Annotated in this window: 58 protein-coding genes (2 of these 58 only partly in view); 48 read left to right on the top strand and 10 right to left on the bottom strand. The window is 71.6% G+C overall.

Annotated features, from left to right (window positions below; genetic code table 11):
- The 15 genes from FB382_RS12205 to ftsY all read left to right on the top strand — a co-directional run.
- Positions 1-299, top strand: partial view of a DAK2 domain-containing protein gene (locus tag FB382_RS12205; RefSeq protein ID WP_182539482.1) — the final stretch only. 1,360 nt of this gene lie to the left of the window's left edge; the window shows 299 of its 1,659 coding nt (coding positions 1,361-1,659); its start codon lies off the left edge, out of view; its stop codon occupies positions 297-299.
- The gene (locus FB382_RS12200; RefSeq protein ID WP_182539480.1) at positions 296-2,533 is read left to right on the top strand and encodes a DEAD/DEAH box helicase; all 2,238 of its coding nucleotides are present in this window, start codon (positions 296-298) and stop codon (positions 2,531-2,533) included. Before FB382_RS12205 ends, FB382_RS12200 begins: the two co-directional genes overlap by 4 nt.
- A gap of 37 nt (positions 2,534-2,570) precedes the next feature.
- Positions 2,571-3,176 (top strand): 16S rRNA (guanine(966)-N(2))-methyltransferase RsmD, encoded by a 606-nt coding sequence (gene rsmD / locus FB382_RS12195; RefSeq protein ID WP_182539478.1) that lies wholly within the window; start codon positions 2,571-2,573, stop codon positions 3,174-3,176.
- A 2-nt stretch (positions 3,177-3,178) separates the two neighbouring features.
- A complete protein-coding gene (gene coaD / locus FB382_RS12190; RefSeq protein ID WP_125038827.1) occupies positions 3,179-3,676 on the top strand; it encodes a pantetheine-phosphate adenylyltransferase in 498 nt (165 codons plus the stop codon).
- Positions 3,677-3,785: 109 nt separating this feature from the next.
- The gene (locus FB382_RS12185; protein WP_260430977.1) at positions 3,786-4,319 is read left to right on the top strand and encodes a YceD family protein; all 534 of its coding nucleotides are present in this window, start codon (positions 3,786-3,788) and stop codon (positions 4,317-4,319) included.
- Positions 4,320-4,363: 44 nt separating this feature from the next.
- Complete coding sequence (gene rpmF, locus FB382_RS12180; protein WP_081790257.1) at positions 4,364-4,549, top strand: 50S ribosomal protein L32; 186 nt, start codon at positions 4,364-4,366, stop codon at positions 4,547-4,549.
- A complete protein-coding gene (rnc, locus tag FB382_RS12175) occupies positions 4,470-5,303 on the top strand; it encodes a ribonuclease III (protein WP_221767667.1) in 834 nt (277 codons plus the stop codon). The genes rpmF and rnc overlap by 80 nt, the downstream gene beginning before the upstream one ends.
- A 13-nt stretch (positions 5,304-5,316) precedes the next feature.
- Entirely contained in the window at positions 5,317-6,222 is a 906-nt protein-coding gene (gene mutM, locus FB382_RS12170; RefSeq protein WP_182539476.1) for a bifunctional DNA-formamidopyrimidine glycosylase/DNA-(apurinic or apyrimidinic site) lyase, read from the top strand.
- Between the two features lie 76 nt (positions 6,223-6,298).
- On the top strand, positions 6,299-6,508 hold the full coding sequence (locus FB382_RS12165) for an MreC domain-containing protein (RefSeq protein ID WP_125038825.1): 210 nt from the start codon (positions 6,299-6,301) through the stop codon (positions 6,506-6,508).
- A 58-nt stretch (positions 6,509-6,566) separates the two neighbouring features.
- On the top strand, positions 6,567-8,069 hold the full coding sequence (locus tag FB382_RS12160; protein ID WP_182539474.1) for an LVIVD repeat-containing protein: 1,503 nt from the start codon (positions 6,567-6,569) through the stop codon (positions 8,067-8,069).
- Between the two features lie 50 nt (positions 8,070-8,119).
- Positions 8,120-9,379, top strand: a complete 1,260-nt coding sequence (locus tag FB382_RS12155) for an MFS transporter (RefSeq protein ID WP_182539472.1) — start codon at positions 8,120-8,122, stop codon at positions 9,377-9,379.
- Positions 9,380-9,523: 144 nt separating this feature from the next.
- A complete protein-coding gene (gene smc / locus FB382_RS12150; protein ID WP_182539470.1) occupies positions 9,524-13,075 on the top strand; it encodes a chromosome segregation protein SMC in 3,552 nt (1,183 codons plus the stop codon).
- Positions 13,072-13,515: a thioesterase family protein gene (locus tag FB382_RS12145; RefSeq protein ID WP_182539468.1), complete on the top strand. Its 444-nt coding sequence runs from the start codon at positions 13,072-13,074 to the stop codon at positions 13,513-13,515. Before smc ends, FB382_RS12145 begins: the two co-directional genes overlap by 4 nt.
- A gap of 77 nt (positions 13,516-13,592) precedes the next feature.
- Positions 13,593-13,814, top strand: a complete 222-nt coding sequence (locus FB382_RS12140) for a hypothetical protein (protein WP_182539466.1) — start codon at positions 13,593-13,595, stop codon at positions 13,812-13,814.
- Positions 13,815-13,875: 61 nt separating this feature from the next.
- The gene (gene ftsY / locus FB382_RS12135) at positions 13,876-15,030 is read left to right on the top strand and encodes a signal recognition particle-docking protein FtsY (RefSeq protein ID WP_182539464.1); all 1,155 of its coding nucleotides are present in this window, start codon (positions 13,876-13,878) and stop codon (positions 15,028-15,030) included.
- Between the two features lie 30 nt (positions 15,031-15,060).
- Here the strand turns inward: ftsY and FB382_RS12130 are convergent, their stop codons facing one another.
- Complete coding sequence (locus FB382_RS12130) at positions 15,061-16,155, bottom strand: IS110 family RNA-guided transposase (protein WP_182536692.1); 1,095 nt, start codon at positions 16,153-16,155, stop codon at positions 15,061-15,063.
- 653 nt (positions 16,156-16,808) lie between these two features.
- Here FB382_RS12130 and FB382_RS12125 point away from each other — a divergent pair.
- The 8 genes from FB382_RS12125 (at position 16,809) to FB382_RS12090 (ending at position 25,658) form a co-directional block, all read left to right on the top strand.
- Positions 16,809-18,140 carry an ammonium transporter gene (locus tag FB382_RS12125; RefSeq protein WP_221767666.1) on the top strand — a complete coding sequence of 444 codons (1,332 nt, stop codon included), beginning with the start codon at positions 16,809-16,811 and terminating at the stop codon, positions 18,138-18,140.
- Positions 18,137-18,475 (top strand): P-II family nitrogen regulator, encoded by a 339-nt coding sequence (locus FB382_RS12120; protein WP_125038818.1) that lies wholly within the window; start codon positions 18,137-18,139, stop codon positions 18,473-18,475. The genes FB382_RS12125 and FB382_RS12120 overlap by 4 nt, the downstream gene beginning before the upstream one ends.
- Positions 18,476-18,622: 147 nt before the next feature.
- Positions 18,623-19,969 carry an ammonium transporter gene (locus FB382_RS12115; protein ID WP_182539462.1) on the top strand — a complete coding sequence of 449 codons (1,347 nt, stop codon included), beginning with the start codon at positions 18,623-18,625 and terminating at the stop codon, positions 19,967-19,969.
- Positions 19,966-20,304 carry a P-II family nitrogen regulator gene (locus tag FB382_RS12110; protein ID WP_125038817.1) on the top strand — a complete coding sequence of 113 codons (339 nt, stop codon included), beginning with the start codon at positions 19,966-19,968 and terminating at the stop codon, positions 20,302-20,304. The genes FB382_RS12115 and FB382_RS12110 overlap by 4 nt, the downstream gene beginning before the upstream one ends.
- 3 nt (positions 20,305-20,307) lie before the next feature.
- Positions 20,308-22,533 carry a [protein-PII] uridylyltransferase gene (locus tag FB382_RS12105; protein WP_182539460.1) on the top strand — a complete coding sequence of 742 codons (2,226 nt, stop codon included), beginning with the start codon at positions 20,308-20,310 and terminating at the stop codon, positions 22,531-22,533.
- Between the two features lie 42 nt (positions 22,534-22,575).
- Positions 22,576-24,138 (top strand): signal recognition particle protein, encoded by a 1,563-nt coding sequence (gene ffh / locus FB382_RS12100; RefSeq protein WP_182539458.1) that lies wholly within the window; start codon positions 22,576-22,578, stop codon positions 24,136-24,138.
- The gene (locus tag FB382_RS12095; protein ID WP_182539456.1) at positions 24,135-24,503 is read left to right on the top strand and encodes a hypothetical protein; all 369 of its coding nucleotides are present in this window, start codon (positions 24,135-24,137) and stop codon (positions 24,501-24,503) included. Before ffh ends, FB382_RS12095 begins: the two co-directional genes overlap by 4 nt.
- 81 nt (positions 24,504-24,584) lie before the next feature.
- A complete protein-coding gene (locus tag FB382_RS12090; protein WP_182539454.1) occupies positions 24,585-25,658 on the top strand; it encodes an amidohydrolase family protein in 1,074 nt (357 codons plus the stop codon).
- Here the strand turns inward: FB382_RS12090 and FB382_RS12085 are convergent.
- Positions 25,655-26,251: a hypothetical protein gene (locus FB382_RS12085; RefSeq protein WP_182539452.1), complete on the bottom strand. Its 597-nt coding sequence runs from the start codon at positions 26,249-26,251 to the stop codon at positions 25,655-25,657. The genes FB382_RS12090 and FB382_RS12085 overlap by 4 nt on opposite strands.
- A gap of 180 nt (positions 26,252-26,431) precedes the next feature.
- Here FB382_RS12085 and rpsP point away from each other — a divergent pair, with 180 nt between their 5' ends.
- The 17 genes from rpsP (at position 26,432) to FB382_RS12000 (ending at position 41,140) form a co-directional block, all read left to right on the top strand.
- Complete coding sequence (gene rpsP / locus FB382_RS12080; RefSeq protein WP_182539450.1) at positions 26,432-26,965, top strand: 30S ribosomal protein S16; 534 nt, start codon at positions 26,432-26,434, stop codon at positions 26,963-26,965.
- Between the two features lie 5 nt (positions 26,966-26,970).
- Positions 26,971-27,213, top strand: a complete 243-nt coding sequence (locus FB382_RS12075) for an RNA-binding protein (RefSeq protein WP_182539448.1) — start codon at positions 26,971-26,973, stop codon at positions 27,211-27,213.
- A gap of 90 nt (positions 27,214-27,303) precedes the next feature.
- Positions 27,304-27,852: a ribosome maturation factor RimM gene (gene rimM, locus FB382_RS12070; RefSeq protein WP_343055587.1), complete on the top strand. Its 549-nt coding sequence runs from the start codon at positions 27,304-27,306 to the stop codon at positions 27,850-27,852.
- Between the two features lie 4 nt (positions 27,853-27,856).
- Entirely contained in the window at positions 27,857-29,020 is a 1,164-nt protein-coding gene (gene trmD / locus FB382_RS22880) for a tRNA (guanosine(37)-N1)-methyltransferase TrmD (RefSeq protein WP_182539446.1), read from the top strand.
- 193 nt (positions 29,021-29,213) lie between these two features.
- The gene (gene rplS / locus FB382_RS12060; protein WP_125038809.1) at positions 29,214-29,564 is read left to right on the top strand and encodes a 50S ribosomal protein L19; all 351 of its coding nucleotides are present in this window, start codon (positions 29,214-29,216) and stop codon (positions 29,562-29,564) included.
- Positions 29,565-29,689: 125 nt separating this feature from the next.
- Complete coding sequence (gene lepB / locus FB382_RS12055; protein WP_343055586.1) at positions 29,690-30,409, top strand: signal peptidase I; 720 nt, start codon at positions 29,690-29,692, stop codon at positions 30,407-30,409.
- A gap of 16 nt (positions 30,410-30,425) precedes the next feature.
- On the top strand, positions 30,426-31,184 hold the full coding sequence (locus FB382_RS12050; protein WP_182539442.1) for a ribonuclease HII: 759 nt from the start codon (positions 30,426-30,428) through the stop codon (positions 31,182-31,184).
- A complete protein-coding gene (locus FB382_RS12045; protein ID WP_182539441.1) occupies positions 31,181-31,489 on the top strand; it encodes a DUF2469 domain-containing protein in 309 nt (102 codons plus the stop codon). Before FB382_RS12050 ends, FB382_RS12045 begins: the two co-directional genes overlap by 4 nt.
- Before the next feature lie 198 nt (positions 31,490-31,687).
- A complete protein-coding gene (locus FB382_RS12040) occupies positions 31,688-32,098 on the top strand; it encodes a hypothetical protein (RefSeq protein ID WP_182539439.1) in 411 nt (136 codons plus the stop codon).
- A 53-nt stretch (positions 32,099-32,151) separates the two neighbouring features.
- Positions 32,152-34,050, top strand: a complete 1,899-nt coding sequence (locus FB382_RS22875) for a pilus assembly protein TadG-related protein (protein ID WP_182539436.1) — start codon at positions 32,152-32,154, stop codon at positions 34,048-34,050.
- Positions 34,047-34,472, top strand: a complete 426-nt coding sequence (locus FB382_RS22870) for a TadE family protein (protein WP_343055585.1) — start codon at positions 34,047-34,049, stop codon at positions 34,470-34,472. Before FB382_RS22875 ends, FB382_RS22870 begins: the two co-directional genes overlap by 4 nt.
- A gap of 130 nt (positions 34,473-34,602) precedes the next feature.
- Positions 34,603-35,052 carry a TadE/TadG family type IV pilus assembly protein gene (locus FB382_RS12025; protein ID WP_125038803.1) on the top strand — a complete coding sequence of 150 codons (450 nt, stop codon included), beginning with the start codon at positions 34,603-34,605 and terminating at the stop codon, positions 35,050-35,052.
- Complete coding sequence (locus tag FB382_RS12020) at positions 35,049-36,941, top strand: TadE/TadG family type IV pilus assembly protein (protein ID WP_182539431.1); 1,893 nt, start codon at positions 35,049-35,051, stop codon at positions 36,939-36,941. The genes FB382_RS12025 and FB382_RS12020 overlap by 4 nt, the downstream gene beginning before the upstream one ends.
- Before the next feature lie 122 nt (positions 36,942-37,063).
- Positions 37,064-37,438, top strand: coding sequence for a YraN family protein (locus tag FB382_RS12015; RefSeq protein ID WP_182539429.1), 375 nt, complete (start codon positions 37,064-37,066; stop codon positions 37,436-37,438).
- Complete coding sequence (locus FB382_RS12010; RefSeq protein ID WP_182539427.1) at positions 37,438-39,033, top strand: YifB family Mg chelatase-like AAA ATPase; 1,596 nt, start codon at positions 37,438-37,440, stop codon at positions 39,031-39,033. Before FB382_RS12015 ends, FB382_RS12010 begins: the two co-directional genes overlap by 1 nt.
- The gene (gene dprA / locus FB382_RS12005; RefSeq protein ID WP_182539425.1) at positions 39,030-40,166 is read left to right on the top strand and encodes a DNA-processing protein DprA; all 1,137 of its coding nucleotides are present in this window, start codon (positions 39,030-39,032) and stop codon (positions 40,164-40,166) included. Before FB382_RS12010 ends, dprA begins: the two co-directional genes overlap by 4 nt.
- Positions 40,167-40,240: 74 nt before the next feature.
- Positions 40,241-41,140 (top strand): tyrosine recombinase XerC, encoded by a 900-nt coding sequence (locus FB382_RS12000; protein WP_182541495.1) that lies wholly within the window; start codon positions 40,241-40,243, stop codon positions 41,138-41,140.
- A gap of 3 nt (positions 41,141-41,143) precedes the next feature.
- Here the strand turns inward: FB382_RS12000 and FB382_RS11995 are convergent, their stop codons facing one another.
- Positions 41,144-41,800: a M23 family metallopeptidase gene (locus FB382_RS11995; protein ID WP_182539423.1), complete on the bottom strand. Its 657-nt coding sequence runs from the start codon at positions 41,798-41,800 to the stop codon at positions 41,144-41,146.
- A gap of 414 nt (positions 41,801-42,214) precedes the next feature.
- On the opposite strand from FB382_RS11995, the gene rpsB reads away from it, so the two are divergent.
- The 6 genes from rpsB to FB382_RS11965 all read left to right on the top strand — a co-directional run bounded on the left by rpsB (position 42,215) and on the right by FB382_RS11965 (position 46,954).
- Positions 42,215-43,150: a 30S ribosomal protein S2 gene (gene rpsB / locus FB382_RS11990; protein ID WP_182539421.1), complete on the top strand. Its 936-nt coding sequence runs from the start codon at positions 42,215-42,217 to the stop codon at positions 43,148-43,150.
- A 108-nt stretch (positions 43,151-43,258) separates the two neighbouring features.
- Positions 43,259-44,071 carry a translation elongation factor Ts gene (gene tsf / locus FB382_RS11985; RefSeq protein ID WP_182539418.1) on the top strand — a complete coding sequence of 271 codons (813 nt, stop codon included), beginning with the start codon at positions 43,259-43,261 and terminating at the stop codon, positions 44,069-44,071.
- Positions 44,072-44,186: 115 nt separating this feature from the next.
- Positions 44,187-44,900 (top strand): UMP kinase, encoded by a 714-nt coding sequence (gene pyrH / locus FB382_RS11980; RefSeq protein ID WP_125038796.1) that lies wholly within the window; start codon positions 44,187-44,189, stop codon positions 44,898-44,900.
- A 68-nt stretch (positions 44,901-44,968) separates the two neighbouring features.
- Positions 44,969-45,523, top strand: a complete 555-nt coding sequence (frr, locus tag FB382_RS11975; RefSeq protein WP_221767672.1) for a ribosome recycling factor — start codon at positions 44,969-44,971, stop codon at positions 45,521-45,523.
- A 17-nt stretch (positions 45,524-45,540) separates the two neighbouring features.
- Positions 45,541-46,428, top strand: coding sequence for a phosphatidate cytidylyltransferase (locus FB382_RS11970; protein WP_182539416.1), 888 nt, complete (start codon positions 45,541-45,543; stop codon positions 46,426-46,428).
- 10 nt (positions 46,429-46,438) lie between these two features.
- Positions 46,439-46,954 (top strand): histidine phosphatase family protein, encoded by a 516-nt coding sequence (locus FB382_RS11965; RefSeq protein WP_182539414.1) that lies wholly within the window; start codon positions 46,439-46,441, stop codon positions 46,952-46,954.
- Positions 46,955-46,963: 9 nt separating this feature from the next.
- Here the strand turns inward: FB382_RS11965 and FB382_RS11960 are convergent, their stop codons facing one another.
- The gene (locus FB382_RS11960) at positions 46,964-47,944 is read right to left on the bottom strand and encodes a CorA family divalent cation transporter (RefSeq protein ID WP_182539412.1); all 981 of its coding nucleotides are present in this window, start codon (positions 47,942-47,944) and stop codon (positions 46,964-46,966) included.
- 129 nt (positions 47,945-48,073) lie between these two features.
- Here FB382_RS11960 and FB382_RS11955 point away from each other — a divergent pair, with 129 nt between their 5' ends.
- Both FB382_RS11955 and rlmN read left to right on the top strand, forming a co-directional pair.
- Positions 48,074-48,424, top strand: a complete 351-nt coding sequence (locus FB382_RS11955; protein WP_182539410.1) for a hypothetical protein — start codon at positions 48,074-48,076, stop codon at positions 48,422-48,424.
- Positions 48,425-48,467: 43 nt separating this feature from the next.
- Positions 48,468-49,613, top strand: coding sequence for a dual-specificity RNA methyltransferase RlmN (rlmN, locus tag FB382_RS11950; RefSeq protein WP_182539408.1), 1,146 nt, complete (start codon positions 48,468-48,470; stop codon positions 49,611-49,613).
- 4 nt (positions 49,614-49,617) lie between these two features.
- Here rlmN and FB382_RS11945 read toward each other — a convergent pair whose 3' ends face one another.
- The 6 genes from FB382_RS11945 to FB382_RS11920 all read right to left on the bottom strand — a co-directional run.
- On the bottom strand, positions 49,618-50,700 hold the full coding sequence (locus FB382_RS11945) for a Rossmann fold nucleotide-binding protein (RefSeq protein WP_182539406.1): 1,083 nt from the start codon (positions 50,698-50,700) through the stop codon (positions 49,618-49,620).
- Positions 50,701-50,746: 46 nt separating this feature from the next.
- Entirely contained in the window at positions 50,747-51,613 is an 867-nt protein-coding gene (locus tag FB382_RS11940; RefSeq protein ID WP_182539405.1) for a serine protein kinase RIO, read from the bottom strand.
- 174 nt (positions 51,614-51,787) lie between these two features.
- Positions 51,788-53,074 (bottom strand): YeeE/YedE family protein, encoded by a 1,287-nt coding sequence (locus FB382_RS11935; RefSeq protein WP_182539403.1) that lies wholly within the window; start codon positions 53,072-53,074, stop codon positions 51,788-51,790.
- A gap of 13 nt (positions 53,075-53,087) precedes the next feature.
- Positions 53,088-54,359 (bottom strand): hypothetical protein, encoded by a 1,272-nt coding sequence (locus FB382_RS11930; RefSeq protein WP_182539401.1) that lies wholly within the window; start codon positions 54,357-54,359, stop codon positions 53,088-53,090.
- Positions 54,360-54,366: 7 nt separating this feature from the next.
- Positions 54,367-56,343 carry a hypothetical protein gene (locus FB382_RS11925; protein ID WP_182539399.1) on the bottom strand — a complete coding sequence of 659 codons (1,977 nt, stop codon included), beginning with the start codon at positions 56,341-56,343 and terminating at the stop codon, positions 54,367-54,369.
- 121 nt (positions 56,344-56,464) lie between these two features.
- Positions 56,465-57,429, bottom strand: the 3' portion of a protein-coding gene (locus tag FB382_RS11920) for a rhodanese-like domain-containing protein (protein ID WP_182539396.1). 391 nt of this gene lie beyond the right edge of the window; only the last 965 of its 1,356 coding nucleotides appear in the window; the start codon falls outside the window, past its right edge — the gene reads right to left on this strand; it ends in the stop codon at positions 56,465-56,467.

The following is a 57,429-nucleotide window of genomic DNA, read 5'->3' as shown; positions in this document are numbered from 1 at the left end:
TGGCCGCCAAGCAGGCCATCACGATGGCCGGCCCGTGCGAGCCCGGCGACGTGCTCGGCGTCATCGCCGGCGACTTCGCCGTGATCGGGGACGACCTCGAGCGGGTCGCCACCGACGTCCTGGACCGCCTCCTGGGTGGTGGCGGCGAGCTGGTCACGATCGTGGCCGGCGCGGGGGAGGGCCACGGCGCCCTCGCCGAGCGCTGCGCCGCCTGGGTGGAGGAGCACCACCCCCACGTCGACGTCGTGTCCTACGAGGGCGGCCAGGACCGCTACCCGCTGCTGGTGGCCGTCGAGTGATCGGGCTCGACTCGCCGATCGAGACCGTCCTCGGTGACCAGGCGACCAAGCGCAAGAAGATCGTCGAGGGGCTCGGCCTCCGCACGGTCGGCGACCTGTTGCGCCACTTCCCGCGCCGCTACGTCAAGACCGGCGAGCTGACCAAGGTCGCCGAGCTCGAGGACGGCCAGATGCTCACCATCGTCGGCCAGATCACCCGCTCGAAGGTCAACACCTACACCGACCGGCGCACCGGCCGGACGGCGTACCGCCTCGACACCGTCGTCTCCACCGACGGCCCCAGCCTGAAGATGACGTTCTTCGCCAAGTCCCAGCACGTCGGCGAGTGGCACGCCCGGCGGCTCCCGGTCGGCCGTCGCGGCATCTTCGTCGGCAAGGTCAGCTCCTTCCGCCAGGAGTGGCAGCTCACCAACCCGCAGATGGCGCTGTTCGGCCCCGACGACGCCGGCGACGAGAGCGCGCAGGCCACCCTCGACGCGATCGGCGACCTCTACCCGATCTACCCCCTGACCAAGGGCGTCGACTCGTGGGACCTCCAGCGCGCCATCACGTTCGCCCGCACGGTCCTCGACGAGCTCCCCGAGCTGCTGCCCGACGCCGTCCGGGAGCAGTACGCCGTCGTGGACGCGCGTCAGGCACTCGACTGGATCCACGCCCCCGACGACTACGCACAGGTCGGCGCCGCCCACAAGCGCTACCGCTTCGAGGAGGCCCTGGTCACCCAGCTGGTGCTGATGCGCCGCCGGCGGGCCACCCAGGCGCTCGGTGCCCGGGCGCGCACCGGCGACCAGGGGCGGCTGCTCGAGGCCTTCGACCAGCGGCTGCCCTTCGAGCTGACCCGCGGCCAGGCCGAGATCGGCGCCGAGCTGGAGCACGACCTGGCCCAGCCGCACCCGATGAACCGCCTCCTGCAGGGTGAGGTCGGCTCCGGCAAGACCCTCGTCGCCCTCCGCGCGATGCTCCGCACCGTCGACTCCGGCGGCCAGGCCGCGCTGCTGGCTCCCACCGAGGTGCTCGCCCAGCAGCACCACCGCTCGATCAGCGCCCTGCTCGGCGACCTCGCCGCGGGCGGCATGCTCGGCGGCTCGGAGGACGCCACGACCGTGGCCCTGCTGACCGGTTCGATGGCCAAGGCCCAGCGGGCCGAGGCGATGCTGCGGATCGCCAGCGGCGAGGCCGGCATCGTCATCGGCACCCACGCCCTGCTCGAGGAGAAGGTCTCCTTCGCCGACCTCGGCCTGGTCGTCGTCGACGAGCAGCACCGCTTCGGTGTCGAGCAGCGCGCGGCCCTCACGTCCAAGGCCGGCGCCCCGCCCCACGTCCTCGTCATGACCGCCACCCCGATCCCGCGCACCGTCGCGATGACCGTCTTCGGCGACCTCGAGACCTCCACCCTCACCGAGCTGCCCGCCGGCCGCGCCCCGATCCAGACCAACGTCGTGCCGCTCGCCGAGCAGCCGGCCTGGATCGCCCGCGTCTGGGAGCGCGTCCGCGAGGAGGTCGGCAAGGGCCACCAGGCCTACGTCGTCTGCCCGCGGATCACCGGCGACGAGCTCGAGCAGGGTGAGACCGACCAGCGCGACCTCGACGAGGACGGCAACGAGACCGCCGCGCCGGCCGGCTCGCTGGCCGCCGTCGAGGACGTCGTCGCCGAGCTCTCCGAGGGGCCACTGCACGGCCTGCGGGTCGCGATGCTGCACGGCAAGCTGCCGCCCGACGAGAAGGACCGCACCATGCGGGCCTTCGCGGCCGGGGAGATCGACGTCCTGGTCTCGACCACCGTGATCGAGGTCGGCGTCGACGTCGCCAACGCCACCGCGATGGTCCTGCTCGACGCCGACCGGTTCGGCGTCAGCCAGCTCCACCAGCTTCGCGGCCGGGTCGGTCGTGGCGGTCATCCCGGCCTCTGCCTCCTGGTCTCGCGCGCCGAGGTCGGCACGCCCGCCCGCGAGCGTCTCGACGCGGTGGCGAGCACCACCGACGGCTTCGAGCTCAGCCGCGTCGACCTCGAGCAGCGCCGCGAGGGCGACGTCCTGGGTGCCTCCCAGAGCGGATTCCGATCCAGCCTCCAGACCCTGCGCGTGCTGCGGGACGAGAAGACGATCCTGGCCGCCCGTGCGGCCGCCGAGGACCTCCTCGACCGTGACCCGGACCTCCTGGAGAGTCCGTTGCTGGGGGCCGCGGTGGAATCGTTGGAGCAATCACGGCAGTCTGACTTCATGGAGAAGTCATGAGGGGCCGTCTGCTCGCGACCGGGGACCACGTTCCCCGATGACGCGGATCATCGGCGGCTCAGCGGGGGGCCGCCGGATCGCCACCCCTCGCGGCTCGAGCACCCGTCCCACCAGCGACCGCGTCCGGGAAGCACTCTTCTCGGCCGTCGAGTCGTGGTGCGGCTCGCTCCACGGCCTGCGCTTCCTCGACCTGTACGCCGGCTCCGGCGCCGTCGGCCTCGAGGCCTGGTCTCGCGGCGCCGGCGTCGTGACGCTCGTGGAGCAGGACCGCAAGACCGCGTCGCTGATCGCCGAGAACGCCCGCAGCCTGGGCTACCCGCGGGCCCACGTCGTGGCCGCCGCGGTGTCGGGCACGCTGCGCCGGCTCCCGACGGCGCCGTACGACGTGGCGTTCCTCGACCCGCCCTACCCCCTGGGCGAGGCCGAGGTGGCCGACGACCTGGGCGCGCTGGTCGAGCACGGCTGGCTCGTCCCGGGGGCCATGGTCGTGGTCGAGCGCTCCGTGCGCAGCCCCGAGCCGACGTGGCCCGACGGCATCACGGGCACCCGCGAGAAGAGGTACGGCGAGACGGTGCTTTGGTACGGTCACGCCGCCGCGCCCCCGACGGACACCCTGCCCGAGAACCCCGAGAACAAGGAGTAACCGTGCGCCGAGCCGTCTGCCCCGGATCCTTCGACCCGGTCACCAACGGGCACCTCGACATCGTCAGGCGAGCCTCGACGCTCTTCGACGAGGTCGTCGTGGCCGTGGGCGTCAACAAGTCCAAGAACCGGCTGTTCAGCGCCGAGGAGCGCATCGCGATGCTCGAGAAGGCGTGCGCGGGCTTCGACAACGTCCGCGTCGACGGTTTCACGGGGCTGCTGACGGACTTCTGCAAGGAACGCGACATCCACGCCATCGTCAAGGGCCTGCGTGCGGTCAGCGACTTCGACTACGAGCTGCAGATGGCGCAGATGAACTCCTCGCTCACCGACGTCGAGACGGTCTTCGTCCCGACCAGCCCGGAGTGGTCGTTCCTGGCCTCCAGCCTGGTCAAGGAGGTGGCGATGTTCGGCGGCGACGTGTCGAGCCTGATTCCCGGCTTCGTGCACGAGGCGCTCGTCGCGCGCCTGGCCGAGCGCCGCGCCGACGGCGACGCGTGATGCGCGCAGTTTGGTCGCGCAACCCCAAGACCGTTAACATTCTGGGCGATCTGTTGTGCCTCGAACCGGAAGTGATCTCCTGAGCAAACTGGACCCGAGAGCGCCGCTCGTGCTCGACACCCGCGAGCTCGGCCGCCGCCCGGGGTCCCAGCGCGAGGTGACACGCACGGTTCCGGCACCTGCAGATCTGGGCATCGAAGTCCTTCGTGTCCCCGAAGGCTCGCCGGTCGAACTCGACCTGCGGCTGGAGGCGGTCATGGAGGGTGTGCTGGTCACGGGCACGGCGGAAGCCGCGCTCGAGGGTGAGTGCGTGCGGTGCCTGGAGCCGATCGAGGACGAGATGTCCGCGACGTTCCAGGAGCTGTACGTCTACGACGACCCTCACGACAAGCATTCCTCTCCTGAGGAGGATGATGAGGTCAGCAAGCTCCAGGACGACCTGCTCGACCTGGAGCCTGCACTGCGCGACGCGGTGGTGCTCGCACTGCCGTTCCAGCCGCTGTGCGAGGACGACTGTCCCGGACTGTGCACCGAGTGTGGTGCGCGCCTGGCCGACGATCCCGAGCACGACCATGCGGCACCGATCGACCCCCGCTGGGCAGGGCTGACCACGCTCCAGCAGGACCCCGAAGCATCTGAGTAATTCACACGCGGCCGGAAGTTCCGGTCCTGGTAGAGGAGAAAACTGTGGCTGTCCCGAAGCGGAAGATGTCGCGCAGCAACACGCGTCACCGTCGTTCGGCCTGGAAGGCCGTTGCGCCGACCCTGGTGACCTGCGCGAACCCCGCCTGCGGTGCCAAGCACCTCCCGCACCGTGCGTGCGGCGAGTGCGGCCAGTACGGCGCTCGCGCTGACCGTCGTCAGGTTCTCTGATCCCGCCGGTCCACTGAGCAACTACGGCGAGCTGCGAGCAGCGCTCGGGGATCCGATCCTGGACCCCGAGCTGCTCGAGCGAGCCCTCACCCACCGGTCGTACGCCTACGAGAACGGCGGCCTGCCGACCAACGAGCGCCTGGAGTTCCTGGGCGACTCGGTGCTCGGCGTCGTCGTGACCGAGACGCTCTACCGCGCCCACCCGGACCTCTCCGAGGGCCGGCTGGCGAAGCTTCGTGCGGCGGTCGTCAACGCCCGTGCCCTGGCCGAGGTCGGCCGCGGGATCGGCGTCGGCGACCACGTCAAGCTCGGGCGCGGCGAGGAGTCGACCGGGGGCCGCAACAAGGCCTCGATCCTCTCCGACACCGTCGAGGCCGTGATCGGTGCCGTGCACCTGTCCGGCGGTGGCTTCGAGACCTCCGCCGAGGTCGTCCACCGCCTGTTCGACCCGCTCATCGAGGCCGCGTCCGCCCTCGGTGCGGGCCTGGACTGGAAGACCTCCCTCCAGGAGCTCTCCGCCGAGCACAGCCTCGGGGTGCCCGAGTACGTCATCGCCGACGAGGGCCCCGACCACATGAAGACCTTCACCGCGCAGGTGCGGGTCGGCGAGGGCCTCTACGGCAACGGCGTCGGCCGCTCCAAGAAGGAGGCCGAGCAGGCCGCCGCGGAGACGGCCTACGGCGAGATCGCCGCCGATCTCGGGGTCGAGGACCCCGCGATCGGCGCGGCCCACTCGGCCGCCCGCAAGAACTGACGCCGGGCCTCCCGTGCCCGAGCTGCCCGAGGTCGAGGTCGTCCGCGCCGGCCTCGAGCGCCACGTCCTCGGCGCCACCATCACCCGCGTCGACGTGCTCCACCCACGGCCGGTGCGCCGCGACCTGCGCGGCCCGGCCGGGTTCGCCGCCGCCCTGACCGGGCGCCGGATCGAGGCCGCGCGCCGCCGCGGCAAGTATCTCTGGCTGCCGCTCGACAACGGCGACGCGCTGCTCGGCCACCTCGGCATGAGCGGCCAGATGCTGGTCCAGCCGCCCGAGGCCCCCGACGAGCGTCACCTCCGGGTCCGGCTCGCCCTGGCGGGCGCGGCCGAGGGCCGCGAGCTCCGGTTCGTCGACCAGCGGATGTTCGGCGGCCTGTCGGTCTCCGCCGGGGGAGCCGTGCTGCCGCCCGAGATCGCCCACATCGCCCGCGACCCCCTCGACCCGGAGTTCGACGACGACGAGTTCGTCCGCAAGGTCCGCAAGCGCGCCTCGGGCGTCAAGCGGCAGCTGCTCGACCAGAACCTCGTCAGCGGCGTCGGCAACATCTACGCCGACGAGGCGCTGTGGCGGGCCCGCGTGCACGGCGAGCGGCCGGGGGAGCGGCTGACCGCGACCCAGGTCCGCGAGCTGCTCGGTCACGCCCGCACCGTCATGACCGATGCCCTCGGCCAGGGCGGCACGTCCTTCGACGCCCTCTACGTCAACGTCAACGGGGAGTCGGGCTACTTCGACCGCTCGCTGCACGCCTACGGTCGCGAGAACGAGCCCTGCGACCGGTGCGGCACGCCCATCCGCCGGGTCGCGTTCATGAACCGGTCGTCGTACTTCTGCCCGGTCTGCCAGCCGGCCCCGCGCACCCGCCGTCCGCCGTCCGCCCACCGGCCCCTACCCCAGCATTTGCCGACGGCGGATTGACCGGACGCGGCTCTGGTGGGACTCTTGAAGACGGCCCGCTACCGCGTGCTGTCCCTCCCACTCGGAAGGCTTGTCCATGGCCAAGGCGCTGATCGGCTACATGAACAGCGACCTGCGGACCCCGGCTCGTCTCACCGCCGAGAATGCTCGGCTGCGGGCGCGCGTGGGCGAGCTGGAGTCGCTCGTGCTCCGGCTCAGCGAGGAGAACGACCGGCTGACGGCCTCCCAGGCCGCCCAGCTGCTCGACCTCGAGTCCGCCGCACTTCAGGAGATGCAGCCCGCCTGAGGCACCCGCGCGCACGACCGGTGGCGTGACCATCCGGCGTTCGCGCCGTTGGAGCGTCATGCGCCTCCTCGCCTCGCTCGCCGCAACCCTCACGCTGGGTGCCGCCGCCGTCGGCGTCGCCGCTCCGGCGTCTGCCCACGGTGACCACACGGGACCCCACGGCAACCAGACGGTACTCGTGCCGGGCACGGGCAGCACGCTGCTCTCGAGCCCCAACGTCACGCACCTGTCGGCCAACCCCTCCCAGGTCGGCATCTCGGGGTGCTTCATGCGCACCGCGCCGGTCCTGGTGACCAGCGGCGCCGACTCGGTCCGGGTCTGGGACGTCACCGACGCCGCCCACCCCGCGCTGGTCGGCGTGCTGCCCAACGCGCTGTTCGAGAACGAGGCGATGAACTGCGGCGAGCGCCGCACCGCCGACGGCATCGCGCGCTTCGCGCTGATCGGCGTCGACTCGGTGCAGTCCTCGCCGGGCGACATCCAGCACTCCAACGTCGGGGGCGGGGAGATGATCGTCGTCGACGTCACCGACCCGACCAACCCCGTGATCCGCTCCCGCGCGCCCGGCACGACGAGCACCCACACGGTGGCCTGCGTGACGTCGGCCAACTGCCGCTACGTCTACTCGGCCGGCGAGGGCAACCACTTCTCGATCTTCGACCTGCGCGACCTCGACCACCCCCAGGAGGTGGACGCGAAGCCCGGCGAGGAGGGCGTGCAGCCGTTCTGGTCGCCGACCGCGGGCCACAAGTGGAACTTCGACGCCGCCGGCTACGGCACCCACACCGGCTGGAACGGCGCCTCGATCTGGAGCACCGACAACCCGGCCAAGCCCCACCTGGTCACGACGACCGGGCGGGCCGGCAAGGGCAAGGACCCGGCGTACCCCGGCTGGAACAACTTCATCGAGCACAACTCCTTCCGCCCCAATGCGCGGGCGTTCAAGCCCGGCTCCGCGCCGTCCTTCGCGCACGGCAACGTGCTGCTGACGACCGAGGAGGACTACGAGCAGACCGACTGCACCCAGGCCGGGTCCTTCCAGACCTGGTGGGTCAAGCGGCTCGACGGCACCCCGTCGGCGATCGTCCCGCTGGACAAGGTCGAGCTCTCCGACCTCGGTGACTTCCCGCTCCCCCAGGGCGCCTTCTGCTCCTCCCACTGGTTCGACTTCCACCCCAGCGGCATCGTCGCGGTCGGCTTCTACGGCGGCGGCACGCAGTTCGTCGACGCGCGCGACCCGCGGCACCTGAAGTCCTACGGCTACGCCGTGTGGGGCTCCTCCGAGGTCTGGGACAACATGTGGGTGCCCGTCTACGACGCCCAGGGCCACCAGACCGGCGCCAAGAGCAACGTCGCCTACGCCATCGACCTGGTCCGTGGCCTCGACGTCTACGCCGTCGACCTCCCCGGCGACGGGATCGGCGCGCGGCCGGCCGCCTCCGTCGTCCCCGACAGCACGCTGGTGGACCGGGCCCAGGACGGCGTCGTCCCGATCGGGCTGGTCGGTGCGGCGATGGCCCTCACCATCGGTGTGCGCCGCCGCCAGCGCACGCGCGCCTGAGTCGAAAACCGGAGGAAACCCTGGCCGCTCGGGGCTAGGGTTTCCTGCTTGTGAGCAGCCTGGTCGAAGCCGTCGTCCCGTCGCGCCTCGGGAGCGGGTTCCGGTGGCTGCTGGCCTCGTCGTGGATCTCCAACCTCGGCGACGGCATCGCCATCGCGGCGGGCCCGCTGCTGGTCGCCTCCCAGACGCACGACCCCTTCGTCGTCGCCCTGGCGGCGCTGCTGCAGTGGCTGCCGCCGATGCTCTTCGGGCTGTACGCCGGCGCGCTGTCCGACCGGCTCGACCGCCGCGCCATCGTGGTCACCGTCGACCTGCTGCGCGCGGTCGTGCTGGTGCTGCTCGGGTTCACGGTCATCACCGGCACGGTGTCGGTGGCCGTCGTGCTGCTCGGGCTGTTCCTGCTCGGCACGGCCGAGGTGTTCGCCGACAACACCTCGCAGACGCTGCTGCCGATGATCGTGGCGCGCGACGACCTGGCGTTGGCCAACTCGCGCCTCCAGACCGGCTTCATCACGGTCAACCAGCTGGCCGGGCCGCCGATCGGCGCCGCGCTGTTCGCGGCGGGGATGTCGACGCCGTTCCTGACCCAGGCGGTTCTCGTCGCGGCGGGCGCACTGCTCGTCTCGCGCGTGGTGCTGCCCGAGCACGGCCGGGCCACCGAGACGCCGACCCGGATCCGCGAGGACATCGCCGAGGGATTCCGCTGGGTCTGGCACCACGCGGCGGTCCGCACCCTGGTGCTGACGATCTTCACGTTCAACATCACCTTCGGCGCCGCCTGGTCGGTGCTGGTGCTCTACGCGACGGTGCACCTGGGCATGGGGGCGGTCGGCTTCGGCCTGCTCACCACGGTCTCGGCCGTCGGCGGCCTGGCGGGCACGCTGTCCTACACGTGGATCACGGCCCGGGTCAGCCTCGGCAACATCATGCGCATCGGGCTGGTGATCGAGACGTTCACGCACCTGTTCCTCGCGCTCACGACCGTCCCGTGGGTGGCCCTGGTGATCTTCTTCGTCTTCGGCGCCCACGCGTTCATCTGGGGCACCACCTCGATCACCGTCCGCCAGCGTGCCGTGCCGACCGACCTCCAGGGACGGGTCGGGGCCGTCAACGGCGTCGGCGTCTTCGGCGGCCTCGTGATCGGCTCCGGCATCGGCGGCGTGATCGCGCGGCAGTGGGGTGTGACCGCGCCGTTCTGGTTCGCCTTCGTCGGGTCGGCCGTCTTCGTCGTCCTGATCTGGCGCCAGCTCACCCACATCGCGCACGCCGACGAGGAGCCGGTCGGCACGAGTCCTTCGAGCCTCCCCTGAACCGGGGGCGCCGCCGGGTAGGGTGAGCGGCGCTGTACCCGTCACCGGGCTTCCCCCTCGTGGCTGTGAACCCCTGCAGCCATCGATGCAGTGTCGTGCACGGACCCGGCCACCCGGTGGGTCCGAGGATGTGAGGAGCCCGCGTTGTACCTGAAGAGCCTGACCCTCAAGGGGTTCAAGTCCTTCGCCTCCTCCACCACGCTGCAGCTGGAGCCCGGCATCACCTGCATCGTGGGCCCCAACGGCTCGGGCAAGTCCAACGTGGTCGACGCCCTCGCCTGGGTCATGGGCGAGGCCAGCGCCAAGTCGCTGCGCGGCGGCAAGATGGACGACGTCATCTTCGCCGGCACCTCCGGCCGCCCCCCGCTGGGCCGCGCCGAGGTGCTGCTGACCATCGACAACTCCGACGGGGCGCTCCCCATCGAGTACGCCGAGGTCACGATCAGCCGCACGATGTTCCGCAGCGGCGGGTCCGAATACGCCATCAACGGCAGCTCGTGCCGCCTGCTCGACGTCCAGGAGCTGCTCTCCGACTCCGGCATCGGCCGCGAGATGCACGTGATCGTGGGGCAGGGCCAGCTCGACTCGATCCTGCACGCGACCCCCGAGGACCGGCGCGGCTTCATCGAGGAGGCCGCCGGCGTCCTCAAGCACCGCAAGCGCAAGGAGAAGGCGCTCCGCAAGCTCGACTCCACCGAAGGCAACCTCACCCGGCTCTCCGACCTGCTCAGCGAGATCCGCCGCCAGCTCAAGCCCCTGGGCCGCCAGGCCGAGGTGGCCCGCAAGGCCGCGGCCGTCCAGGCCGACGTGCGCGACGCCCGCGCCCGCCTGATGGCCGACGACCTGGCCACGGCGCGCACCTCGCTGGAGCAGGAGATGGCCGACGAGTCGGTGCTGCTCCAGCGGCGCGAGGAGGTCGAGGGAGCCCTGGCGCGCACCCGGGAGGCCGAGGCCGCCCTCGAGGCCGCGCTCCGCGAGGACCTGCCGGCGCTGGCCGCCGCCCAGGAGACCTGGTTCGCCCTGTCCGGCCTGCGCGAGCGGCTCCGCGGCACCCAGTCGCTGGCCGCCGAGCGGGTCCGCAACGCCGCCGGCACCCGCGACTCCGAGGAGCAGCACTCCGGGCGCGACCCCGAGCAGCTCGAGGCCGAGGCCGAGCGCGTCCGTCAGCAGGAGCAGCAGATCGGCGCCGAGGTCGAGGCCCACCGCCAGGCGCTCGAGCTGGCCGTCACCGCGCGCCGCGGCGCCGAGGAGGCCGCGGCCGAGGAGGAGCGGCGCGTCGCCGGGCTCCAGCGGGCTGCCGCCGACCGCCGCGAGGGGCTCGCCCGCCTGCACGGCCAGGTCAACGCCCTGAAGTCGCGCGCGGCCGCCGCCGATGACGAGGTGGGCCGGCTGGGCGTGGCCCGTGAGGACGCCCTCCGCCGCGCCGAGCGCGCCCAGCGCGACTTCACCTCGCTGGAGACCAAGGTCGCCGGGCTCGACGCCGGCGAGGAGGGGCTCGACGCGGAGCACGAGGCCGCCAGCGGCCTGCTCGACGACATCGAGGAGCGGCTCGCCAAGGCCCGCGACGAGGCCCAGCAGGCCGACCGCGACCGGTCCACGCTCGCGGCCCGCAAGGACGCGCTGGAGATGGGCCTCAACCGCAAGGACGGCGCCGGCGCGCTGCTCGCCGCCAGCGACCAGGTCTCCGGCCTGCTCGGCTCGGTCGCCGCGCTGCTCTCGGTCCGCGCCGGCTACGAGGCCGCCGTCGCCGGTGCGCTCGGGTCGGCCTCCGACGCCGTGGCCGTGCAGGACGCCGATGCCGCGATCGCGGCCATCGGGCACCTCAAGGACGACGACCTCGGTCGGGCCGGACTCATCCTCGGTGGCGCCGGCGACGCCGACCGCGACTGGCCGGGCCTCCCGGGCCACGCGACGTACGCCGTCGACGTCGTGGAGTGCCCCGACGCCCTCGGTGGCGCGCTGGCCCGGCTGCTCTTCAAGGTCGCGGTCGTCGACGACCTCGCGGCCGCGCAGCTCCTCGTCGCCCAGCTTCCCGACGTCACCGCCGTCACCCGCGAGGGCGACGTGCTCGGCGCCCACTTCGCCTCCGGCGGATCCTCCAAGCAGCCCAGCCTGATCGAGATCCAGGCCGCGGTCGACGAGGCCTCGGCCCAGCTCGCCGAGGCCATCGCCGCCTCCGAGCGGCTCGGGTTCGACATGTCCCGGCTGGAGGCCGAGCGCCTCGACGCCCAGAAGCGCGTCGACGTGGCGCTGGCCAAGCTGCACGAGTCCGACGCGACCCTGGCCGCCGTGGCCGAGGAACTCGGCCAGTACGGCTCCCAGGCCCGCGCCGCCCGCGGCGAGGCCGAGCGCGTCGCCGCGGCCATCGAGAAGGCCCAGGCCGCCCGCGACCAGGACCTCGCCGGCCTCGCCGAGCTCGAGGAGCGCCTCGCCCGCGCGGAGGACGTCTCCGAGGAGGAGCCCGACACCGCCGAGCGCGAGCGCCTCGTCGAGGAGGCCCGCACCTCCCGCCAGGCCGAGATGGACGCCCGCCTGTCCCTGCGCACCTCCGAGGAGCGCGCCCGCGCCCTGCACGGACGCGCCGACTCCCTCGTGCGCGCCGCCCGCGCCGAGCGCGAGGCCCGCGCCAAGGCCGCCGAGCGTCGCGAGCGGTTGCTCCGCGAGGGCCGTGCTGCGGAGGCCGTCGGAGTCGCCGTCGGCTTCGTGCTCGGCCGGCTCGAGGTCTCCATCCACCGCGCCACCGAGGCCCGGACCGCCGTCGAGCAGGCCCGGCAGGGCCGCGAGCAGGAGCTGCTCGACGTCCGTGCCCGGCTCCGCGACCTCGGCCGCGAGCACGACGAGCTCGTCAACTCCGTCCACCGCGACGAGATGGCCCGCACCCAGCAGCGGATGCGCATCGAGCAGCTCGAGGAGCGTGCCCTCGAGGAGCTCGGCCTCGACCCCGAGGGCCTGGTGGCCGACTACGGCCCCGACCAGCTCGTCCCGGCCACCTCGCCCGACGAGGACGGCACCTTCCCCGAGCCGGTCGCCTACGTCCGTGAGGAGCAGCAGAAGCGGCTCCGCACGGCCGAGCGCGCCCTGGCCATGCTCGGCAAGGTCAACCCGCTCGCCCTCGAGGAGTTCTCGGCGCTGGAGGAGCGGCACAAGTTCCTCACCGAGCAGCTCGAGGACCTCAAGAAGACCCGCAAGGACCTCCTCGACATCGTCAAGGAAGTCGACGACCGCGTCGAGCAGGTCTTCACCGAGGCCTACGCCGACGTGTCTCGCGCCTTCGACGCGACGTTCGCGCGGCTCTTCCCGGGTGGCGAGGGCCGCCTGGTCCTGACCCAACCCGACGACATGCTCAACACCGGCATCGAGGTCGAGGCCCGCCCCGCCGGCAAGAAGGTCAAGCGGCTCTCGCTGCTGTCCGGTGGCGAGCGCTCGCTCGTGGCGGTCTGCTTCCTCGTCTCGCTGTTCAAGGCCCGCCCCTCGCCGTTCTACATCCTCGACGAGGTCGAGGCCGCGCTCGACGACACCAACCTCGGCCGCCTCCTGGAGATCTACGAGGAGCTCCGCGAGAACTCCCAGCTGCTCGTGATCACCCACCAGAAGCGGACCATGGAGGTCGGCGACGCGCTCTACGGCGTCACCATGCGCGGTGACGGCGTCTCGGCCGTCATCAGCCAGCGGCTCCGCGAGGTGGAGCCGGCGTGACGGAGTCCCGCCCCCGCCGCGCCGACTACGTCGCGTGGCGCACCGTCACCACGCGGTGGCGCGACGACGACGCCTACGGCCACCTCAACAACGCGACCTACTACGAGCTCTTCGACACCGCCGTCAACGCCCACCTCTACGAGGCGACCGGGCAGGACGTCCGGCGGCTGCCGCAGATCGGGGTCGTGGCCGAGACGTCGTGCCGCTACTTCCGCGAGATCGGCTTCCCGGCGCCCATCGAGACCGGGATGGTCGTCGACAAGGTCGGCACCTCGTCGGTGATCTACCGGATCGGGCTCTTCCAGGGCGACAGCGACGAGGCGGCCGCCGAGGGGCGGTTCGTGCACGTCTACGTCGACAACACCGACCCGGCCCGGCCGGTCACCCCGATGCCCGACGTGATCCGCGCCGCAGTGGAACCCCTGCTCCGGATGCCCTGATCCGGGACGTCACCACGGGTGTGACAGCGTGGGCAACGGGGTAAGACACCTGTGACCCACCCCGGGAGGAACCCACCGTGCTCGTCATCATCGTCGTGATGCTCGTGATCCTGGCGCTCGCCGGACTCGTCGTGACCTACGTGGCCTTCCCGCACCGCGGGGAAGAGGTTCCCAACGCCTCGTGGCTGGGCGAGGCGATGACCAAGGCCGTCGAGGCCGCCCCCACGATCGACAACACCGCGCCCGAGCAGGCCGAGCCCGCGGGCGAGTGGCGCCCCGCCACCGACCGCGCCTCCTGACGCCGGAAGCCCCTCCCCGCGCGATGCCGGGGGAGCGGCGGCTCTCTGATTGGATTGCGCCATGACACTCCTGGTGCTGTTCGTCCTCATCGGCGTGGTTGCCGTGGCCGCCGTCGGCCTCGGAGTCACCTTCCTGGTGAGCTCCCGGCGCGGTCGCGTCGAGCCGCCTCGTGGTGGCACCGACGTCATCGCGCCTCCGACCGAGGCACCGACCGAGCGGCCGACCGCGACACCGACCGATGTGGCGCCCCCGGCGCCCGTCGAGGTCGAGCCGGCGGCCCCGGTCCTGGAGAAGCCCGAGGGCACCGCCTCCCGACTGGTGCGGCTCCGCCAGCGCCTCTCCGGCTCCCAGGGCACCCTGGGTCGCGGCCTGCTCGCGCTGCTCTCGCGCGACCGGCTCGACGAGGACACCTGGGAGTCCATCGAGGACACCCTGCTGACCGCCGACATCGGCGTCGCCCCCACCCAGCAGCTCGTCGAGAAGCTGCGCACCCGCCTCCGCGTGGACGGCTCCGACGCGGGCGACGCCCGCAGCGTGCTCCGTGAGGAGCTGCTCGCGCTCGTCGACCCGACCATGGACCGCCGCCTGCAGGTCAGCGGTGCCGACGGCAAGCCCGGCGTCGTACTCGTCGTGGGCGTCAACGGCGCCGGCAAGACCACCACCGTCGGCAAGATCGCCCGCATCCTCGTCGCCGAGGACCGCTCCGTCGTGCTCGGTGCCGCCGACACCTTCCGCGCCGCCGCCGTCGAGCAGCTCGCGACCTGGGGCGAGCGCGTCGGCGTCGAGGTCGTCCGCGGTCCCGAGGGCACCGACCCCGCCAGCGTGGCCTTCGAGGCGGTCAAGGAGGGCGTGGACCGGGGCGTGGACACCGTCATCGTCGACACCGCCGGCCGCCTCCAGAACAAGGCCGGCCTCATGGACGAGCTCGGCAAGGTCAAGCGCGTCATCGAGAAGCAGGCGCCCGTGACCGAGGTGCTGCTCGTCCTGGACGCCACCACGGGCCAGAACGGCATGATCCAGGCTCGCGTCTTCAGCGAGGTCGTGGACGTGACCGGCATCGTGCTGACCAAGCTCGACGGCTCCGCCAAGGGCGGCATCGTGGTCGCCGTCCAGCGGGAGCTCGGCGTGCCGGTCAAGCTCGTCGGGCTCGGCGAGGGTGCCGACGACCTCGCGCCGTTCGACTCCGGGGCGTTCGTCGACGCCCTCCTCGGCTGACGCCAGTCGAGTCGATGCTCCTATGACGCGTCAAGCCGCGATGTCGGGGGTGTTGAGGGCTCGTAGGTCTTGTCGCAGCAGGGTGAAGAGTTCGCGGGCGAGGTAGCGCTTGAGCTTGCGGCGCAGGTGGGGGTCCGACTTGGCATCGGTGGTGCGGGCGGCGATGTAGGCCCTGGTCGGTGGGTGGTGGCAGAGCCGGTTGAGGGTGGCCATGTGCAGGGCACTGTTGGCTTGTCGGTTCCCGCCGCGGTTGAGGCGGTGACGTTGGGTCTTCCCCGAGGAGGCCGGGATTGGACTGGTGCCGCAGAGGGCGGCGAAGCCGGCCTCGCTGTGGAACCGTTCGGGTTGCTCGCCGATGGCGATCAGCAGTTGTGCCACGGTCTGGGCCCCGACACCGGCCGCGGCACTGGTGGCCGGGGCGATGGCCCTGGTCAGGGCCGCGATGTCGGCGTCGAGTTCGGTGATCTCCGCGGTGAGCGCCAGGACTCGGCGGGCCAGTCCATGCAGGGCCTTCTTGGCGGCCTGGACGGGGTCGGTGAGTCTGTTGGTGTCGCGGGTGACGCGGAACCGCACGCAGTGGGTGGCCAGGGTGTGTTTGGTCAGGCCGGTCAGTTGTTCGCGGAGTTCTTGGGGCGCGGTGACCCTGAGCTGGTGCATCTGGTTGAGCGTGGCGGTGCGCTGCTTGACCGCGGAGTCGCGTTGCAGCTTCAGCATCCGCAGCGACTCCACGGCCCCGGTGTTGATCTTGGCGGCTCGGGCGTGACCGGCCAACGCGGTCCGGGCGGCTGCCTCGGCGTCGTAGGCGTCGGTCTTCCCGCGGCGTCGGCGGCTGGCCCGGTCGGGCCGGTTGATCTCGAGAACCTCGACATCGTGGCGGTGCAGGTGACGGGCCAGGCCGGCGCCGTAGGAGCCGGTTCCCTCGACCCCGACCTGGGCCAGTGGTCCCCAGGCGCGGAGCCAGGCCAGTAGTTCGGCATAGCCCTGGACCGTGGTCGCGAAGACCGCGGTGCCCAGCAGCGCGCCGAGTGCGTTGACCGCGGCCGCGACGTGGAAGTCCAGGTGGGTGTCCACGCCGCCGTAGATCCCGACCTGGGCGGACTCGATCTGTGTGTGGTTGTGAGTCATGCTGGTGCCGTCCTTTCAACAGGGACAGCGCGCCGAGCCGGGTCACGGACAAACCAGTGATGAGACCTCAGCCAGGCTCCTATCAAGTCACGAGCCCGGCCGGCGCGCCCTGAATGCGCATCGAGCTGGGTCGTGGAGAACGCGCGATCGAATCGACTCAAAGTCAGTCAGCGACGACAGGGCGCAACTCGGGTCAGCACGTCCTCCACGACACCGAGACAAGTCTCACTGGCGCAACTGCCGGGCTCAGACGGGTCGAGCCGGCCCAAGTGCCCGGTGGTGACGGGCGCCCGCGCGCGTGGCCGACCCTCTCCCGGCGTGTCGGCCGAGCAGCGCGCAGTCCCGCGTGCGCACGATCATCATTTCTGGGCGCTCAGTGATGATCCTGCGCACTCCTGGGGTCGGAATCACCGGTCACCCGGTGATTCCGACCCCAGCGGCTACTTGCCGCACCCCACCAGCCCGGGTTGTGAGCTGAGACGCTGTTCACACGGAAGTAACACAGGGCAGGAACTCGTTTCCTGACCGCAACACAGGGACACGAGCGGTGAAACGTCCTCACCGGAGTGTTGCCGGCAAGTGGGATGCGAACCTCGTAGACAGAGCGGTCGACCAGGGGAAACGTCTCGAAACTGGCAACTCCTGGAGGTTCTGTGGACGGCTATTACGCCTTCATGCTGGTGGCGACGGCTCTCGTCCTGATGATGACTGTTCCGGCCCTGGCGCTCTTCTACGGCGGCATGACCCGCTCCAAGTCGGTCCTGAACATGATGATGATGTCCTACGCCGCCTTCGCGGTGGCGGCCATCGTGTTCGTGCTGTGGGGCTGGTCCGAGGGCTGGGGTGCCGATGGCGCCGGCAACGCCAACGGCAAGCTCATCGCCAACCCGTTCGACATGTTCGGGCTCGACGGCGTCTCGCACATCAACTACATCTACGTGCTCTTCCAGCTCACGTTCGCAGCCATCACGGTCGCGCTGATCTCGGGCGCCATCGCCGACCGCGTCAAGCTGTCGTCCTGGATCGTGTTCGTCCCGATCTGGCTGACGCTGTGCTACTTCCCGATCGCCCACAACGTCTGGGCCGGCGGGTGGCTCGCGAGCCACTGGGTCGCCCAGGACTACGCCGGTGGCACCGTGGTGCACATCAACGCCGGTATCGCCGGTGGTGTGCTCGCGCTGATCATCGGCAAGCGGGTCGGCTTCATGAAGGAGCCGATGAAGCCGCACAACCTGACGCTCACCATGATCGGCGCCGGCCTGCTGTGGTTCGGCTGGTACGGCTTCAACGTCGGCTCCATCGTCTTCACGAGCGACTCGCTGGCGAGCCCGGAGGCCTTCTCCGCGCAGTTCCAGAGCGAGACCGGCGTGACGTTCATGAACACCACCATCGCCACCTGCGCCGCCATGCTCGGCTGGCTGCTGATGGAGCGGATCCTGCACGGCAAGGCCACCTCGCTCGGCGCTGCCTCCGGCATCGTCGCGGGCCTGGTCGCCATCACTCCCGCCTGTGGGGCCGTGAACCTGGTCGGCGCGATCATCGTCGGCACGGTCGCCGGCATGGCCTGTGCCGCCGCGGTCGGCCTGAAGTTCAAGTTCGGCCTGGACGACTCGCTCGACGTCGTCGGCGTCCACCTCGTCGGTGGTCTCGTCGGCACCCTGCTGATCGGCTTCGTGTCCACCTCGACCGCCCCGGGCGGCATCGACGGACTCTTCTACGGCGGCGGCCTGACGTCGCTCGGCCACCAGACCCTCGCCGCGCTGTTCACGGTCGTGTGGACCGGTGTGCTGACCACGGTCATCGCCCTGCTCATCAAGTACACGATCGGGTGGCGCGTCACGGCCGAGTCCGAGGTCGAGGGCATCGACAGCGACCAGCACGGTGAGGCGGCCTACGACCTGCACAGCGGCTTCGGCGGCGGCGGCAGCGGCTCCTCGACCTCCGTCCTGGCCAAGAGCACCGTCACCGAAGGGGTGAACGCATGAAGCTCGTGACCGCGGTCATCAAGCCGCACAAGTGGGAGGACGTCCGTGAGGCCCTCGAGACCTTCGGGGTGACGGGCATGACCGTCTCCGAGGTCAGCGGCTACGGCCGCCAGAAGGGCCACACGGAGGTCTACCGCGGGGCGGAGTACGACATCGCCCTGGTCCCCAAGATCCGCATCGAGATCGTCGTGGACGACGGTGACGCCGAGGACGTCGTCGGCATCGTCGTCAAGACCGCCCAGACCGGCCGCATCGGGGACGGGAAGGTGTGGGTCAGCCCCATCGAGACCGTCGTCCGGGTCCGCACCGGCGACCGCGACGAAGCAGCACTCTGACTGATCTCCCGGCGGTCGGCACGCACGCCGAGCCGGCCGCCGGGAGGGTCCGACCCGACTCATCTCACACGGGAGAGGCGGGTCGTTAACATGCCTGAAACAATCGGGCAGCGCGCTCGTAACAGCCGCTGGCGAGGGTGGGCGCCCATGACCCCCGCCGCGACCGTCCTCCTCGCCGCGCCCTCGCTGGACACCGGCGACACCGCCTGGCTGCTCGCCTCCAGCGCCCTGGTGCTGCTCATGGCCCCCGGCCTGGCCCTCTTCTACGGCGGCATGGTCCGCTCCAAGAGCGTGCTGAACATGATGATGATGACGTTCGGCGCGCTGGCCGCGATCGCGGTCCTCTGGGTCCTGGTCGGCTACTCGCTGGCCTTCGGCGACGACGTCGGCCTCGGCCTGCTCGGCGACCCGACGCAGTACGCCGGCCTCGGCCAGCTGATGTCCCCGGACAGCAACGGCGACTCGACGGTCCCGGTGATCCTCTTCGCCGTCTTCCAGGGCCTCTTCTGCGTCATCACCGGCGCGCTGGTCTCCGGGGCGATCGCCGACCGGGCCCGCTTCGGCTCCTGGATGGTCTTCGTCTCACTGTGGACCCTCGTCGTCTACGCCCCGGTCGCGCACTGGGTGTTCGACTTCTCCAGCGGCGACCACGTCGGCGGCTGGCTGGCCAACCGGGTCGGCCTGGTCGACTTCGCCGGCGGCACCGCCGTCGAGATCTGCTCCGGCGCCTCGGGCCTGGCCCTCGCGGTCGTGCTGGGCCACCGGGTCGGCTTCGGCAAGGACCCGATGCGTCCGCACAACCTGACGCTGGTGATGCTCGGCGCCGGCCTGCTGTGGTTCGGCTGGTTCGGCTTCAACGCCGGCTCCGCCCTGGGCGCCAACCAGGCCGCCGCGGTCGTCTTCACCACCACGCTCCTCGCCGGGGCCGCCGGTGCGCTCGGCTGGCTCCTCCTCGAGCGCTTCCGCGACGGGCACGCGACCTCGCTGGGCGCCGCCTCGGGCATGGTGGCCGGCCTCGTCGCGATCACCCCCTCCTGCGGCTCGCTGACCCCGGTCGGCGCCATCGTGATGGGCGCCGTGGCCGGCGCCGTCTGCGCGCTGGCCGTCGGCCTGAAGTACCGCTTCCGCTACGACGACTCCCTCGACGTGGTCGGCGTCCACCTCGTCGGCGGTCTCGTGGGCACCTTCGGCATCGGGCTGCTGGCCACCGCGGCCGCCCCGACCGGCGTGGACGGGCTTCTCTACGGCGGCGGCGTGGACCAGCTCGGCAAACAGCTGCTCGGCGGTGGCGCGGTGCTCGCCTACGCGTTCGTGATGTCGGGCATCCTTGGTCTCGTCGTGGACAAGCTCATGGGCTTCCGCATCGACGAGGAGCACGAGATCAACGGGATCGACCTCGTCGTGCACGCGGAGAACGCCTACGACCTGCATGCCACCGCGGGCGCCCGCTCGTCGGGGACCGGAGTGTTGAACGTACGGGAGGAAACTCGATGAAGCTGGTCACCGCGGTCATCAAGCCGCACAAGTGGGAGGACACCCGGGTCGCGCTCGAGACCGTGGGCGTCACCGGCATGACCGTGTCCGAGGTCAGCGGCTACGGCCGGCAGAAGGGGCACACGGAGGTCTACCGCGGCGCGGAGTACGACATCGCGCTCGTCCCCAAGATCCGCCTGGAGATCGTGGTCGCCGACGCCGACGTGGACGCCATCGTCGACGCGATCGTGCGCACCGCCGCCACCGGCCGGATCGGTGACGGCAAGGTGTGGGTCGCTCCGGTCGACTCCGTCGTGCGGGTCCGCACCGGCGACCGCGACGACGCCGCCATCTGACCCGTGACCGCCACCGAGCGCGCACAGCGCACCGCCGAGGCGGATGCGCTGTGCGCGTCGGCGTACGACGACTGCGGGGGACCGGAGGTCGGCGCGGCGCTCGTGGCGGTGGGCGGCTACGGCCGCTCGGAGCTGGCGCCGCACTCCGATCTCGACGTCGTCCTCGTCTCCGACGAGGGCGTCGCGCTGGGGGAGGTGGCCGAGAAGGTCTGGTACCCGCTCTGGGACTCCGGGGCCAAGCTCGACCACTCGGTCCGCACGCTGCCCGAGATGGTGGCCGCGGCCGACGGGGACCTCAAGGTCGCCCTGGGGCTGCTCGACCTCCGGCACCTCGCCGGTGACCCCAACCTGACCCTGCGCCTGCGCACCACCATGCTGGCCAACTGGCGTCGTCAGTCCCGCGAGCGGCTGCCGGCGCTGCACGCCATGGTGCGCTCCCGCCACGACCTGATCGGCGAGCTCGCCCACCTGTCCGTGCCCGACCTCAAGGAGGCCGAGGGCGGACTGCGCGACGCGACCGTGCTCAAGGCGCTGGTCGCCACGTGGCTGGTCGACGTGCCGCACGTGGAGCTCGAGCGCTGCCGGCAGTCGCTGCTGGACGTGCGCGACCTGGTCCAGGGGCGCGCCGGCCGCGCCACCGACCGGATCGCCCCGGAGATGTGGCCGGATCTCGCGACCGAGCTCGGCCTCGAGGACGCCCGGGCCGCACAGGTGCACGTGCGCGAGCTCGGACGGCGGATCACTCACCTGTCCCGGCTGACCTGGCGTCGTGTCGACGGCGTGCTGTCCCGGCCCGTCTCGGTCAAGGGCGCCCGTCGCCCGTCCCTGTCGCCGCTGGCCCACGGGGTCGCGCTGTCCTCGGGCGAGGTGGTCCTCGACGGCAAGGTGAAGGCCGCCGACGACCCGCTGCTGCTGCTGCGCGCCTGCGCGGCCGCCGCGGAGCACGACGCCGTCCTCGCCCCGCCGACCGCCGCCCGCCTCGTCCGGGAGTGCCCCCCGTTGCCCGAGCCCTGGCCGTCGGAGGCCCGGCAGCTGCTCGTCCGGCTGCTCGCCTCCGGCCGAGGGCTGCTCCCGGTCTGGGAGACGCTGGAGGAGACCGGGGCCCTGAGCGGGATCCTCCCGGAGTGGGAGCGGATCCGGCTGCTGCCGCACGCCTCCGCGATCCACCGCTACACCGTCGACCGACACGTCGTGGAGACCTGCATCGAGGCCTCGACCCTGATCCGCAACGTCTCGCGCCCCGACGTCCTCATGGTCGCCGCGCTGCTGCACGACATCGGCAAGGGCAGCCTGACCGAGCACAGCGTGGCGGGGGAGCCCCTGGCCCGGGACATCGCGACCCGGATGGGCTTCGAGGAGTCCTCGGTCGAGCTGGTCGCGACGCTGGTGCGATGGCACCTGCTCCTCGCCGAGACCGCGACCACCCGCGACCCCGACGACCCCGCCACCGTCGACCTCGTCGCGTCCCGGATGCCCAGCGTCGAGGCGCTCTCGCTGCTGACGTCCCTCACCGAGGCCGACGCGCGGGCCACCTCGCCCAAGGCGTGGTCGACCTGGCGCTCCGGCCTGATCCGCGACCTGGCGCGCCGGACGCGGGCGGTCATGGACACCGGGCTCGCCCAGCCCGACGTCCCCGACGAGGTCGTGGACATCCCCAAGGACGTGCGCAAGGGCGGGGTGTCGGTGCGGGTCGAGCCCGCGGAGGACGGCTCCCGGGTCACCGTCGTGGCGCTTGACCGGGTCGGCCTGATGGCCGACATGGCCGCGATGCTCGCCCTGCAGCGGGCCCCGGTCCGCGCCGCGCGGGCCTGGGCGCAGGAGCAGTACGGCGTGGTCGTGTGGGAGACCGCCGACGAGCACCTCGACGCCGCGGTGCTGCGGCAGCGGTTCGAGGCGATCGTCGAGGGCCGCCTCGACGCGGCGGGGCGACTGCGACCGGCCGACGCCCAGGTGCTCGCGCCGAGCGTCGCGGTCCGACCGGAGGCCTCCGCGCAGGCGACGGTGCTCGAGGTGCGCGCGGCCGACCGGCCCGGGGTCGTCTACCTGGTGTGCGCGGCACTCGCGCGGCTCGGGATCGCCGTACGCAGTGCACACGTGGACACCCTCGGTCCGCAGGCCGTCGACGTGTTCTACCTGCAGGAGTCCTCGGCCGGTGCCCTCCACGACGACCGGGCCGCCCAGGCGGCGCATGCCGTCCGCGCCGCGCTGACCGGTGAGGACGTCACGTAGTCTTGGCCCTCGACTGACCCACTCTTCGACGAGGACGCCTCTTTGTTCGCCACTCTCTCCGACCGGCTCGCCGACACCTTCAAGAACCTCCGGGGGAAGGGCCGCCTCTCCGAGGCGGACATCGACGCGACCGCCCGCGAGATCCGGATCGCCCTGCTCGAGGCCGACGTCGCGCTCCCGGTCGTCAAGGAGTTCGTCGGTGCGGTCAAGGAACGCGCCCGCGGCGAGGAGGTCAGCCAGGCGCTGAACCCCGCCCAGCAGATCGTCAAGATCGTCAACGAGGAGCTCGTCGGCATCCTCGGCGGCGAGACCCGCCGGCTGCGCTACGCCAAGACCGGCCCGACCGTCATCATGCTCGCCGGCCTCCAGGGCGCCGGCAAGACGACGCTCGCGGCCAAGCTCGCGCTGTGGCTCAAGGACCAGGGCAAGACCCCGATCCTCGTCGCCGCCGACCTCCAGCGCCCCAACGCGGTCAAGCAGCTCCAGGTCAACGGTGAGCGGGTCGGCGTGCCGGTCTTCGCCCCCGAGCCCGGCAACGGCGTCGGCGACCCGGTCGCCGTCGCGCGCGCCTCGGTCGAGGAGGCCAAGCGCAAGCTGCACGACGTCGTCATCGTCGACACCGCCGGCCGCCTCGGCGTCGACGCCGAGCTGATGCAGCAGGCCTCCGACATCCGCGACGCCGTCCAGCCCGACGAGGTGCTGTTCGTCGTCGACGCGATGATCGGCCAGGACGCCGTCACGACCGCGCAGATGTTCCTCGACGGCGTCGGGTACGACGGCGTCGTCCTCACCAAGCTCGACGGTGACGCCCGCGGTGGTGCGGCGCTGTCCATCGCCTCGATCACCGGCAAGCCGGTCATGTTCGCCTCCGCCGGCGAGAAGATGACCGACTTCGATCTCTTCCACCCCGACCGCATGGCCTCGCGCATCCTCGACATGGGCGACGTGATGACCCTGATCGAGCAGGCCGAGAAGGCCTTCGACCAGGACGAGGCCATGAAGGCCGCCGCCAAGCTGAGCGGCCAGGGCGGCGAGTTCACGCTCGACGACTTCCTCAACCAGATGCAGCAGGTCCGCAAGCTCGGCTCGATGTCGAAGATCATGGGGATGCTGCCCGGGATGGGGCAGTTCCGCGAGCAGCTCGAGAACTTCGACGAGCGCGAGATCGACCGGATCCAGGCGATCATCCAGTCGATGACGCCGGCCGAGCGTGCCAACCCCAAGATGATCGACGGCTCGCGCCGGGCCCGCATCGCCAAGGGCTCGGGCCGCCAGGTCTCCGACGTCAACAACCTCGTCGACCGGTTCTTCGAGGCCCGCAAGATGATGATGCAGATGGCGCGCGGGGGCGGCATGCCCGGGATTCCCGGCATGCCGGGGATGCCCGGCATGGGCGGCAAGCGCGGCAAGACCAAGGCGCAGCCCAAGAAGGGCAAGGGCGCCAAGCGCTCCGGCAACCCGGCCAAGGCCGCCCAGCAGGCCGCCGCGGAGAAGGAGAAGGCCGCCTCGGCCAACCCCTTCGGCCAGCCCACCGAGGACATCGACTACGAGAAGGCCGCCGCGGCCCTGGACCTGCCCAAGGACTTCTCCAAGTTCCTGAAGTGACCACCCTGGTCGTCGACGCCGCCAACGTCGTGGGCTCCCGCCCCGACGGCTGGTGGAAGGACCGGGCCGGCGCGGCCCGCCGCCTCCACGAGGGGCTGCTGGTCGCGGACACGCCGCACGACGTGATCGTGCTGGTGCTGGAGGGTGCCGCCAAGGGCGGGGTGAAGGCGGGCCGGGACGGCCACGTCCGGGTGGTGCACGCGCAGGGCAGCGGCGACGAGACGATCGTCGCCGAGACCCGCGCGGCCGCGGAGCGCGGTGACCGGGTGACCGTGGTGACAGCCGACCGGTTCCTGCGGGCGCGCTGCGAGGGCGTCGGGGCGATGGCGCTGAGCCCCTCCTGGTTGCTCGACCAGCTGGGATAGTCCGGCACGTTTCTGTTGCTGCACCGGTTGAATTCGCCGGCCTCCGGACAACGGAAACGTGACGGACTATCGTCCTCCGGCATGACTGTCCTGAGGTTCAGCGGTCCGGTGCTCCCCGACGGGGAGACGCGTGAGCTGTACGTCGTGGACGGGCGGGTCACCTACGAGAAGCAGGCCGGCTCCGAGCTGGCCGGCAGCGGCTGGATCGTGCCCGGACTGGTCGACGCCCACAACCACCTCGGTCTCGAGGACCACGGCGCGGTCGGCGACGACGAGGTCGAGCGCCAGGCCGTCCTGGACCGCGACACCGGCGTGCTGCTCCTGCGCGACTGCGGGTCGCCGGCCGACACCCGCTGGGTGCACGAGCGCGAGGACCTCCCGCGGCTGATCCGGGCGGGGCGCCACATCGCGCGGACGAGGCGCTACATCCGCAACTACGCCCACGAGATCGAGCCCGAGGACCTCACGGCGTACGTCGCCCGCGAGGCCCGCGCCGGCGACGGCTGGGTCAAGCTCGTGGGGGACTGGATCTCCCGCGAGACCGGCGACCTGGCGCCGTCGTTCCCCGAGGACGCGTTCGCGGCGGCCATCGCCGCGGCCCACGAGGCGGGCGCCCGGGTGACCGCCCACTGCTTCGGCCCGGACGTCCTCCAGGGCCTGCTGGACGCGGGCATCGACTGCATCGAGCACGGCACCGGCCTCGCGGTCGACCAGGTCGAGCAGATGGCCGCGGCCGGGGTCGCGCTGGTGCCGACGGTGATGCAGACCGCGAAGTTCCCCGGGTTCGCCGACGCCGGCCGGGAGAAGTTCCCCGACTACGCCGCGACCATGGAGGACCTCTACGCCCGCCGGCGCGAGACGCTGATGTCGGCCTACGAGGCGGGTGTCGCGCTGTACGTCGGCTCCGACGGCGGCGGCGTCGCCCGGCACGGCGAGCTGGCCGGCGAGATCGAGGCCATGGTCGGACTGGGGCTGCCCGCCGACTACGTCCTGGGGGCGGCGTCCTGGCGGGCCCGCGCCTGGCTCGGCTGGAACGCCGGGCTCGACGAGGGCGCGCCCGCCGACTTCGTGGTCCTCGACCGCAACCCGATCGAGGACCTCTCGGTGCTGCGCACGCCGGCCCGGGTGGTGCTGCGCGGCCGCGTCGTGGCCTAGGCGGCTCGCTCGCGCGGAGCCCCGGTCGCGAACAGCACGGTCGTCACGATGAGGACGAGCACGCCGGCGCCGCCGAGGACGAGCGGCAGGAGGATGGTCGCGACGATCCCGCCGACGAAGCCGCCCAGCCGCGGTGCCTCGCTGACCAGCACGTGCCCGCCGCCGCTGCACTCGAACGCGAGCCGGCCGGACCCGGGGTCGAAGCGGAGCATGCCGTGGAAGCTGCCCTGGGAGTCGGTCCGTGAGAACTCGCCGTGCACGGGCCGGGCATCGACCGGGTCGCCGGTGTCGGCGTCGTGGATGACGCACTGCTGCGTGCGGCCGTCCTCGAACCACAGCATCCGGTCGCGGTCGAGGTCGCCCTCGAGCACGACCGCCGCGAGGTCGCCGGTGGCCGGCACGGTCGCCTCGGTCGACAGGAGCCCCTTGAGCGTCCACACGAACAGCCCGATCCCGACGGCGATCGCGAGCACCACGAGGCCCCCGCCCAGGGCGAACCACCATCCGCTGGGGCGACGCCTGCGCGGGAGGGGCGGCGGGACCGGAGGGCCGGCGTACGGCGGGGGCGCGCCGTGGGGTGGCGGGGTGCTCATGGCAGCACCCTGCCCGATTTAGGCCGGGCCGGTCAGGTCTGGCAGAATCTCCCGCTGAGTCCTGTGCGCCCGGACCCTCTCACCCGGACGCCGCAGAGCCCATCGAGGAGCCCGACCCGGTGTCCCCACCTGGTCCGCGGGTCCCTCACCACACACCATTCATCGAGGAGACACCCCAACGTGTCGGTCAAGATCCGTTTGAAGCGCCTGGGCAAGGTCCGGGTGCCGCAGTACCGCATCGTCATCGTCGACTCGCGCAAGAAGCGCGACGGTCGCGTGATCGAGGAGATCGGCAAGTACCACCCCAAGGAGGACCCGTCGTACATCGCGGTCGTCTCCGAGCGGGCGCAGTACTGGCTGGGCGTCGGCGCGCAGCCGACCGAGGCCGTCGAGGCGATCCTCAAGGTCACCGGCGACTGGCAGACCTTCAAGGGTCTCCCGGGCACCGAGGGCACCCTGAAGGTCAAGGAGCCCAAGCGCGACAAGCTCGAGATCTTCAACGAGGCGCTCAAGGAGGCTCACTCCGAGCCCAAGGGCGACGCCGTGACGAAGAAGGCCGCCAAGAAGGCCGAGCCCAAGGCCGACAAGGCTGAGAAGGCCGAGAAGGCTGACGAGGCGAAGACCGAGGAGGCTCCCGCGGCTCCCGCGGCTGACGAGGCGAAGGCCGACGAGCCCACCGAGGCCACCGAGGGCACCGACAAGGCCGAGGCCTGAGCGCCGTGCTCGCCGAGGCCCTCGAGCACCTGGTGCGCGGTGTCGTCGAGCACCCGGACGACGTGAGCGTCCGCGACAAGCAGCTGCGTCGCGGTTCGATCCTCGAGGTCCGGGTGCACCCGGACGACCTCGGCAAGGTGATCGGCCGTGGCGGCCGCACCGCGACCGCGTTCCGCACGGTGATCTCCGCGCTGGCCGGTCGGGGCGGGGCCCGCGTCGACTTCGTCGACGTGGACCGGCGCCGCTGAGCCCAGGACCGCTTGAATGGGTGCCGTCCCTCCGGGGACGGCACCCGTTCGCCATTTCCAGCAGCAGACGCAGAGCAGCGAGAGGAACACGTGGAGACGATCGAGGTCGTGGTCGGCCGCATCGGCAAGCCGCACGGCATCCGGGGTGAGGTCACCCTCGACCTGCGCTCCGACGAGCCCGAGCGCCGCTTCGCGCCCGGCGCGGTCCTGCGGGCGGAGGCGCCGCGCGGGTCGCACAGCCCGCTTCGCCAGCTGACCGTCGCGAAGGCGCGGTGGCACCAGCAGACGCTCCTCGTGACGTTCGTCGAGATTCCAGACCGCAACGCCGCCGAGGCCGCGCGGGGGATCACCCTGCACGCGACCATCCCGGCCGACGCCTCGCCCGACGACCCCGACGAGTACTACGACCACCAGCTCGTCGGCCTCGCGGTGCACGACCTCGACGGCACCCACCTCGGCGAGGTGAGCGCGCTGGTGCACGGCGGCGCGCAGGACCTCTTGGTCGTGAGGACGCCCGACGGCCGCGACGCGCTGGTGCCGTTCGTGAAGGCGCTGGTCCCCGAGGTCGACGTACCCGGTGGACGGGTCGTCGTCGCCGACCGCCCCGGTCTGGTGACACCGCTCCCCGAGGACGACTGACCCGGTGCGCATCGACGTCGTCACGATCTTCCCCGACTACCTCGCCCCGCTGGAGCTCTCGCTGGCGGGCAAGGCGCGTGACAAGGGGCTGCTGGACATCCGCGTCCACGACCTGCGGCAGTGGACCCAGGACCGGCACCACACGGTCGACGACACGCCGTACGGCGGCGGCGCGGGCATGGTCATGAAGCCCGAGCCCTGGGGCGCGGCCTTCGACGAGCTCGCCATCGAGGATGCGACCGTTGTGGTCACCACTCCCTCGGGCGAGCCGTTCACGCAGTCGCTGGCGCGCGAGCTGTCGACGCGCGGGCGGATCGTCTTCGCCTGCGGTCGCTACGAGGGCATCGACCAGCGGGTGCTCGACCACGCCCGCACCCGCACCGAGGTCCGCGAGGTCTCGATCGGCGACTACGTCCTCAACGGCGGGGAGGTGGCCGCGCTCGCGATCACCGAGGCCGTCGTGCGGCTGCTGCCGGGCTTCATGGGCAACGCGGAGTCGCTGGTGGAGGAGTCCCACGCCCTGTCCGATTCGGGGGCGAGCCTCCTGGAGTACCCCGTCTACACCAAGCCCGCCGCCTGGCGCGGGCTCGAGGTGCCCGAGGTCCTGCTCGGCGGCAACCACGCGGCGATCGCGTCCTGGCGCCACGACCAGGCGGTGCGCCGTACGACGGAGCGCCGGCCCGACCTGCTGCCCGCGGCCACGCTGCTCGACGGGGTCGAGGTCCGGCTCGCCGAGCCGGCGGACGCGGGTGAGCTGTTCGTCCTCCAGCGTGCCTGCTGGGTGCAGGAGCAGCAGGACAACCCCGACGTGCGGATCCCCGCCCTCCACGAGTCCCTGGACGACCTGCGCTCCTGGCTGGGTCGCGACACCGTCCTCGTGGCGCGCTCCGCCGGCCGGCTGGTCGGCGCCGTCCGCGCCTCCTTGCACGGTGACCTCTGGGAGGTCGGGCGGCTGATGGTGGCCCCCGACGTGGCGGGCCGCGGGCTCGGCCGCAGCCTCCTGGAGCGGATCGAGGCGCTGGCCCCCACCGAGGCCGCGTCGTACGCCCTCTTCACCGGGGCCGGGAGTGCACGCAACCAACGCATGTACAAAAAGGCCGGCTACCGCCTGCGCGGCGAGGTCGAGCCGGGCGTCGTGCGCATGACCAAGCGGATTTCCCGGGCCTGAGGGCCCTGTGGCAGACTGGCTCCTCGGCCCAGCCGGCCAAACACGGATCGCCCCGAGGACTCGTCCTGCCGGGGGGTCCGCGTCAGTTCCTGCCACAGGGGGAGCCTGACGCCGCCGGTCACCAGTGCTGGGCCGACAACTGAACGCGACATCCCCGTACCGCGTCTGACCTGTGGCAGCCGTGAGGAGAGAAATGACCAACCTCATTGCCGAGCTCGGCAACGCCCACAAGCGCGACGACGTCCCGGCCTTCCGCGCCGGCGACACCATCAAGGTCCACGTGAAGGTCGTCGAGGGCAGCCGCTCCCGTGTCCAGGTCTTCCAGGGCGTCGTGATCCGCGTGCACGGCTCGGGCATCGGCCGCACGTTCACGGTCCGCAAGGTTTCCTTCGGCGTCGGTGTCGAGCGCACCTTCCCGCTGAACTCCCCGATCTTCGAGTCGATCGAGATCGTCACCCGCGGTGACGTCCGTCGCGCGAAGCTCTACTACCTGCGCAACCTGCGCGGCAAGGCCGCCAAGATCAAGGAGCGTCGCGAGAGCTGAGCGATTCCCGACCAGAGGATCGCTAGGCTCTGCAAGTGACTTCCGAGGACCGCGACCCCACGACCGTCGTCGAACCAGACGAACCGGGGTCGCGGTCTTCGCATTCCCAGAACAGGACGGGCTCCGTGAAGGCCGCCGGCACCAAGAAGAAGCACCTGCCGATCTGGCAGGAGACGATCCTGCTGCTCGGGATCGCCCTCGTCCTGGCCATCGTCATCAAGGCGCTGTTCGTCCAGGCGTTCTACATCCCGTCGGAGTCGATGGAGCCGGGCCTGGTCAAGAACGACCGGATCCTCGTCCAGAAGGTCTCCTACTGGTTCGGCGGGACGCCCCAGCGCGGCGACGTGGTCGTCTTCAAGGACCCGGGTGACTGGCTCGGTGCCGACGAGGCCACCGGGCCCGACTCCGGGATCACCTCGCTGATGGCCAAGATCGGCCTCTACCCGTCCGGTGGCCACCTCGTGAAGCGGGTCATCGGCGTGGCCGGCGACGTGATCAAGTGCTGCGACAAGCAGGGCCGGATCATGGTCAACGGCCAGCCGCTCGACGAGGACGCCTACGTCAAGCACGACGACACGCCCTGCAACGGGCCGATGATCGGCTGCAACTGGACCGCCGGCCCCGTGCCGGCCGGGCACATCTTCGTGATGGGCGACAACCGCGGCCACTCGGCCGACTCCACCGTGCACATGTGCACCAAGGACGAGACCGACTGCGTGCCCGGCGACGAGTACGTCGACACCGATCTCGTGGTCGGCAAGGTCTTCGTCCTGCTGTGGCCCTCCGACCGCTTCTCCTGGCTGCACCGCCCCGCCGACTTCGCGGACGTGCCCGACCCCTCCTGAGCCCGCGCGGCCACCCATGAGCTCCCTGCCCCGAGGATCCACCGTCCGGCGTGACGCCGGGCTCTACGGCTACGAGCGCGCCCTCCGCCGCCACGGCATCGAGCCGATCGCCGGGGTCGACGAGGCGGGCCGCGGCGCGTGCGCCGGCCCGCTCGTCGCGGGTGCCGCGATCCTGCCTCCGGGAAAGGCGGGGATCGTCCCGGGACTGGCCGACTCCAAGCTGCTCACCGAGAAGGCCCGGGAGCGCTGCTACGACCAGGTCGTCAAGCGCGCCCTGTCGTGGTCGGTGGTGGTGCTGCCACACGACGAGTGCGACCGGCTCGGCATGCACGTCGCCAACGTCGAGGCGCTGCGCCGGGCGGTCGCGCTGCTCGATCTGCCGCCCGCCTACGTCCTCACCGATGGCTTCCCGGTCGACGGCCTGGGCGTTTCCGGCCTGGCCGTGTGGAAGGGCGACCGGGTCGCCGCGTGCATCGCCGCGGCCTCGGTCCTGGCCAAGGTCACCCGCGACCGCATCATGCGCGACCTGGACACCGACTGGCCGGCGTACGACTTCAAGACGCACAAGGGCTACATCACCGACGTGCACACCGCTGCGCTGCTCGAGCACGGCCCGTCGCCGGTCCACCGGATGCGGTTCGTCAACGTACGGCGGGCCGCCGGGCTCGAGCCGCCCGCACCCGTGCAGAATGACCGTGAACTGGCCCTGAGCCCCTCCGCGGGGCCGTCCACGAGGATGTCCAGGGGGCCGTCGATGGGGGAGGAGACCCGATGAGTGCCGAGGATCTCGAGAAGTACGAGACCGAGATGGAGCTCACCCTCTACCGCGAGTACCGCGACGTGGTCTCGATCTTCAAGTACGTCGTGGAGACCGACCGCCGCTTCTACCTGTGCAACCAGGTCGACGTGAAGGCCCGCACCGAGGCCGGCGAGGTGTTCTTCGAGGTGTCAATGAGCGACGCGTGGGTGTGGGACATGTACCGCCCGGCGCGGTTCGCGAAGAACGTGAAGGTCCTGACGTTCAAGGACGTCAACGTCGAGGAGCTGAGCCCCTCGGAGATCGACCCGCCGAAGGTCTGAAACCTCAGCACGGTCCCAGGTCTGGACCTTCCGGGCCAGAAGTAAAATTACTGGCAAATTTCTCGCTACTCCCGGGTAACCGACTTACCGTCGGGAGACAGGCGGCGACTCGGAGCCGCCACGTCTGCGTTCGCACACGGGGGAGAGATGCCGGGCTCGCGATGCCGTCCCCGCCACGCCGACTCCGGTGTGGCGGCGGTGGAGGCCGGCCTCGTGGTGAGCCTCCTCCTTGCGCCGCTGCTGGTGGGCATCATCCAGTGGGGCGACTACTTCTGGCGTGCCCAGAGCGTCGACACGCTGGCGCCGGCCGTGCCCACCGGAGCCGTGGCAGGAACCTTCACGTGTGAGGGCCTCAAGTCCGCGGTGGCCGCGCAGGTCGCCAGCGTGGTGAACGGACTCAACCCGTCCGGATCGCCCATGACAGCGGCCGCGGTCCTGGTCACTGTCACCGAGGTGCTGCCCAGCGTCGGGGTGACTGTCGACATCCATGTCGAGGCTCCGACGAGTGGTTTGGCTTCCTTGATCCCACTGCCCGGAGGTGGGGCGCTGGTCACGGACTTCTCCCAGCGGCTCAGTGACGTCACGGTGAGCAGCGCGGTATGTCGGTGACGAGGTCGCCTGGCGCGCGTCCCCGTCGTCCCGACGACGTCGGCGCGGTTGCGGTGTTCACCGCCATCGTGGCTGTTGTCCTCCTCGTCATCGCAGCCTTCACCGTTGATCTCGGGAACACGTGGGCGCGCCGCGGCCAGCTTCAGGTGCAGGCCGACCGGGCCGCCACCTACGCCGCCCAGTTCCTGCCGGCAGACACCGACGCGCAGCGCGTCAAGGTCGCCAAGGCCGTCGCCTACTACGTCGCCTGCCACCCGGTGCCGGGGCAGGCCGAGCTCAACCCGGGTATACCAGCATGCCCGGCGGACCCGACCTCGGCGACGCTCGACTCCTATGCCGCGGGGCTGCTTGCCGCGCACATGGTCGAGATCCCGGTTCGCAACCAGGTCAAGGTGCTCACACCGCGGGCGCAGATCGACTTCGGCTTCGCCGGCGTCGTCGGCAAGGACGGCACGATCCAGCAGAAGCAGGCGACCGCAAAGGTGACGTCGCCGGGGCTGCTGGCACCGATGGCGCTCTCGCTCGACTGCTTGCTCAACGCCGGTGGCAACCTCCTCAACGGCGGGGTGCCGTTCGGGTACATCTCGACCACTCACCAGAACGCCGGACCGGTTCCAGTCACCACCACGTGGCCGACCACGACGCTGGTGGACCCGAAGATGAACGGAGTGTCTCCTGGCCGGGTCACCCAGCAACTGTCGGGAACGACACCGAACGTTCAGGTGAGCGGCAAGGAATGGCCGGCGCTGAGCGCGAACCAGAAGTACGTGGTGGCTTTCGCTCGCGGTAGTGGGCTCCAGCGTCAGCAGTACGAAGCCGCCGGCACCTTGACCCTCAACCCGGGCAACAACCCCAGACGCCTCGGTTACCTCGTGGTGGCAGTACCACCAGGCGTCATGCTGACCGCGGGCGAGTGGCAGGTGAAGGTCGCGGTCGTGACGACGACGGTGTTGGGCGTGGAGACGGGCCGCGGGTACTCCATCGACACGTCGTTCCTGAACGTCGACCCACTGCTGGACAGTCTCAATGACGTGTCATGCGGTCGGTTGCTCAAGAGCCCGCGAGAGGGCACCCAGGCGAGCATCAACTTCATCCTGAACCTCCAGAACGGCATCGACCACCTGATCACGCAGTACCCGACGCTGCTCAGCACGGGAGCACTGAGCTTCGACGCCCTGAAGACGCTGGTCAATGCCACTCAATGCGATGCGAGCTCGCCGAGCACCGTCAAGGACACCAACGGCAACAACGGAGGCCAGGTTCCGAACTGCGTCGTCACCAACATGAGCAATGCCTACGAGGCCGGTTTCACCGAGGGCATGATCGGGGCCCAGGGACGGCTGACGTGCACGTCGACGCATCCGTGCGCGGCGGGCAGGACCTTCTCCCTGAACGGCCGTTCGATCAACGACGATCGGTTCACGGATTTCGTGATCAACCCATCTCTGTTGACGTCCCAGACGTTCTTCAACACCGACACCTACCTCAGCAGCGGACTGCCCGTCATCACTCCGACGAGCAACCTCAAGCGAGGCATCTACGACTCGAGTCGATTCATGTGGGTGGCGGTCATCTCGACAGCAGGGGCCACGTCCGCTGTTCAGGCCGGCGACTACCCGGTGCTGACGTTCCGTCCGATCTTCATCACACAGGCTTCGGCCCTCGACGGGACCCTTCCGCTCCTCGATCAGGCGGTCCTGTCCCCGTTGTCGGGCGGCCTGCTCACGGCCACGAGTCTCATCGACCAGTCGTTCACGAACCCCCTGCAGCCCTACAGCGAACCGGACGTCGCACTGAAACACGGGCTGCTGATGGACTCGTCGGGAAAGCTGCGCGCCATCCGTTTCATGACCATCAGCCCGAGCGCGCTGCCGGCAGTCCCCGCGGATTACCACGGTGCCGAGTCGGAGTACGTCGGGGTCGGCCCCCGGATCATCAGGCTGGTCCAGTGAGAGCCCGAAGCGACGATGGCTCGACTGTCGTCGAGTTCGCCCTGGTCTTCCCGATCGTGCTTCTTGTGGTGCTGGGGATCATCCAGTACGGCTACCAGTACTGGGCCCTCGAGACGGCCGCTGCGACCGCCCGTGAGGCGGCGAGGCGGCTCATCGTCGGCACCGACCCGACGTGCACGGTCGACGCGGCGCGGGCTCACGCGGAGTTCCCGAACGTAGGCTCGACCCCGCCAACCGTCACCTATCGGTATGCCAACGCGACGAACACCGCCGCGCGTGGCGTCTTGGTCACAGTGACGGTGCGGATCCAGAGTCTCGACCTGGCAATCCTGCCAGTGCCGGACCACGGAACTGTGATCCAGAGCGCGACCAACCGGGTCGAGAACGTGCCGATCGACCCACTGGCCTGCGTGACACCGTGAGGCTGTCGACTGATTCGTCCACATGGTCCACCCGGGCGGTGCCCGGATGACCGATCGGTCATGTCGGCTCGAGGGACGGGGTCACTAGGCTGAGCTCCTAGCCGGACGGGGGTCACGGAGGGAGTCTCGGTTGGCTGGGCCATCTCGGGCCCGGGCGCGCGTCGACCGCGGTGCTGCCGTGGTGGAGTTCGCGCTCCTCGTCCCCGTTCTCCTGCTGCTGGTCTTCGGCATCATCCAGTACGGCTTCTACTTCTGGGCGATGCAGGGCGGCAGCGACATCGCACGCAGTGCCGCCCGCTCGGCCGCCGTCGGCAACCCGCCGACGTGCTCGGCGTTCACCTCCGGCGTGCGCCAGCAGATCAACGACCTGACCGGCACCGGCACCGGGGCCGTGGTCACGCGCAGCTACTCGACGGCGCCGCCCGCGGTGAAGGTCGGCGACACCGTCACGGTGCGGGTGGAGTTCACCAGCTTCGACCTGCACCTGCCCTTCCTGCCGTTCGTGCACGACGGACGGGTCTCCCAGACCGCGAAGGCCCGCGTCGACTACGTCCCGAGCCAGCCGCAGGCCTGCCCGTGACGACCCGATCGCGCCGGCGCGAGGACTCGGGCGCCACGGCGGTGCTGGTCGCCATCCTGGCCGTCGCCCTGTTCTCCATGGCTGCGTTGGCGGTCGACCTCGGCAACGCCTGGGCCCGCAAGCGCGCGGTCCAGAAGCAGGTCGACGTGAGTGCCCTCAGCGCCGGCTACCTGTTGCCCGAGACCTCGCTCAACAAGCTGACGATCGCCGACCGGGTGGCCGGCTTCCTCAACGAGAACAGCACCTCCGGCCAGACGACCGTGACCGCCGCTCAGCTCGTGGACGGGGTCCCGGGCAACGGCGAGGTGACGTTCCAGGACGCCGACGGCCACGACTGCCTCGAGGGCTGCATCCGGATGACCGTGCTCGCCCCGGCCGCCCGTGTGCAGTTCGGCTTCGCGAAGGTGCTCGGCTCCACGCACACCGACGTGCAGCGCACGGCCACGGTGCAGGTGCAGTCTGCCCTGCCGCCGAAGCAGAAGCTGGTCCCGTTCTGGCTGCCGAGCGGCTGTGGCTACGGCCCGGCCCAGGCGGACACCTCCCAGGGCAACCAGGCGGCACCCGCCACGGCCACGCCGACCCCGACGCCGACCCCGACGCCCACGTCGAGCACCGCGACCGCGAGCGCCATTCCGACCTCGGCCAGCCCCACGCCGGCGTACGGCTTCACACCCGGTCCCAGCGACTCCGGGTCGCACGTCCTCGCGGGGACGTCGCCGATCGCGGTCGCGCAGGGGGGTTCGGTCACGATCTCGACGTACTCCGTGACCAACCTGCCCAACAACACCGACCGCGCGTCGTTGCGCTTCTGGTCCCCGAACGGCACGACGTACGTCGACTACGCCGCCCAGTCGGTCGCCAAGAAGCAGTCGGTGCTCGCGGTGCCGTCCTTCCCGGTCGGGCCGGAGGTCACCGCGACTGCCGGGGACTGGCGGGTCTACGCCCTGGTGCAGAGCAACAGCCAGGTCCGCTACTCCTCCAACTACCTCATCGTCCACGTCACGGCGACTGCCACGACGGCACCGGCGACGTCCTCGGCCCCGCCCACCGCAACGGTGACCCCGACCGTGAGCGCCAGCGCCTCGGCGACGAGCGTGCCGGTGGGATGCGTGGGTCAGGACCGGGGCAACTTCGGCCAGCTCGACAGCCCGCGGCTCGACGGCTCCTCCACGCAGAAGCGGCTTGCCCGCAACATCGCCGGCGGGCTCGACCACATGCTCGCGCCGTTCGAGTTCGCGCCTGCCCAGACGCCCACCAAGGACTGCGGTGACGGCCCCCACGGCTTCATCACCGGGGCCCAGCCGGACAACGTGTCCAGCAGCGACCCCCCGCGCAACTGCATCCAGGGCGACACCGGCAACGACGGCCCCGCGTTGTACGACGGGCTCGTCACCGGCACCGACGACGGCCAGGCGGCCCGTCTCGCGGTGAGCCGGGGACACACCCACTGTCCCGCCGACCCCTCCCGCGTCGACGTGTCGATCGACGGGCACCTGCTCAACAACGACGTGCTGTCCTGCTTCCTGACCAACGGTGCGACCCTGACCGACATCACCTCGGACACGGGGGTCAACACTGCGATGCTGGATCCCGCGGTCATCGCCTCGCCGCGGTTCGTGTGGCTGCCCATGGTCCTCGCCAACGACCGCGCGCAGAAGAACTTCCAGCCGATCATCGACTTCGTCCCGGCGTTCATCACCAACGAGTCACAGACGTCCCCGGCGTACGACAGCGGCGACAGCCACAACGGCCTCGAGATCAACGGCAACTCCGTCAAGACGCTCACCGTACTGACCTTCAACAAGGCGGCCCTGCCGATCGACGAGCAGTCGCCCACGGTCGACTACGACCCCACGCTCGCGCAGTCGATCGTCCGCCTCGTCGGCTGAGGGCGAGGCACCCGCCACCTCGCGTCCACAGCCCGCCCCGCGGACCACCTTGTCCCCAGGCCTCCCCGCCGGTCCTGCCCGTCGTCCGCGCCGACGGCCACGCTCGGGTCGAGGAGGTCACCATGACTGGATCAACAGGGACGACGGCCAAGCAGGCACTCGGCGCCTACGGCGAGGAGCTGGCCGTACGGCGCCTCGTCGGCGACGGGCTGGTGCTGCTGGACCGCAACTGGCGGTGTGACGAGGGCGAGATCGACCTGGTCCTGCGGGAGGGGTCGGTGCTCGTGGTCTGCGAGGTGAAGACCCGCAGCAGCGTGGCCTTCGGGACGCCCCACGAGGCGGTCACCGCCGCCAAGGTGGACCGGATGCGCCGGCTGGCGGAGTGCTGGCTCCGCGCCCACGACCTGCGCGCACCCGACGTGCGGCTCGACCTCGTGGCCGTCCTGCGACCGCGTCGCGGAGCCTCGGTCCTCGAGCACGTGCGGGGGATCGGCTGATGCCCGTCGCCACCGCCCAGACCGTCTCGCTGCACGGCGCGGTCGGGCACGTCATCGACGTGCAGACCGACGTCTCGCCGGGGCAGGTCGGCACGACCCTCGTCGGTCGGCCCGACGCCACGCTCAACGAGGCGAAGGACCGGTGCCGGATGGCCATCGTCAACAGCCATCTCGGGTGGCCGGCGACCCGTCGCATCACGATCCTGCTGTCACCCGCCGACCTGCTCAAGAGCGGCACCCACTTCGACCTGGCCATCGCCGTGTCGGTGCTGGCCGCCGCCGGTGAGATCCGGCGTGAGTCGCTCGAGGCCACGGCCTTCGTGGGTGAGCTGACCCTCGACGGCCGGCTGCGCTGCGTCCCCGGCGTCCTGCCCATGGTCCTGGCCGCCTCGCGCCGAGGCGTCCGGCGGGTCTTCGTGCCCGAGCCGCACGCCCGGGAGGCCGCGATGGTGCCCGGGGTCGAGGTGTTCGGCATGCGCTCGCTGGCGCAGGTCGTCGCCGAGCTCTGCGGCGAGGAGATCCCCGATGCTCCTCCGGTGGTCGGGATGTCCGGCTCGCGGCTGCTCTCGTGGCGCGGCCAGGACCGCGTCGAGGACGTCGACATGGCCGACCTCGTGGGCCTCGCCGACGTGCGCTTCGCCGTGGAGGTCGCGGCCGCGGGCGGCCACCACCTGATGCTGTCGGGCCCCAAGGGCTGCGGCAAGACCAGCATCGCCGAGCGGCTGCCCGGCATCCTGCCCGACCTCGAGCCCGAGGAGTCGCTCGAGCTGACCGCCATCCACTCGCTGGCCGGGGCGCTCGAGCCGGGCGACGCGATGATCGTGCGGCCGCCGTTCTCGGCGCCCCACCACGACGCGAGCAAGGCCAGCCTCATCGGCGGCGGGAGCGGCCTCGTGCGACCCGGCGAGATCAGCCGCGCCCACTGCGGGGTCCTGTTCCTCGACGAGTTCGCCCTGTTCCGCACCGACGTCCTCGAGGCGCTGCGACAGCCGCTCGAGAGCGGCGAGGTCACCGTGGCCCGCCGTGACGAGAGCGTCGTCCTGCCCGCCCGCGGCATGGTCGTGCTGGCCTGCAACCCCTGCCCCTGCGGCGAGTACACCGCTCGTCGGCGCCCGGGCCACGAGGGCTGCAGCTGCACCGAGCGGCAGCGGCGCGACTACCGCCGCCGCATCTCCGGCCCGTTCGCCGACCGGATCGACATCACCCGCCACGTCACCGACGTGCGGGGCGGCGCCGCGGTCGACCCGTTCGACCGGCCCGAGTCGACGGCGGATGTCCGTGTCCGGGTCACGCGTGCGCGTGACCGCCAACGGGTCCGCTACGTCGACGACGGGTGGCGCCTCAACGCCCAGGCGCCCGGGCCGGTCCTGCTCGAGCGGTGGCCACTGGAGCCCGCGGGGCAGAGGGCGGTCGACGACCAGCTCTACGCAGGCCGGCTCACGCGCCGTGGCGCCACCCGCGTCCACCGGATCTCGTGGACCGTGGCCGACCTGGTCGGCGTCGACCGGCCCGGACCCGCCGAGGTCGACGTCGCCCTTCGCCTGCGGGCGGGGGAGCCCCTCCTGCTCGAGACCCTCGAGCGGAGGGCGGGATGAACGGCCGCGAGCCGGAGCGCCTGGCCAGGGTCGCCCTCGGGCGGCTCGGCGAGCCGGGCGACCCGCGGGTCGCGACCCTGGTGGAGGGCAGCGGTGCCGTGGCGGTCTACCAGGCACTCCTCGACCAGCGTGAGCACGACGGCCTGCTCAGCGACGTCGCAGGCCGGTTGGCCGCGATCGACCCGGCGCGCGACCTCGACGTCGCCGACCGGCTCGGCATCCGGTTCGTGATCCCCGGGGACGCCGAGTGGCCCACGCAGCTCGACGACCTCGGGGCCGCGCCGCCGGTTCAGGAGCGTGGTGGAGCGCCGATGGGGCTGTGGGTGCGCGGCCCGCTCCGCCTCGATGAGGTCGAGGCCTCGGTGTCGGTCGTCGGCTCCCGGTCCGCCACGACCTACGGTGCCCACGTCGCGGGGGAGCTGGCCGCCGTCAGCGCCCGCGCGGGACTCGTGGTCGTCTCCGGCGCCGCCTTCGGCATCGACCAGGCCGCCCACCGGGGTGCCGTCGCGGCTGGGGGACGGAGCGTCGCGGTGCTCGCCTGCGGGGTCGACCGCCCCTACCCACCCGCCCACCGGGACCTCATCGAACACCTCGCCCGGACCGGCGCCGTCGTCTCCGAGCTCGCCCCCGGGTGCTCGCCGACCCGGCTCCGGTTCCTCGCCCGCAACCGGATGATCGCGGCGCTCACCGGTGGCACGGTCGTCGTCGAGGCCGCCCTCCGCAGTGGGGCGCTCAACACCGCCAACTGGGCCTCGCGCCTCAACCGGCACCTGCTCGGCGTCCCCGGCCCGGTCACCAGTGCTCCCTCCCAGGGCGTGCACCAGCTGATCCGCACCGGCGCCGCCACGCTCGTCACCTCGGGTGAGGAGGTCCTCGAGGTGCTGGGGCGAGCCGGCCAGCACCTCCTCGAGGTGCCGCGGGGACCCGAACGGCCCCGCGACAAGCTGCCACTGCGCCAGCAGCAGGTCCTCGACGCCGTCCCCGTCTCGTCGTCGGTGGGGGCCGAGTCGATCGCCCGCACCGCCGGACTGAGCCTGCTCGAGGTCGGCTCGGCACTCACCCGGCTGCGGGACCACGGCCTGGTCGAGCAGGCCGAGGGCGGGTGGCGACTGGCCGGGCCCGTCAGCCGATGACGGAGCGTTCGCGAACCTAGACTCGGACGGTGAGCGAGACCGCCGACGACCCGCCCGAGGGGCTGCCCGAGGGCATGGCGCGGGTGCTGGGCGACTACGAACGGCACCTCACCTCCGAGCGCGACCTCGCCACGCACACGGTCCGCGCCTACATCGGCGACGTGGCCGGCCTCCTCGAGCACGCCACCCGGCTCGGCCAGGACGACGTCACGGACCTCGACCTGCGCACCCTGCGCAGCTGGCTGGCCAAGCAGCAGACCCTCGGCAAGTCCCGCACGACCCTCGCGCGGCGCGCCACGGCGGCCCGGGTCTTCACAGCCTGGCTACTGCGCACCGGCCGGGTCCCGGTCGACCCGGGCGCCTCGCTCGCGTCGCCGAAGCCGCACAAGCCGCTGCCGCCCGTCCTGCGCGCCGACGAGGCCGCCGACCTGATCCACGCGGCCGCCGAGCTGGCCGACGACGGGAGCCCGGTCGGCCTGCGCGACGTCGCGATGCTCGAGCTGCTCTACGCCACGGGGGTCCGCGTGGGCGAGCTCGTCGGGCTCGACCTCGACGACATCGACCGGGACCGTCAGGTCGTGCGCGTGTTCGGCAAGGGGCGCAAGGAGCGCACCGTGCCGTTCGGCCGTCCGGCGGCCCGTGCCCTCGACTTCTGGCTCAAGCAGGGCCGCCCGCACCTCCTGGTCGACGGCTCCGGCCCGGCGGTGTTCCTCGGAGCCCGCGGCCGGCGGATCGACCAGCGCGCCGTGCGCACCCTGGTCCACCGCCGGATCGCCGAGGTCCCGGGTGCGCCCGACATTGGGCCACACGGGCTCCGGCACACCGCCGCGACCCATCTCCTCGAAGGCGGCGCGGACCTGCGCTCGGTGCAGGAGCTGCTCGGGCACGCGTCGCTGGCCACCACGCAGCTGTACACGCACGTGACGACCGACCGGCTCCGTCGGGCCTACCAGCAGGCCCACCCCCGGGCCTGACGGCTACGACAGGGGGAGGGCCTCGAGCAACGGCCGCCACCCGGGGTAGGCGAGCGGCACCGGCAGCGCGGACGACGGTTGCGCGAGCGGTGGGGCGACGGGCTCGTCGCGCCAGAGCGGGAGCAGCCGCACCGGCCCGAGGCCGACCAGCCGCAGCGGGTCGAGGTAGGTCTCGTCCCGGACCCAGCCCCAGTGCAGGCAGGTGCGGGGGAAGCAGTGGGATCCAGCCGTCTCGAGGGTGCCGATCGATGCGCCCGCGGCGACCACCGCACCGCGCGCGACGGTCGCGGTCACCGGCTCGTAGGTCGTGCGCGTCTCGCCGTGGTCGACCACCACCACCCCACGGCCGGCGATCCGGCCCACGAACGACACCGTTCCGGCCAGGGCCGCGCGCACCCGTTGACCGGGGGTGCCGAGCAGGTCGACGCCGCGGTGCCCCGACCCCCAGGCCGACGTCGGCGGGTCGAACCCCGCGACCACCGCGGGCTCCGGGGCCATCGGCCACACGCCCACCGGATCCGGCTCCCCGGGCGTGCCGAGAGCCCGCCCGTGGCCGAGGACGGCCACGAGCAGGCCCAGGACGACGACCACGGCGAGCCCGGGGAGCCGGGTCCGGAGGGCGGTGACCGACGAGGCCACGGGGTGCTGGGGACGGTGCATGGGAGGAGCCTGCCCGCGCCCCGGGACGGGCGCCCGCCGCCGGGTCAAGACGGTGGAGAAGCACCGCGGTCGCTGCCCCTGTGGACGCCTCGCGGCCCGGTCCGTCTCCGATTCGCGGCCCGAGGCCCGCGTCACGTAGTCTGGTCCGCGCAATCCGCATGGAAACGCGTGGATTGACTTCGCACGTCCGCAGACCGCGACGGAGCCTGACTTCTGGACTCCGGCCACCCGTGGGCGACGATCCTCGGTCCGGCACCTGGGCAACCAGTCGCCGGTGGGGTCGCGCGCAGGCGTCAGGGCACCCGGCACCCGTCGGGGGCATCGAAACTGAAAACACAACCGGAGCCACCACCGGTGCGTCCTGATCACAAGGGCGCACAGACGGGGTGCGCTCCACACAACAGGAGACATCACATGGCAGTCGTGACCATGCGCCAGCTTCTCGAGAGCGGCGTGCACTTCGGACACCAGACCCGTCGCTGGAACCCGAAGATGAAGCGCTTCATCATGACCGAGCGCAACGGCATCTACATCATCGACCTGCAGCAGTCGCTGGCCTACATCGACCGCTCGTACGCCTTCATCAAGGAGACCGTCGCCAAGGGCGGCACCGTGATGTTCGTCGGCACGAAGAAGCAGGCCCAGGAGGCGATCGCCGAGCAGGCGACCCGCGTCGGCATGCCCTACGTCAACCAGCGCTGGCTCGGCGGCATGCTCACCAACTTCCAGACGGTGCACCAGCGGATCAACCGCCTCAAGGAGCTCGACGAGATCGACTTCGACGACGTGGCCGGCAGCAGCCGCACGAAGAAGGAGCTGCTCCAGATGCGCCGCGAGCGCGACAAGCTGAACAAGTCGCTCGGCGGAATCCGCGAGATGAGCCGCACGCCTTCGGCCGTGTGGATCGTCGACACCAACAAGGAGCACCTGGCCGTCGAGGAGGCGCGCAAGCTGCGCATCCCGATCATCGGCATCCTGGACTCCAACTGCGACCCCGACCTGGTCGACTTCCCGATCCCCGGCAACGACGACGCGATCCGCGCCGTCGGCCTGCTGACCCGCGTCGTCGCCGACGCCGTCGCCGAGGGCCTCATCGCCCGCTCCGGCGCGAAGGCGACCGAGGGTGCCGAGGCCGTGGGTGCCGAGGAGCCGCTGGCCGAGTGGGAGCGCGAGCTGCTCGGTGGCGACGCCGAGAAGGCCGCTGTCGAGGCCACCGGCGGCGACGCCGAGAAGGCCGCCGAGGAGACCCCGGCGTCCGAGGCGACCGGCGCTGCGTCCGAGGCCACCGAGGCGACCGAGGTCGCCGAGGCCGCCACCGAGGCCCCGGCCGCCGACGAGGCCAAGGCCTGACCGTTTCCGACCGCGGCGGCTCCGTACGACGTACGCGAGCCGCCGCGCCGGTGACCGGCGCCCCCAGCACCACGCACTACCACCACGAACCTGAGGGGAAGAGAACCCATGGCGAACATCACCGCCGCCGACGTCAAGAAGCTCCGCGAGCTCTCCGGCGCCGGCATGATGGACTGCAAGAAGGCGCTGACCGAGGCGGACGGCGACTTCGACAAGGCCGCTGAGCTGATCCGCATCAAGCTGGGCAAGAAGGCCGCCGAGCGTGGCGAGACCCGCGAGGCCACGGCCGGCCTGGTCGCCACCTCGGGTGGCGCGCTGGTCGAGCTCAACTGCGAGACCGACTTCGTGGCCAAGGGTGACGAGTTCGTCGCCGTGGCCCAGAAGATCGCCGACGCGGCCAACGCCGCCAAGGCCACCGACACCGAGACCCTCAAGGCCGTCGAGCTCGACGGCTCCACCGTGGGCGAGGTCGTCGCCAACCTGGCCATGACCATCGGCGAGAAGATCGAGCTCGGCCGCGTGGCCTACTTCGAGGGCGACGTCGTCGTCTACATGCACAAGCGTGCCGCCGACCTGCCGCCCGCCGTCGGCGTGCTCGTCGAGTACGACGGTGACGAGGACGCCGCTCGCGCCGCCGCGATGCAGGTCGCCGCGATGCGTCCGCAGTACCTCACCCGTGACGAGGTCCCCGCGGACATCGTCGCCAAGGAGCGCGAGATCGCCGAGGCGACCTCCCGCGAGGAGGGCAAGCCCGAGCAGGCGATCGCCAAGATCACCGAGGGTCGCCTCAACGGCTTCTTCAAGGACGTCGTCCTGCTCGAGCAGCCGTCGGTCACCGAGAACAAGAAGACCGTCAAGGCCGTCCTCGACGCGTCCGGTACCAGCCTGAAGCGGTTCGCCCGTTTCGAGGTCGGCGCCTGACCGGATAGGTTGCAGCCAGACCACACGAGGAGGCCGGTTCGATGACTCAGACACTGATCATCGAACCGGCCTTCTCGCTTGCCCGCCACCCCGCGCAGTGCACGAAGGGACTTCCGTGACCGGCTACAAGCGTGTCCTCCTCAAGCTCTCCGGCGAGGTCTTCGGAGGAGGGAAGGTCGGCGTCGACCCCGACGTCGTCCAGAAGATCGCCCGCGAGATCGCCAACGTCGCCCAGGCCGGCGTCCAGATCGCCGTCGTGACGGGTGGCGGCAACTTCTTCCGTGGCGCCGAGCTCCAGCAGCGCGGCATGGACCGGGTCCGTGCCGACTACATGGGCATGCTCGGCATCGTGATGAACTGCCTCGCCCTCCAGGACTTCCTGGAGAAGATGGACGTCGAGACCCGCGTCCAGACCGCCATCACCATGGGCCAGGTCGCCGAGCCCTACGTCCCGCGCCGCGCCATCCGGCACATGGAGAAGGGCCGGGTGGTCATCTTCGGTGCCGGCATGGGCATGCCCTTCTTCTCCACCGACACCGTCGCGGTCCAGCGGGCGCTGGAGAGCAAGTGCGACGTCGTCCTCGTGGCCAAGAGCGGCGTCGACGGCGTCTACAGCGCCGACCCCAAGCTCGACCCCACGGCCACCAAGTACGACAACCTCACCTACGACGAGGCCATCCAGCAGGGCCTGCGGATCATGGACCAGACGGCGTTCGCCCTGTGCGGGGAGAACAAGCTGCCGATGGTCGTCTTCGGCATGGAGCCCGAGGGCAACATCCTGCGCGTCGTGCAGGGTGAGAAGATTGGCACGCTCGTCAGCGCAGGCTGACGGGCCATTCGCACCAGCCTCGACCACCCACGCAACGACAGCACCCACGCAGTAAGGAAGCAGCCGTGATCAACGACATCCTCAACGAGGCCGACTCCAAGATGGACAAGTCGGTCGACGCGACGCGCGAGGAGTTCGCGGCGATCCGGGCGGGCCGGGCGCAGCCGAGCATGTTCAGCAAGATCACCGTGGACTACTACGGCTCGCCGACCCCGCTCCAGCAGCTGGCGTCCTTCACCGCCCCCGAGGCGCGGATCATCCTGATCCAGCCCTACGACGTGGGCGCGATGGGCAACATCGAGCGGGCCATCCGCGACTCCGACCTCGGCGTGAACCCCTCCAACGACGGCAAGATGCTGCGCTGCGTGTTCCCCGAGCTGACCGAGGAGCGCCGCAAGGAGTACATCAAGGTCGCCAAGGCCAAGGCCGAGGACGGCCGCGTCGCGGTGCGCAACCTGCGCCGCACGGCCAAGCAGGGCCTGGAGAAGCTCGAGAAGGACGGCGAGGTCGGCAAGGACGACGTCACCGGTGCCGAGAAGCGCCTCGACTCGATCACCAAGAAGCACACCGACGCGATCGACGACATGCTCAAGAACAAGGAAGCCGAGCTGCTCGAGGTCTGAGGACCCGGCAACCGACCATGACCGACACCTCGTCCGGCGCCCCGGCGGCGCCGCAGAAGGACCACGGCCGGGCCGGGCGCGACCTGCGCGCGGCCGTCCTGTCCGCGATCGTCCTGCTCGCCGCGATCGGCACCTCGCTGTTCTTCTTCAAGACGGCCTTCATGCTGATCGTCGCGGTCGCGGTCGTGGTGGCCGTGTGGGAGCTCCACCAGGGGATGCTGGCCAAGCACATCGACCTGCCCGAGCAGCCGCTGATGCTGGGCGGCGTCGTCATGGTCGTCGTGGCCTACTTCTACGGTGCTCCGGCGCTCGTCACGGCCACCGCGGTCACGGCGCTGGTCATCATGTTGTGGCTGCTGCGCCGCGGCATCGACGGCTACGTCATGAACGCCACGGCCTCGGTGTTCACGCTCGTCTACGTCCCGTTCCTCGGATCGTTCGTCGCCCTGATGCTGGCCGAGGGCGGGACGTCGTTCTCCGCCGGCGGCATCGACGACGCGGGCGTCAAGGGCATCATCGCCTTCATCGGCGTCACCATCGCCTCCGACATCGGGGGCTACGTCGCCGGTGTCCTATTCGGCAAGCACCCCATGGCCCCGGTCATCTCCCCGAAGAAGTCGTGGGAGGGCTTCGCCGGGTCGGCGGTCTTCTGCGGCGCCGCCGGCGTCGCCCTGGTGGTCTACCTGCTCGACGGCGACTGGTGGGTCGGCCTGGCCCTCGGCGCCATCGCGGTCGTGATGGCCACCCTCGGCGACCTGTGCGAGTCGGTGATCAAGCGCGACCTCGGCATCAAGGACATGAGCCAGGTGATCCCGGGCCACGGCGGCCTGATGGACCGGCTCGACTCGCTGCTGGCCACGATCGCCCCGATCTGGCTGCTGCTGCACTACCTCGTCTTCCAGTGAGGGCCCCGGCGTGACGCTCTTCCTGGTCCGCCACGGCCGGCCGGCGATCGACCCGGCGCGCCCCGCCCACACCTGGGAGCTGGACCCCGTCGGCTTCGACGACGTGTGGGCGCTGCGCGAGTCCGGCCGCCTGCCGCAGCGGGCGGCCTGGTTCTGCTCGCCGGAGCCCAAGGCGGTCGCGACCGCCCAGCTGCTCACCGAGTCCGACGTCGGCATCGTCGACGACCTCCGCGAGCACGTGCGCGACTCCGCCGACTGGATCGAGGACTTCCCGGCCGTCGTACGTCGTGCCTTCGCCGAGCCGCACCTCAGCGCCCACCCCGGCTGGGAGACCCTCGACGCCTGCCGCGACCGGGTGGTCGCCGCGGTCACCAGGATCCGCGACGTCCACGCCCGCGAGGACGTCGTCCTGGTCGGCCACGGCACCGCCTGGACCCTCGCCGCCGCGGACCTGGCCGGCCAGGCCCCCGACCTCGACCGGTGGCAGTCGATGGCCATGCCCGACCTGATCAGGGTCGACGACTGAGCCGCGGCCTCACCACCACCCTTGCCGGCGTGCCCAGCGCAGCAGCAGCAGGCTGATCGCGAGCATCGCGACGAGCACGACGACGAGCTCGATGTAGTGCGTGTGCTGGGAGACGATCATGTTCATGCCGTAGACCGACGCGATCGCGGTGACGGGCAGCGTCACCGCCGCGATGACGGCCAGCCGCTCCATGGCGACGGTCATCTTGGTGTGCACCTTGGTCTGGTAGAGCTCGATCACGCCGAACAGGAAGTGCGACTCCCCGTCGGCCAGCGAGCGCACCCGGTCGAACTGGTCGGCGAGGTCGCGGGCCCAGGTGGAGTCGCGGTCGTCGGCGATCCGGTGGATGCCGGCCATCCGGACCCAGATGTCGTGGCACTGGGCCGCCATCGTGCGGGTGGTGATCAGCTCGTGGCGGATCAGGAACATCGTCTCGAGCAGCGCCTCGGGGTCACGCATCTGCGAGGTCATCACCTGCTGCTCCAGGCCCGGCAGCTTCTCGGCGACCTGCCGGATCAGCCCGCTCTGCCGGCGCGCGACCGCCGAGGTGATCGCGTAGGACAGCTCGGCGGGGGAGGAGGGATGGAAGCGCTCGCCCTCGATCCGGGCCAGGACGCCGGCCGTCTCGAGCAGCGCCACGTCCAGCGGCACCTCGGGGTTGATGGGGCCGTGCACGGTGACCAGGTAGTGGTGGCCGACGATCTGGTCCAGCTCGAGCAGGTGCACGTGGCCGGCCCGGCCCAGGAAGGGGGACTGCGTCGTGACGAACACGTGGTCGTCGTACCCGTGCACGGTCGGGACGTAGTTCCGCTGCCGGCAGCCCTCGATCACCATCGGGTGGCAGCCCAGCCCGGTCAGCAGTGCGTCGGCGTCCTCGTCCCACACGGGCACGTCGACCCACCAGAAGCCCTCCTCATGGGCGAAGAGCTCCACCACGTCGTCGGGCTCGCGCCGGTGCGCGCCCGACGCGTCGAGGAACCAGACCTCCATGGCCCCAGCGTGGCGGGCACGGGGCACCGCGACAAGCGCCAGGGCAGCACGACGACCTGTCCCGGGCGTGACGAGCGTCCCGCGCGGGGGTCCGTGCTTCGGGGCACGGTCTCTGAGAGGATCGGGGCGATGACCACCGAGCAGACTCCCCGGGACGGCGCCGTCGATCGGCAGCCGGACTGGTGGCACCGCGACCACCCGACGTTCACGGCCCTGACGGGCTTCTTCTCCGGGCTCGCCTTCGTGATCGTGATCCCCGGGGTCTTCGCCGGCATCCTGCACCTGCTCTTCGACGACCACACCGCCGAGGACCTCTTCCCGCTGGTCCTGGTCATGCTGGGCGTCCCGGCCGCCCTGATCACGGCCCCGCGCACGCGCCGCTTCGGCCTCTACATGCTGATCGGCATGGTCGCCACGGCCCTCGTCGTGGGCGGCGTGACGGCGCTCGTGCTGTGGTACCTCTTCCAGTACCAGGACTGACGTTTCGCCACCGGGTGCGCCCGGATGGGATGATCGGGACCTGATGTCCTCCCCTGACGCCCCCGACAGCACCCCCGTGAAGACCCTGCCCCTGGTCTTCGACGAGCCGCGCGGCCGCAAGAAGCCACCGCGCCACCTCGCCGACCTCACCGCCGAGGAGCGCAAGGCGCTGCTCGCCGAGCAGGGCCTCCCGGGCTTCCGCGCCAAGCAGCTCAGCACCCACTACTTCTCCCGTCTGGTCGACGACCCGGCCGAGATGACCGACCTGCCGGCCGGTCAGCGCGACGACCTCGTCGCCGCGCTGCTGCCCACGCTGATGACGCCGCTGCGGACGCTCGAGGCCGACAAGGGCACCACCCGCAAGACCCTGTGGAAGCTCTTCGACGGCGCGCTCGTCGAGTCGGTGCTGATGCGCTACCCCGGCCGCGTGACCATGTGCGTCTCGAGCCAGGCCGGCTGCGGCATGGCCTGCCCCTTCTGCGCCACCGGCCAGGGCGGCCTCCAGCGCAACATGTCCACCGCCGAGATCGTCGAGCAGGTCGTCGCAGGCGCCCGGGCGCTGGCCCGCGACGAGGTCCCGGGCGGTCCGGGTCGCGTCTCCAACGTGGTGTTCATGGGGATGGGCGAGCCGCTGGCCAACTACAAGGCCGTCATCGGCGCCGTACGCCGGCTCACCGACCCCACCCCCGACGGTCTCGGCATGTCGGCCCGCGGCATCACCGTCTCCACCGTCGGCCTGGTGCCCCGGATGAAGCAGCTGACCGAGGAGGGCATCCCGGTCACCCTCGCCCTCAGCCTGCACGCGCCCGACGACGAGCTCCGCAACGAGCTCGTCCCGATCAACACCCGCTTCTCGGTCGCCGAGACCGTCGAGGCGGCCTGGGACTACGCCGCGAAGACCAAGCGCCGGGTCTCCATCGAGTACGCCATGATGCGCGGCATCAACGACCAGGCCTGGCGTGCCGACCTGCTCGGCGACGTCCTGAACTCCTACGGCGACTGGGGCTGGGTGCACGTCAACCTGATCCCGCTCAACCCGACGCCGGGCTCCAAGTGGACCGCCTCGGACCCCAAGGACGAGCGCGAGTTCGTGCGCCGGCTGGAGGCCAAGGGCATCCCGACGACGGTGCGCGACACCCGCGGCAGCGACATCGACGGGGCCTGCGGCCAGCTCGCCGCCGTCGAGTAGCCGCTCAGCAGCCCTCGGCCACCAGGTCCGCCGCCTCCTCGACCGAGTCGACGAGGTGCACCCGCCCCTCCATCGGGCGTCCGCGGGCGAGGGAGGAGAGCAGGGGCCAGGCGGGCAGCGTCCCGGTCCAGTACGTCGCCCCCACGAGCACCATCGGCGCGACCGACGACTCGTCGGCGTAGTAGTTCTCGCACGCGTCCTGGAAGACCTCCTGGACGGTGCCGCCGGCGCCGGGCAGGAAGACGATCCCCGCGTCGCAGACCTCGAGCAGGATCGCCTCGCGGGTGGCGTTGCGGAAGTACTTCGCGATCGCGGTCGCGAAGACGTTGGGCGGCTCGTGCCCGTAGTGCCAGGTCGGGATCCCGAGGGACTCGCTGTCCGCCGGCAGGTCCACGTCGAGGGCGGCCCCCACCCAGGCGTCGACCGAGGGCCGGTACGACGGCACGGCGGCCAGCGACCGCAGGGCCTCGTCCAGGGCGTCGGCCGGTCGCGACGACAGGCGGCCGCCCAGGTTGGCCGCCTCCATCGCGCCCGGGCCGCCGCCGGTCGCCACCACGTGGTCGCGGCCGAGCAGCCGCCCGAGGGACGCGGCTGCGGCGTACTCCTCCGAGCCCCGCTCAGCGGCGTGCCCGCCCATTACGCCGACCAGGCGCCGCGTCGCCGTCCACGCGGTGAGTGCCTCGTCGATCGCGTGGTCGTGCAGGGCGCGGGCGAGGGTCGCGTCGGGGTCTGCCGTCCGCTGCGACCACGCGTAGGCGCGGGCGTCCGTGGTGGTGCGGTAGGTGGGGGAGTCGTAGAGCTCGGCGGCGGTGTAGAGCTCGGCGCGGTAGGTGTCGACCGGCACGCCGGGGATCGCCGGGAGCACCAGGGCGCCCGTCGCCTCGAGCCGCGCGGCCTCGCCCTCGGCGAAGGTGCAGCCCAGGAACGTCGCTCCGGCCGTGCGGGCGCCGGCCAGCGCAGCGCCCCGGTCCGAGAGGTCCACGTCCTGCACCCGCCACCCCGACAGCGACCCGGCACCCGCGCCGATCCGCCGGTCGAACTCGGCCAGGGACTCGACGTGGACCACGCGGCCTCGGGAACGCCTCACGCGGCGAACCTAGACCACGCTCGGCCGGCGCTCCCCCGAACAGGTCTCAAAAGGCGTGCGCCATCAGGTCACCGAAGAGGTCGTGCTCGTCGACGTCGAGGCCCCGCGCCCGGAACCAGGTGCACATGTTGGTGCAGTCGCGGAGCAGGAAGTCCATGCCGTTGGTGTTGCCCACCAGGTCGACGATCTGCGGCAGGTCGATGATGACCAGCCGCTCGCCGGCCGCGAGGACGTTGTACGGCGACAGGTCGCCGTGGACGATCCCGTCCTGCACCATCGTGGCCATCGCGTCCCGGAGCTGGTCGAAGTACGACGCCAGCAGGACCGGGTCCGGCCGGGTCTGCGCCAGCCGCGGGGCCGTCTGCGTGCCGTCCTCGCCCTCGACGGTGATCCACTCCATGAGGATCTCGGTGCCGTCGATCTGGACGGGGTAGGGGACCGGCAGGCCCAGCTCGTGGCAGCGCTTGAGGGCGTCCCACTCCGAGATCGCCCACTCGCCGGCGGCGACGATCCGGCCCCACGTGCTGTTGCGCTTGAGGGCGCGCTCGTCGCGCGAGCGCTTCATGCTGCGGCCCTCGGTGTAGGACGCGGCGCGGTGGAAGTTGCGGTGGTCGGTGCTGCGGTAGCGCTTGGCCACCATGACGACCGACTCCCCGAGGGCCTCGGACCCGGGGACGGCGCGCTCCAGCAGGAACGCGTCGGCCTCCTTGCCGGTCTTGAGGATGCCGAGGTCGGTGTCGAGGGCGGCCTGGGAGGTCACCACCCAGTCGGGGCGCGGCTGCGGGCCCCGGCAGAGCGGCTCGACGCTCAGCCAGGTCGACCAGCGCTGGCCGTCCGGGAGGTCGTCGTCGTACGCCTCGAAGTCGAAGACGAAGGAAGGGTCAAGCTCGTGTTGCGTGAAGTCCTGGGACATCGGTGTGAGTGCTCCATGAGGTGAGAGGGGTGCGGTCTGCGGACAGGCCGGGGACAGTCATCGACATGTCACGGCTCCTCTCGGTCATGGGCACGGCTGCGGAGGTGGCAGCGCCCGGGGCGGGACCATCGTGGAGGTCCCGCCCCGGGCGCCGCAATCGAATTAACGCCGGGATCAGCAGACGGAGTCCGCCGGCTTGGGGTTGGTGAGCCCGAACAGCGGCCGCAGCCGGAGCCCGACGAAGGTGCCGGCCAGCGCCATCAGGCCCCACAGCCAGCCGTGCAGGCTGAAGGAGGCGATGCCGCCGAAGTAGGCGCCGATGTTGCAGCCGAACGCGATCCGCGCGCCGTAGCCCATGAGCACACCGCCGAGGACGGCGCCGAGTGCGAGCTTCCCGGGGATCCGGCGGTGCACCACGAAGGCACCCGCCGCGGCCGAGGCGACGAGCGCCCCGACGATGATGCCGAGGTCCATGACCGAGGTCTTCTCGGCGAGGAAGCCCGCCTGGTACTTCGCCAGGTTGGCCGGGTCCTGCCAGAACGGCCAGGACAACACGTCGACCCCGAGCGCGTCGAGCAGCTTCGAGCCCCACAGCGAGAACGCGAAGGTGACACCCCACGCGCCACCCGACACGTACAGCGTGACGGCGTTGAGGCCGGCCAGCAGCAGGGCGCCGACCCACAGCGGCCACGACCCGCGCACGGCCCGGGCCGCCCCCGTGGCGACCGGGGGCTCCTCGACCGGCGGCACGTCGCCGCGCCGCGCGATCACGTAGGTCACCGCGACGATCGCCGCCATGACCGCGAGGGAGACCGCCCAGGCGCCGAGGTAGCCGCCGAACGTGTCGGCCAGCGACACCGGCGGGTGCGAGGGCAGCGTGGTGGTCCAGAAGCTGAACGTGTACGCGCCCAGCACCGAGCCCGTCACGAAGCCGGCGAGCGTCAGCAGGATCGCGGTCTGGCCGCTGCCGATGGCGAAGAGCGTGCCGGACGCGCACGAGCCGCCCAGCTGCATCCCGACGCCGAAGAGGAACGACCCGACGAAGAGCCCGAAGCCGATCGGCGCGAGCGAGGGCAGCGCCGGCACGTCGCCGTACGACGCCTGCGTGGCGAGGATCGGCGCGAACAGCGTGCAGGCCACCGCCAGCATCAGCATGTGGGCGCGCAGCGCCTTGCCCTGGCGAACCGCGACCAGCTGGCGCCAGGCGGAGGTGAAGCCGAAGCGGCTGTGGAACAGCACGAACCCAAGGGCGAGCCCGAGCGCGAAGAGGATCGCGGGGATCTCTCCGGACCGGCTGAAGACGACGAGTCCGAGGACGAGGGCCGTGGCGAGGCCGGCCAGCACGACGCCGACCTGCGGCGGCGGAGCCTCGGCGGCCGGGGGCGGGGCGAGCCGCGCCTCGCGTGGAGGCACGCCGAGGCGGCGGGTGCCGGCGCCTCCGGAGCGTTCGGTGATGGACATCTGCTTCCTTTCGCTACGAGCTCGCGGGCGCGAGCAGGCCGACTGGGGTGACCGTGCCGCCGGGGAACCAGGCGACGGCGGTCTCGTGGTGCTGGTGGTGGCCCTGGGCCGGCATGTACGCCGCCCGGGTGGCGGCGTACAGCGACCAGGGGTCCGGGTCGTCGCCGTGCTGGGCGCGCCAGGCCAGGTAGCCCGCCGCGGTGGGGGACTGGCCGGGGAACCAGCGCACCAGGGTCTGGCTGAACTCCTGGGCAGCGGGATCGCGAACGTCGAAGTCGAGCGGGAGGATCGCCCCCAGCGTCGAGTCCACGACCTGCGGGGTCAGTAGCCACGGCGCCAGCCAGGTGCCGTCCGAGCGCATCGGCTGCCGGGCGAGCGGCAGGGCGGTGGTGCGGGTCAGCGTTCGCGCCGCGTCGGCCCACCCGCTGACCACGAGCAGCGCGTTGCGGGTGCCGGGCGGGTCGGCGGGGTCGACCACGCGGACATGGTGGGCGGTGGCCGCCTCGCGGACCGCGGCGTACGCGGCCCGGCTCCGGGGCGAGCCGTCCGCCTCGACGGCCAGCTCGGTCACCCCGCGGGAGGCCAGGGTGGCCACCACCGAGACGAGGGCGCCGCGGTCGGCGGCGGTGAGGTCCTCGGCCGGGCAGGTGGTGGGGGCGAGGCCGCCGGCGATCAGGGACCCGGTCGCCGAGGTCAGGCACTCCGGGCCGTCGGACGAGGTCCAGGCCGAGGTGTCGGGGGCGCCCGACCCGGCGATGCCGGTCTCGACCGCGAACGGGACCCGGTGCCGCGGCCCGTGCGAGACCAGGACGGTGCCCTGGCCCTCGGGCAGGTCCACGACCGCCCACAGCCCGTCGGTGCCAGGTCGCGGCACCGCGCGGACCATGTCGTGCGGCCCGGTCCCGACGAGCACGGGGAGTCCCCGGTGCCGGTGGGTGTCGCCGATGGGGGTGGCGTCGACGCGCACCAGGTTGCGGCCCGGCCGGGCCGGGGCGACCGTCACCGTGAACTGCACGTCGTCGTGCCGGATCCGCTGGATGGTCGGGGTGCCGGGGGTGCGTGACCCGCCGAGCACCTGCTGCCCCTGGTTGCGCGCCTGCCAGTCGGTCACGAGCGCATTGCCCTCACGAGGTGGCCCCGACGTGCCCTCCCACGTGTCGGAGCCGGCGTAGACCGCCCCGCCGACGACCAGCGCTGCCACCGCGGCGGCGGGAGCGAGGACGAGTGCCGCCCGCGGGCGGGACCGGAGGTCCCGCCCGCGGGTGCTGTCACTGTGCGACGTCACCTGGTGGTCACTTGACGTCGTCGTCGGCCGTCACGAAGAGCATCGAGTGCGGCTTCGCCGGACCCCAGTCGCCGTGCGGCCAGGAGGCTCGGTCGAAGTCGATGCAGGTCTCGCCCGTGGTGTCACGGAACTTCGTGTCGAGCGCGAGCGTCTCGTCCGCGAGGACGTCGGCCAGGCAGACGCGGTGGTCGCCGTTGAGGCCGGTGCGGGCCACGAAGTAGTTCGAGTACGCGATCCGGCGTACGTCGGTGGTCTCGTGGTAGTAGCCGTCCTCGCCGAGCTGGAGGTTGTCCAGCGCGCCCCAGTGCGGTCCGCCCGGCGCCGGCAACGTGTCGACCACCGCGGGGCAGTCGCTCTCGGCGCCCCCCGCGGTGACCTCGTCGAGCGTGTCGATGTTGCACTGCGGGCTGTCGCCGGACGCCAGGAGCTTCTGGATGTCCAGCTTGAGGATGTACGGCGGGGACCCCTTGTCGTCGCCGGAGGGCTGGCGGCCCACGACGGCGTGGTAGAGGTACTTGTCGTCCAGGCTCGTCTGGAGCCAGCCGCCGTTGCTGCCGCCGCCGTACCAGTTGCTGTTGGGGTCGGTCAGCTTGTTCGAGGTGGTGAGGTCGAAGACCTCACGCCACTCGGGCTTCTCCGCGGTGATGTCGGGGGCGTAGTAGATCGCGCCGCCCTGCATGGTCTCGGCGAACGCACCCTTGTGGCCCGGCAGGTTGGTCACCGTGGTCTCCATGGCCGCGCGCGGCTCCTCCTGGTGCGGCACCTTGCCCACGCGCGGGCCGTCGGGCAGGAACGAGACCGCCTTGAGCTTCGGGTGGTCCTCGTCGGAGATGTCCCAGGTGCGGACCGTCGGTCGACGGAGGTAGGACGAGGGCGAGGACACCGGGTTGAGGATGATGTTGCGCGGCTCGTTGTAGTCGCTGCTGACCAGGATGCCGAGGTCCTCGCGGGCCTGGACGCCGTGCGGGTTGGCGCACGTCGGCGCGGGCAGCGCGGGGATGTTGTCGCAGCGCTGGGTGTCCTCGGGCGTCTCGGTCGCGGCCGGAGCCTCGCTGAGCGTCTTGCCGTCCTTGTCGAGGCGGACCAGCTCGCCGGGCGAGCCGCCGAAGCCGTTGCCGACGCGGACGCTGCCGTCGGTGTAGGTGCACGGACCGGGCAGGTCCGGGCCGCCCATGTAGGTGCCGTAGGCATCACCGTCCTTGGTGACCCAGTAGGCGTCCGGGACCGAGCCGCAGACCGTGTCCTGCGGCAGGTTGACGGCCTTGAGCGTCAGCTTCGGGAGCTGCGAGGTGTCCACGACGTAGGTGACGTCGGTGAAGAGGCCGCCGGCGAAGATGTTGTTGCCCTTGTGCCAGATGTACTGCATGTGGTGCGGCTCGTTCTCCACGAGCGGGCCGACGGTCGCGGTGTTGACCACGGTGCCGTAGGACGGGGAGCCCTTGGTGGCGTCGACGACCGCGAAGAAGTCGGGGCCGACCAGGTCCTTCTGGCCGATCAGGTCCGTCCCGACCGACTTCGGGAGCGCGGTGAGCTCGGCGCCGCTCTTGTCGAGCACGTTGTTGTCACCGGCCCACACGACGAGGTACTCGCGCCGGATGCCGTCGTCCGCGACGGTGCCCCCGGAGTCCCCGGCCGGGATGCCGCCCAGCGAGGGGAGGCCGAGGCCGTCGAGCGCGGACGCCGGGAGCGCCTTGCTCTCGATGTGGTTCTCGATCCAGTAGGTCTTGCCGTCGCGACCGGCCACCTTGCTGGTGTCGGTGACGACGCCGGTGGCTGCCTGGAGCAGCGTCTGGAGCAGAGAGCTGGCTCCCGGGTCGGTGCCGACCGGGCCGAGGTCGTCGCCGCTGGACGGCAACGTGGCCGCGGACGCGCCACCGGTGCTGTGGAACGTCGCCGCGAGGCCGAGGACGGCCGCCGCGGCACCGACGGTGCGCAGGCGTCTGCCTGGGCGTCGGGGGACGTTCCGTGGGGTGTGGTTGCTCAAGGTGCTTACCTCCGAGATAGGGGCCCCATGTGCCCTTCTATATAAACACTAGTAACTTACTAAAGATTGCCTGAAGGGCAAGACCCCCGTCTCACGGAGCGGGTCGGCCAGGGTTGGAAGCTCAGGCGGCGAGGCCCCGCTCGGTCGGGATGTCCAGCTCGCTGACCCGGTCCCAGGCGTCGTCGACGTGCACGACCCGGCGGCCGAGCCGGTGCAGCAGGCTTGCGGCGATGCCGGCCCGGTAGCCCGAGCGGCAGTGCACCCACAGCTCGCCCGCCGGCAGCTCGCCGGCGCGGTCGGCCACGTCCTGGACGGGGACGTGCACGGCGCCCGGCAGGCGTCCGGCCTCCCACTCGTCGCGCTGACGCACGTCGACGACCACGCGCCCGCCGGGGTGGCTGCGGAAGCCGGCCCAGTCGGTGCGTGCGAAGGACGACTCGAGCGGGGCGTCATCCCCGAGGACGTGGATCCCGACGCCCTCGATGCCGATCGCGGCCAGGTCGCGGATCGCCGGGGCGAGGTCGGGCAGCCGGTCGGTGAGCAGCACGAGCTCGTGCTCCCAGGGCGCCAGCCATCCGACGTACGTCGCGAACTGGGTGGAGTACTCCACGCCGACCGTGTCGGTGAGGTGGCCGGCGGCGAAGTCGGCGCGGTCGCGCAGGTCGACCACCCAGGCACCCCGGGACACGGCGTCGGCAAGCTCCTCGCTCCCCACTGCCCGGGCAGGACGGGGGAGGGCGCGGCCGGCGGCCACCCGGTTGAGCGGCCCCATGTGGTCGTAGTACGCCGGGATCGGGCCGAATCCGGCCAACAGGTCCGCCACGAACTCCTCGCAGTCCGCGAGCAGTGCCGGGTTGGTCGCCAGCTGCCCGCCGATCGTGGGGGTCGTGCAGGAGCTGCCGGCCGCCGTCGACGCGCAGAAGCTGCCGAACCCATGGGTCGGGTGCAGGTGCGTCGCCGGGTCGAGCGCGGCCAGGTCCCGGGCGCTGGACCACTGGGCCCGGGCCAGCGCGGTGGTCATGTTCTCGTGGACCAGGTCGGTGCGGCCGACTGTCCCGTCCAGGAGGCTCCCGCCGCTGAAGACGG

Source organism: Nocardioides ginsengisegetis (assembly GCF_014138045.1).
Classification (GTDB): Bacteria; Actinomycetota; Actinomycetes; order Propionibacteriales; family Nocardioidaceae; genus Nocardioides; species Nocardioides ginsengisegetis.
Note: the sequence above shows the minus strand (reverse complement) of the source record. Positions and strands in the feature narration are given on the sequence as shown.

Coding starts and splice junctions, on each gene's coding strand:
- rsmD (WP_182539478.1), top strand. CDS start 2,571: ATGACGCGGATCATCGGCGGCTCAGCGGGGGGCCGCCGGATCGCCACC.
- FB382_RS12165 (WP_125038825.1), top strand. CDS start 6,299: ATGGCCAAGGCGCTGATCGGCTACATGAACAGCGACCTGCGGACCCCG.
- FB382_RS12160 (WP_182539474.1), top strand. CDS start 6,567: ATGCGCCTCCTCGCCTCGCTCGCCGCAACCCTCACGCTGGGTGCCGCC.
- ftsY (WP_182539464.1), top strand. CDS start 13,876: ATGACACTCCTGGTGCTGTTCGTCCTCATCGGCGTGGTTGCCGTGGCC.
- FB382_RS12130 (WP_182536692.1), bottom strand. CDS start 16,155: ATGACTCACAACCACACACAGATCGAGTCCGCCCAGGTCGGGATCTAC.
- FB382_RS12120 (WP_125038818.1), top strand. CDS start 18,137: ATGAAGCTCGTGACCGCGGTCATCAAGCCGCACAAGTGGGAGGACGTC.
- FB382_RS12115 (WP_182539462.1), top strand. CDS start 18,623: ATGACCCCCGCCGCGACCGTCCTCCTCGCCGCGCCCTCGCTGGACACC.
- FB382_RS12110 (WP_125038817.1), top strand. CDS start 19,966: ATGAAGCTGGTCACCGCGGTCATCAAGCCGCACAAGTGGGAGGACACC.
- FB382_RS12090 (WP_182539454.1), top strand. CDS start 24,585: ATGACTGTCCTGAGGTTCAGCGGTCCGGTGCTCCCCGACGGGGAGACG.
- FB382_RS12085 (WP_182539452.1), bottom strand. CDS start 26,251: ATGAGCACCCCGCCACCCCACGGCGCGCCCCCGCCGTACGCCGGCCCT.
- rplS (WP_125038809.1), top strand. CDS start 29,214: ATGACCAACCTCATTGCCGAGCTCGGCAACGCCCACAAGCGCGACGAC.
- FB382_RS12050 (WP_182539442.1), top strand. CDS start 30,426: ATGAGCTCCCTGCCCCGAGGATCCACCGTCCGGCGTGACGCCGGGCTC.
- FB382_RS12045 (WP_182539441.1), top strand. CDS start 31,181: ATGAGTGCCGAGGATCTCGAGAAGTACGAGACCGAGATGGAGCTCACC.
- FB382_RS12015 (WP_182539429.1), top strand. CDS start 37,064: ATGACTGGATCAACAGGGACGACGGCCAAGCAGGCACTCGGCGCCTAC.
- FB382_RS12010 (WP_182539427.1), top strand. CDS start 37,438: ATGCCCGTCGCCACCGCCCAGACCGTCTCGCTGCACGGCGCGGTCGGG.
- dprA (WP_182539425.1), top strand. CDS start 39,030: ATGAACGGCCGCGAGCCGGAGCGCCTGGCCAGGGTCGCCCTCGGGCGG.
- FB382_RS12000 (WP_182541495.1), top strand. CDS start 40,241: ATGGCGCGGGTGCTGGGCGACTACGAACGGCACCTCACCTCCGAGCGC.
- FB382_RS11995 (WP_182539423.1), bottom strand. CDS start 41,800: ATGCACCGTCCCCAGCACCCCGTGGCCTCGTCGGTCACCGCCCTCCGG.
- rpsB (WP_182539421.1), top strand. CDS start 42,215: ATGGCAGTCGTGACCATGCGCCAGCTTCTCGAGAGCGGCGTGCACTTC.
- tsf (WP_182539418.1), top strand. CDS start 43,259: ATGGCGAACATCACCGCCGCCGACGTCAAGAAGCTCCGCGAGCTCTCC.
- FB382_RS11970 (WP_182539416.1), top strand. CDS start 45,541: ATGACCGACACCTCGTCCGGCGCCCCGGCGGCGCCGCAGAAGGACCAC.
- FB382_RS11960 (WP_182539412.1), bottom strand. CDS start 47,944: ATGGAGGTCTGGTTCCTCGACGCGTCGGGCGCGCACCGGCGCGAGCCC.
- FB382_RS11955 (WP_182539410.1), top strand. CDS start 48,074: ATGACCACCGAGCAGACTCCCCGGGACGGCGCCGTCGATCGGCAGCCG.
- rlmN (WP_182539408.1), top strand. CDS start 48,468: ATGTCCTCCCCTGACGCCCCCGACAGCACCCCCGTGAAGACCCTGCCC.
- FB382_RS11940 (WP_182539405.1), bottom strand. CDS start 51,613: ATGTCCCAGGACTTCACGCAACACGAGCTTGACCCTTCCTTCGTCTTC.
- FB382_RS11935 (WP_182539403.1), bottom strand. CDS start 53,074: ATGTCCATCACCGAACGCTCCGGAGGCGCCGGCACCCGCCGCCTCGGC.